Raw genomic sequence first — 57,671 nt, 5'->3', positions numbered from 1 at the left:
TTAATTCAATCCCTATATCAAAATGAAAATAAAAAACACCTGTGATATACACAAAGTGCTTTTCTCTTGCCAATTTATCTATTTTTTTTATAACCCAAACTCCTTCGAATCGTACTTTTCTAGAGTTTGCTGCAATTCATTTTTTTCATATGGAAAATGTTTATCTGTCTGTACATCTTCAACATTTTCTCCACCTGCTAATAATCTCCTATACTTAAAAGAGTGCCCTGTTAATAATGGTGTAATTATGTTGTATGGCCCTCCTTTTGTTTGATTACTTGTATCATAAAACAAGTATCTGAAGCTGATATGTGGTCTACTTTACGGATAAAAATAACAAATAAAAAAGGATACCTGCATGTTCGTTATAGTGATTTTCATGTTATATATACTCATATAAATTTATTAATATGCAATATTACATATTAGGTTCCTGTATCTTCATGATATAGATGTATTTATGGTACTTATATCTTCATATTTAGAAAGGAATACTATTGTACGTTGAAAAGGCGGAGTCTCTTTGAAGACTTCGCCTTTGTTTATATAGGGCATGAATGGTCTAGATACCTTTTATCGTACGTGAAGCATGACGAAGATTTTGAAATCCTGCAGATTTGGTAAAACGTCTCTTGACGTGCCTATGAACCTGGTCAATAAGATGGCTAAAATTTTTGATTCTACAATGGATTGTAGTTTGATAAACCGAGAGACCCTTTAGAATAGAAATCACTTTTGACACAAAACAATGATTTTATATGGTGTAGTTTGAGCTGGTATACTCATTGTTATAAAACTATAAATAGCTATTAAATTTCGATTTACAAGATTACCTGTAAAGAATTGACCATTTGTTAATAAAATTTGAGTAGAAGGAGAAATATTTAATTTTAATTTTCCATCACTACTCTCCAACTGTTCATTAAAATAGTCTACTTTTACATTTTGATGCGGTGTATATTTTGCCATAACAATTGCTTGAAATTGTGGTGGGAAAATAAGAGGAGCAGGAGCGTTGGCATCGTAAAACCCAGTTACTTTATCTCCTACTACTACCGTTGCATAGTCGATAAAATACGTATTTGGTTTCACTACAAAATTTATTAGATTCCCATAACCATTATCTACGGACATTAATTTATTACATCCTATATCTTCGTTTGACCCTGTTACAAAATCGTTAATCATAGTTATTGTACCATCAAATGATTGAAATTTTTTCATTCAAATACCTCTTTTGTTTATATAATTAAACCTCTATCGTTACTCTATAATTTTTAAAAACATGTAAATGAAATAATCCTTCTCGTATCAATTCCAAAAATAACCCAAAACCTACCGTTCCATCTAAAACCAGCAACAGACCTTGGTCCTACAAAAATTGGGAAATACCAAAATTGTTCACCATTACTAAGCCATATATAAGTATTTCGAAATAAACATAATGAAATTGCTCCTGGATCAACAGCAAATGGTGAAGCTGTTGATTGTTGAGGAATAAATGATGGGGGGGAGATGTTGGAGCTTGTGAGCTTTGCTGTCCTGGAAAACTTGGTACGCCCGGAAAACCTGGCATTCCAGGTATACCTGGAATCTGAGGACCAGAGAATTGACGATCGAAGCATTGATCATAATTTATATAAGGAAAATATATTGAATCATTATACATTTAAAAACCAACTCTTTCTTTTTAAAACCCTCTAAATTATTAATATGTAATGTTGTTCGTATAGGAAGCTTATTCGCATCCTATACGAACAATATTTTAAACAGGAAAGTATACCTATACCCTTTTTTTTCGGTATGGGGTAATGGGAATTCCAGTGTCATCTTTGCTACTACACCCTGTTACCAATAAAATAAAGTACTAAAAAAACTGTGCACAAAAACCTGTATGGTGACAAGTTTTTGGCACAGCTCTTCTATTTGATCCCTTTCATGAGTATCTGAATCTTTGGAGCCATAAAATATAAAATAACACTTAAAACAATTGATAAACCGCCAATTGCGCCAAAATAAATAATCTCTGTTTCAGGATTATATAATCGAACGAGCTGCGCATTGATAGCTTGTGCAGATGCACTCGTTAAGAACCATAGACTCATTGTTTGAGCAGAGAAAGCAGCTGGTGCTAGTTTTGTTGTAATGGATAAACCCACAGGTGATAAACACAGTTCTCCGATTACGACTAAAAGGAAGCTAATGACTAACCACATAGGGCTTACCAGGGATTCTGTACCATGGATATATGCAGGGATAATCATTACTAAAAATGATAAACCAGCAAATAATAAACCGATCGCAAATTTATTCGCTGTACTTGGTTGACGTGAATTAAGCTTTACCCATAGCCAAGCAAATACTGGTGCTAGCAATACGATATAAATAGGATTTAAGGATTGGAACCATGAAGATTGAAGCTCAAATCCTGCCAAATTTAACTGCGTACGTTGATCAGCATAAGTAGCTAAGATGATTGCTCCCTGCTCTTGAATCGCCCAAAACATCGTAGCAGCGATAAATAGTGGTATGTACGCAATTAAGCGAGACTTTTCAACATTTGTCGTTTTTGGACTACGGTACATAAAGATAAAGTAACCTGTTGGAATCAGGATACCTAAGATGCTTACAAGTAAAGTAAATCGATTAATCGTTAAAATACCTGTTGGGATTGTTAACACACAAACTAGTACAATCGCGATAATGCCAATACTAAACTGTGTAATGACTTTTTTTCTTTCCTTATCCGTTAAAGGATTCGGTACTTGCGTTCCTGCCAATCCTAGATTTTTCTTTTTCGTAAGAACATACATAATTAATCCAAATAACATACCAATTGCAGCCACACCAAATCCTAGGTGAAAGTTATACTTTTGACCAAGTGTTCCAATCACAAACGGAGATAATAGTGCTCCTAAATTAATACCCATATAGAAAATACTGAAACCTGAATCACGACGAGTATCTGATTCACTATATAAATCACCAACAATACTAGATACATTCGGTTTTAATAACCCTGTTCCAAGTACTAAAAATACCATTGAGATAAATAACGTACTAACCGTTCCTGGTAGAGCTAATATGAGATGACCAATCATAATTAAAACGCCACCCCAAAATATTGTTCTACTTGAACCTAATAGGCGATCTGCAATCCACCCACCAATAATTCCAGACATGTAAACTAACGAACCATAGATAGCCATAATGGATGCAGCTGTAGCATGATCCATCCCTAGACCACCTTTTGAAATGGAATAATACATATAGTAAAGTAATATTGCTCTCATTCCATAGTAAGAAAATCGCTCCCAAAATTCTGTAAAGAATAAAGTAAATAGTCCTTTGGGATGTCCAAAGAAACCATTTTGCGGAACGGTGCGAATGATATCGCTTTTGTTAAGCTTCTCCATACAAATACACTCCTAATATACAGATATAGTGATTCTGATTAAGTATATACCAAAAATTAGAAAATTTAAATAAATATTTATTTGTTTAATAATTAGATTCTTTAGAAAAAACAAAATCACGTATTGTTTTTAATGATAATTCCATGTAAATTATATAATATAGATATATTAATTAAAACGTTAATACTGCATAAATATAAATATAGGAGGATTTATATATTGTCAATGAAAGTCGCTGCGATAGAAGAAATTTATCAAGAAATATTGGATGGAAAAAGGAAACGATTCCCTCCGAATACTTGGAAAGAAGATATGGATAATAAACAGGCCCGCAGAGTAATCACATATTTATTACACAGTATTTTAAAATGGAATAAGGAAGACATCAAAAAAAAATGGAACACTCAATTGCTTGTAAAATATAAACTACGAGGATTACTCAAACATAGATACGAAAGTAGTCCTTTTAAAGCGATAAATGATTTATATCCAAGTGAGTTTAAAGAATGGGAGTTTGGTATGACTCCTTTAAATTTTTGGACGAAAGAAAAGGCATTAGCTATTTTGAAATGGCTGATTGAAGAAAAAGAAAAGTTATCAAAAGAAAAACTCTTACGGGTATACGGTAAAAGATGGTTAGAACGCAAGAAACTCGGTGCCCCTCTGGCGATGTATTGGAATAGCAGTCCTTTTGCAATGATTAACAATCTGTACCCAAGTCGTTTTAAAGAATGGGAATTTCTTATGACGCCCAATAACTTCTGGACAAAAGAAAAAGCATTAGAAGCATTGAAATGGACTATTGAAGAAAAAGAAAAATTAACTCCCGAACAATTACTGATTGTATACAATATAAAGTGGCTAAAAACTCACAGATTAGCGTCTGCATGTCAATTAATGTGGGGGAATAGTCCATTTAAAATGATTAACGACTTATATCAAGGACGCTTTAAAGAATGGGAATTTAAAGTTACGCCTGTTGGATTTTGGTCTAGAAGTAAAGCATTAGAAGCATTAAGGTGGACCATTGAAGAGAAAGAAAAACTAAACGAGAAACAGCTATTAAAAGTCTTTAATCAAAGATGGCTGATAAAACAAAAATTATGGACACCCTTAAAACGCTATTGGAAAGGAAGCCCTTACGAAATGCTTGTTGCTTTGTATCCAAATCGTTTCTCAAAAAGCATGTTAAAAGGGTATTTTAATAATTAAAGTGGAAATGTAAGTATGTAGGGACGCCCTTTGGTGTCTCTTTTTTTATAGCTCGCTGCTCTCCCATTTGTAGAAAAGTCAGGGGGTACTGGATTATTTTTGATACCGTATTTTGTTACAGCAAATTCAACGGTTAGGATATTTCATATTTTCAAATGCAAAATGTAACAAAACACAACAAAAACAATATTTTTTGTTACATTAGTTGCGTGTTATAATGAATTATCGTTAACTTTAAGAGAACCAAATTTACATATAGGAGGAGTTTAAGTGAACTTATCTCATGAAAAAAAACTAAAATTAATGATGCATACTATTACTTTATTATCTTTCATCATTCTCACTTTTTTTAGCATTACAATTTTTTATATACCCTTAATTTTTTATTTCATATTCAAATCAAAAGAACTTCGTATAATTGCAATTGAAACAGCTGTTTATCAGCTATTCACATGGATTATTGTAATGATTTGGAATACTTTTGTAATGAGAATTTTAATGTTTTCTATGTTCCATTCCGATATGAATGCAAGTAATATGTCAATGATATTATGGGCAGCCCCATTATATATAATCCTAATTATTTTATTAGTTTTCGGGCCTCTTAAGGGAATTTCATATGTATTACAAGGAAAAAATTTCCATTATCCTATTATCTCCAAATGGATTAGCAAGTAAAAATAAATAAAGAAGAATCCAGCGAATTATGGATTCTTCTTTATTTTGTATTTAGTATCTATTTATGAACTATAAACTCATATTTTGTGGTTAAATGCTAGTTGTTTTAATAATTAAGCTATTTTGATGGATTTGAAAGAATGACCTATGCGCTTTCAATATATATTAGATTGCTACAAATATTAATTTTATAAAATAGAAGAAATAAACACTCTTTGAAAAATTTTAATCAAAATGTGTGGGTTTTCATTTTAGAATCCGTAATTTTTTATAAAAAAGATTAATCATTTTATGTGATCTTTCCTCCATTACAGCGCCGTATCTTCATTTCTAGCAGACAGTTACTATTAAGGAGTTATCTATCACTCTTTATTATATATATACTTTTCTTTAACTTAGGCTTCTTATGTAATCTTACTTTGGTTCCATTAATATCAAAATCAATCTTTACTTCCTCCAAAGACTCTATTTTCTCCTTATGTTCTTTTTCTATTCTATCTCTTTCTTCTTTTCTCTTAGTCGCTTTGGGACCAATTACGAATAGAATTAAGAAAATACTTACCATTACAATAAACGTAGTCACTAGTACCCTCCCCCTTTGCCAAAACTTCGTACAACAAAATTCTTTTTAATGTATTAAACTTAACTCAGAAATCTAGAGGAGAACGAGCACTAGCATAATTACACAGAAGCATTATAGAAATTACCTGCACTATTCCTCCTTCTCCTTATATAAAACAAGATTATAAATGACGCAGTAAGGCCGGTACTATCAATGTCATTACAAATATAAAAATTGAACTATATCTCAAACTTGAACTCCATTTTCCATATTTGGGATGTTCAAATTTCTTATAAAGCATACCTAATGCTAGAGATATTAAAAACATTAATACAGCTGTTCCTAAAATTATGGAAGTAATTAAGCCCACCATATTACTCATAAAGGTTTGAAAATCAAAAGAACGTGTTGTTAACATTAACACTGGTAGAATCCTTATTAATAATATGAGGATAAATGAGCCTACTCCAAAATATATAGATCTTTTTTTCCACTTTATATGTTTAAACCATAAAGAAGCTCCAAAAACTAATAATGATATTAAAATTACTACAGAAAGAATAAGGAAAATAATATCAAAAAATGCAGGCACACTCGCATGGACTGCACCATCTATTTTATCTCCCCCATCTTTTATTACATCACTGCCTCCATTAAACAAAGAACCAAACCAGTCTACAATCCAATCGGTCATCCAGGAAATATCAAATGGTAAATCTTCATTTTTTGTTTGTGTAGGAGCAACTGAGTTGAAAATTTTCAAATTCTCCTCCCCCTTCATTAAAAATTCCCCCCTTTACTTTAAGTATATAAATTTCCTTAACCAAAACTAAGAAAGTATTAAATCATACTTGATTAAATAGAAGAACCACACTTATGAATAGAAATTTCATTTGTTACATTTGTACACTCGCGTTTTGATAACGATCCGTTGCATTTAGCTTTGTCCCTATTTTGGAATAAGTAAAAAAGTACCCATCCAATTGTGATACACATAATAATTGGATGGGTACTTCATTACACATTCTTTATTCTGTTTTTATTGACATAGACGAGGTTTATACATTTCATGGTGATACAAACTATAGTACCGAATTAAATAATTTTAAAATATTGCTACGCAATTCACTCGATTTAAGAAAATAAAATTTCACAAACCTTCGATGATAGCTTCTTGGTTTATCGGATAAAACATAAGTATGAAAAAACGCAGCATAATATCGGTTTTTCTAACCTTGTAAATGACTTAATATATATCTTTGCGTATTTATGTCTTGGCGTTTTAATGCCGTTACTAATTCTCGATTAACATCTGATACAGGTAATGGTTCTCCATATATATCAAATAATCTTATACCCAACTTACCTAAAATCCGTATATTATTAAGATTCCTACTCTCTTGTGTATAAATAATAATATTACGTAAATTAATCCCAAAACTTATCATAAACTAACGCTCCCTCTTCAATGTAAATAGATATGGATATACTTCTATTTATTTTCGAGGAATCCCTTGAAGCTTAATAAGCCCTATATATTTCTCAATACCATAACAGTATAAGCTCTCTCTTTTTCTACTATAGTGCTACGCCACCTCTTATAAGAAGTATTCAATAGAAAACGGTTAATAAATCAAAAAAAACATTAACGAAACTTGTACTGTCTTAACTATACTTTTCAAATTTTAAAAGCATGGACATTATTATAATTCAGAATATTCTGTATATTGGTGAAAAAAATCGTAGTTAAATTTAATTTATCTAATTCCTGTTATTATCAGAATAAGCCTTTACAGAGAAATGGGGGATATTATGACTGTTCAAGAAAAAAGTAATAAGCAATTGATGGAATTATTACATGAATGGTATGAAGAAATTCGTTTATATCATGTAAAAGAAGCAAAACAGACATATCTACAAGTAAAAGAACGTTTAAAGGAAATAGAAACAGACCAATATGTATCATTCTATTATTCCCTACTGAATTTTAGATATAAAGTCTTGGTAGATGGAATGAGTATTACAAAAGATTCTTTTAATCAAATAGAAAAACTCCCTAATATCAAAGAGGAATTTTCATTTTTAGCTTACTATTATTATTTCTTTAAGGCAATCCACTCTACAATTTTAGCAAATTATACTGAAGCAAAAACACACTATGAAAAGGCGGAAGGGCTTTTAATTGATATACCTGATGAAGTAGAAAAAGCCGAGTTTGAGTATAGATTTTCAACTTACTGTTATCAATCTTATCAACCATTTGAAGCGATTCAACATGGAGTAAAAGCCAAAGAAATATATCGGAATCATGTAGGCTATGAAATTAATATTGCTTTATGCGACAATGTATATGGACTGGCTTGTATAGATCTAAGAGAATTTGAAAGAGCGGAAGAATGTCTCAATACGGTTATTGATGTTTTTAAGAAGTATGATGAAGAACAATTATTATTGCGAGTACGATCCAATTTAGGCTGGTTATATAATATTCAAAATTTATATCCATTGGCGATTAGACAGAGTTCTGAGATTATAAATACCATACCGAACCATTTTAAAGCATTATTTGTCTTAGCAAGAGCATATTATAAATTAGAAGGCGTTGAAACAGCAAAAGCATATATCGAGCAAGGAATAAAGTATACAAATGAATCAGGAAATGAGGAATATAAGCATCGTTTCGCAGTTTTAAATGAACTTATCACAGAACTACCTAGCATTAAATTAGAAAAAGTAGTTACTGATGCAATTTCTTATTTTGAAAAAGAGGACATGTGGGATTGTATAAAAGAATATGCAGAGATTTTAGCACTCCAATTTTACGAGGCAAATAATCATGTTAAAGCGAGCAAATATTTCTATATTAGCAATAATGCTGATAAGAAACATTTGAGAAAAGGAGCGTTAAAGTAATGAAAAAAATAAAAAAAGTGTTATTAAGTATGGTAGTAGTAAGTGCATTAGCATGTAGCATGATCAGTTTAAATGTATCACAACATTCTTCGTTTAATGGTGGAGATACGCCAGCACCAACAAAACCGATTGTCTCTAGTGGCGTATCTATTGATTAACGTAATACATTTTTCTCACTTCAAAAATCAGAAAATTCAGCCTCTTAATCTTTAAAAAACGTTGAATAAAATGGATAAAATATTGAACCCCTAGTCCGAAACATATTTGTTTCGGACTATTCACGTTCTTCTTTCAATTTTTCTATATAATTGTGAGCAGAATGAAAAATATCAAAAAGTTGATTGAGAAAAAGCACTGCTAAAATCTTCAGCAATGCTTTTCTATTAAACGTACCATGATAATGAGCATCTACCTTCTTTTATTCATGAGTACTGTAGGTCCATATATTTACTTTAACTTCAAGATACGCTCTATTTCCTTCAGACTTAACTTACTTGCTTTTGCAATAGTTTCAAGCGGTACACCAATTTCATGCATCCCTCGAATCATTTGCATCTTACCTTGCTCAATTCCTTTTTCCATGCCCTCTTGTTCTGCATGTGCTAGCTTAGCTTGTTCATCTAGAAGCAATTTCTCCTCCTGGGCAACCATAATAACGAAGTACCATAGCTGCTGCCAGTAAACCTGTTCCGAGTAAGTTATGGCCTCAACTATGTCCATTTCCACCGGATTATATTCTGATACGCCACCTGAATTGTAACTAAAGTAAAATTTTAGAATGGATAATGGAGTATTGTAAAAAAAGATCAATTGAATCACCCATAAACAAATATTATGAGTGATTCAAAGATTAGGTTAATTCAGTGTAAAAGCGGCAGCGATCGCCCCGTACAATGGATATACAAAATTCAACAGGCACACCATTGGTATCGTAGGCAGTTCGTTCAAGCAGAAGTGCGGGTCGACCTTCCTCCGTTTGCAGATATTCACTTTCTTCGGAACGGATGAGAACGGGTTCAAATGCCTCGTTTGCTCTTGTTACTACGGTATTAAAATGTTGTGAAAATAGATCATATAAAGAAATTTCACCTACCCTTTTTAACTGCTCTATATCTGTAACAACACGTTTCGGAATAAAAGATGATTCCAAAATAAACGGTTCATCTTCAGCACAGCGAAGGCGTTTCATTTCAATGACATTCACATCATCACTCAGCTGTAGTGCTTCTTTGATTTTGGCATTTGGTTTGACTTCTTCTATTTTTAGAATGATATCCTTAGGATTCAAGCCTTTTTCTTTCAATACTTTACTAAAACTATAAAATCCCATCAATGACTGCTGCAATTTTGGTTTTGCTACGAAGGTACCTTTTCCTTGAATTCGGTATAGAATTCCTTCCTGTACAAGCTCCTCAATTGCTTTTTTTGCCGTGTTGCGACTCACACCAAATTGATCCATTAACTGATTTTCTGAAGGAATTTTATCACCAAGTGCCCAATGACCTTTTTCAATTGAATCCTTTAATCTTTCCATTAATTGATGATAAAGCGGGATTAAACTTTCATGTTGCAATGGTTTCATTTTACTAAACCTGCCTCCAAACTATACTATCGTTCTTTTAATAACCTAAATTATACCATCATCACTTATTGCGTCAAACTAACAACCAGGTTCTATAACGAAATAGCTTCTACCAAACTATAATACTGATAGCTTATCAAAATCGTTATTAATACCTTCTACGTTTGCAGAATATGGACACCCTTCTTAATCGGACCGTTTTCCGAGTTCCAATCAAAACGACTTTTAAAAATAAATCAAAAAATAAGGAAGCGCGAAAACCTTCCCCACACTTTCTTACCTCGCTTCCTTATCCTGATATTTTTACAAACCACGGGCATGCTGTCTCTTTCAAGACAATATTTAGTCTTTCGATATTTTTTTTGCCGTTTTCTTGTAACCAAGCACGTCCGGCTTGTTCACCATTTTCGGCAAATTGAGCGACACCATTTTTCCATGTTGCCCGGCCGCAGAGGACACCGTTGAAAGTTGAGCCGGATTTTTTCGCAAACGTCAAGGTTTCTTGAAACAATTCTGCACTTACGCCGGCGCTTAAGAAAATAAACGGCAGATCTGTTGCCTCACTTTGCTCTTTGAAATACGCAGCCGCTTTTTCCTTGCTATAGGCTGTCTCGCCTTCTGCGTAACCCTCTACAAACTTCATATCTACTGGAACTTCTACCTTTAAAACGTCCACCTTGTATTGCGGTTTAGAGAATTCCCTCATGGCCTCGATAACTTTATGAGGCTTCAATTTGGCATACTCCATGCTTTTCACATCATCATTTTTGGCATCATAAGTCACTATTTCAAGGAAGAACGGAATGTCCTCTACCGCACACTCAGATCCAACTCGTTCCATATAAACGTGCTTATAGTCATTAATTTTTTCATCTTCATCTACATCATAGTACAGTAAAAATTTAACTGCATCTGCTCCAGCTTCCTTCAGGCGTCTAACGGACCACTCTGGCAATAAATCAGGCAATCGGCCCTCAGTTGTTGCATCATAACCTGTTTTTTCATACGCCACCAATAACCCAGCGTCCGAATGACGGACCTCCGCAGCCGGCAAACCATATTCCGGATCCAATAGAATCGAAGTTGCATATGGTGTTAACTCTTCAGAAACCAATTCTTTGAAGCGAATGATGCCCTCATCCCCGACATTATTCTCACTTCCAGCTACAATCATTTTCTTTAATGAACCGCGTTGATCAATTGCCAAAGCCCCGATAATTCCATTTTCATCCGACAAACGCTTGAGAGCCGCTAATTTATTATTCGTTAATTTTAACATCAACAATCACCTCTATTAATCTATTTTAATAACCTCTACCATTTCAAAAAATTGACCGAACTTCTCCGGATCAATATAACCCGTTACCTCTTCCATCGTATTGAGCATGCCCGTCGTCATCGCAGTTTTCAGGATGTCCGAAACGGCTTGCTTTCGTTTTAGGGCAACCGCTAACCCTGCGACAGTCGCATCACCCGAGCCAACAGCGTTTATGACCTCTATAGCAGGAATAGTAACCCGGTAATAATCTCCACCATGCTTGAGAAAAGCACCTGCCGCTCCCATCGAAACGACAATCCATTCTATCCCATGAAATAACTTATTATTTAATAGTTGCTTCAAGCTGCTTGTGCTCTCCTCCACTTCCATGCCAAAAAGCTGGAACAGTTCTGAGATATTCGGTTTGATCGCAAAAGGTTTTACATTATGGTTCAAAACTTGTCGGAGCGGCTCCCCTGATGTATCTACAATCACTGGAATTCCCTTCTCCCGGCCAATTTCGACCATCTGACGGTAAAATTCAGACTCAAGCCCTTTTGGCAAACTACCTGAAATAGTAACAAGAGAAACTTCAGACAGCAGTTCTCGATATTTTTCTAAAAAGGCCGTTCCTTCTTCCGTGGATAAACTTGGCCCGGATTCGAGGATTTCTGTCTGCTTACTATCATGGAGGATCGCGATACAGTTTCTTGATTCTTGATTGATTTTATAAAAATGATTCCTGATATCACTTTTCGTCAATTCCTGAATAATGTAATCACCAATAGTCCCGCCAATTACACCTGTGGTCAAAACGTCTTCTCCCATCTGCTTGACAACTCGGGCTACATTTAAGCCCTTTCCGCCAGCAGTTTTACGAATATTTTCCACACGATTAACATCATCTAGCTTAAAATCTTGAATTGGATAGGAAATATCAACAGATGGATTCATAGTGACAGCTAAAATCATCGCACTCCCTCTTTCCCTATCAAGTTTTTAACTTGAAACCGGAAAACCCTATCAAGATACGTGGCAATTAAATCTAGATCCGGTATTAAGGCGATAAAATCGGCATCATAACCGTTCGCAATCATATCGCATCCCCCATCGATGCCAATACTTTTCACGGACGCTGTACTTGTCATATGGAGGGACTCCTTAGGGATCGCAATACTCCAATCAATGGTATTTTTGACAGCCTCTTTGAATTTCAAAATACTGACCACCCCAATCTTTTTCCCACCAATATCAATACCTATTGCCATTTTCATGTTCCTGCACCTCTATTTATTCTATTGTACCTGCTCATCGATTTTAAAAAATTGATATAATCAGGAAGACGGGTGTTTCTTCAAAAACGATTATAACATTGGGTTGTTGGTACAAGTTAAATTGAAAGAAAAACTCATATAAACTAGATTATGAGACTAATTGTTAGATTGTTTTAAGTAATTCTATTATGTCACCATAACTTGTAGGATTAACCCATTAGCAGTAAAACATTTAATGTAGCCAAATCCATCCACATTAAATGTTTTAATTTTCAGACAAAAAATCCAACAACCTATCCATCCTTACAATATTTAGTTGTAGTTCCGTTCTATCATATTCCTTATCAGGGCCTGGGAGTCACAATTATTAGACTTATAGATTTCTCTATCCTTTATCGCTTTCATTACATGCTAGACTCTTTGAATCTTGGACGCTCCGATTTTTGAAAACCCTTAATCGCTTCTTTACCAGTATTGATCGCTAAATCTCTTAATCCATCGATTTGAAGTCCATCCTTTATTAAAACAGTTTCGAGGACCATCGCAAGATTTGTTCCGCCAACCACAGCAAAACCTTCCTTCCCATTCGTAAGCGAAACGGCCGTTTTAAACGGCGAACCGCCAACTAAATCACATAAGACTAAGATAGATTTACATTCTTGTAATCTTGAAAAAGCCTCAAGCAGCTTTTTTTCAAGATCGCATGTTGAATCGCATTCAAGAAAATCCACGTATTCCACATTGGGTTGATCTCCAGCGATTAGTTTTACCGAAGATTGAAGACCCGTTGCAAACGATCCATGACCGCTAATAATCAAACCATTCATATTAAAATCCTCCTAACATGCTATATATTATAAAATGGTTCCAAAAGGAAATGGAATTTTACCAATAATACCGATGATCACGGTAATGATAATTAGCTTAACTGGAGAAAATCCCTTTTTTAATAGATAGTACATTAATAAAGTGTATGCTAAAGGCAATAGGTTTGGTATGAGTTTATCGAGTAAATCCTTTTGCAGGGCGATTTTTGCCTTACCAGCATGGATCACTAAACTTGATTCTAACTTTACGAATGAGGCAATCAATGCGCCAACAACTGTTACCCCGACAATAGATGCTGCATGTGCTACTTTTTTAGTATTTTCCTTTAAAGAACTGATAGCATTTGTTCCAGCACTATAACCGTAATGCATTAATCCAAATCTAAGAGCAAAATGAACTGCGTTAAAGATTAATAGGAAGATCACTGCCCCCATAGGGTTTCCATCTTGCCCAAGTGAAGCACCTATACCAACACAAATGGGAAGCAAAGTCAGCCAGAAAAGAGCATCACCAATTCCCCCAAGCGGTCCCATCATGGCTACCCGAATGGCTCTAATCGTGTTTCGATTTTGTTTCTTTTCCTCCATAGCAAGGACAATCCCCATAATAATGTTTACAAGGAATGGATGCGTGTTAAAGAATTCCATATGACTTTTCATCGATTCACTTAAATCGTGCTTATTATTGTGAATCTTTTTCAAACCTGGCAAAATCGAATATAACCATCCTGCGGCCTGCATTCTTTCATAGTTAAATGACGCTTGAAGTAACAGAGATCGCCATACCATCTTGTTTAAATCTTTTTTAGTTAAGACCTGTTCTGTGGCACCGTCTTGATAATATTCCGGACTGCTCGTATGGTTCATTAACGTTTCTACTTTTTTAGATTCCACGTTTTGCACCTCCCCTTACTGATCCATCACCAGAATTTGTTTTGAAGTAATCGTATAACGCGATGGCAATCCCAATTAGAGCAACAGCAATGACTGGCATCTTCATATATGTGACTAAAATAAATCCGACGATTAAAAATGCAACGTATTGTTTTTTTAACATAATTTTCAATAGCATTGCAAAACCAATTGCGGCCATCATTCCCCCGGCAACACCAAGGCCACTAATAAGCCATTTTGGTAATACCTCTACGACCCCTTTAGCAGCTTCTGCGCCAAAATAAATTGGTAAAAAAGCAATAACAAAATAGAATATAAATAATGTAAGAATCCCGAAATAATTAATCCGTTCAATTCCCTTTGTATTAGCCTCTTGTGCATATTGGTCAGCTTTATGCATAACCGGAGAAAAAGCAGTAAACATGAGAGTGATACATGCCTGAACCGCAACCGCAAACGGAACAGCAATACCGATTGCCACTGTTGGCTCTTGTCCTGTCAGAATCGCAAACGACGTTCCAATTATTCCCCCAATAACAACGTTTGGCGGCTGTGCCCCAGCAAGCGGAACCATCCCAGCCCACACTAATTCCATGGCAGCACCTGTCATAACCCCTGTTGTTACATCCCCAAAAATCAAGCCAATAATGACACCGGTTACGATTGGCCGGTGAATGTGGAACAACCCGTTAAAAAGGTCAATCCCTGCAATTCCAGCCCATATGGCAACTAATAAGGCTTGAAGCAACATGTGATTATCCATTCATTCTCACTTCTTTCTATAAATGTTTATAAATATCATCTGGTCTTTCATCCGGAACACGACGTACCTCAAGTTTCGCTCCCAAGTCACGCAGCTTCCTAAAGGCTGCTTTATCATCTTCATCCACGGAAATGGTGGAGAATACTTGTGTTTTCCCTTGAGAAAAATGCATATTTCCAATATTTATTTTTTCAATTGGTACGCCGCCCTCTACAAGTCGCAACACATCTTGTGGTGTTTTTACAACTAAAAAGATATATTGTTCATCTGCTGCATTGTGAATCACATCAATGGTCGTCTGGATTGAGAAAAAGCGAATTCCAATTGACTCCGGAACAACCATTTCCATTAAATCCTGTTGTACCTCATCTTCAGACACCTCATCATTTGCGACGACAATTAAATTAGCTCCTAAATGATTAACCCATGTTACTCCTACTTGACCATGAACCAATCGATTGTCAATTCTTGTTAGCAAAATATTCGGCATGATATTACCCCCTATAAATATGATAAATATATTTAAACTCCTTTAACAACCCGGTTTACCATACCAGATGGTGATGGGTTATCTAGAGCTATTCCCAAATAAATCGAATAGAATAATGCAAAAAGCAGACCATAAAGCAAATAATTTAAGGAAAGGTAGACACGTCATTACTAGTTAAAGCGTACCTGGAGATGGATTCATCGTGTCAGTTAAAATCTGCGCACTCCCTCTTTCTGTAAATGGTAGCGACAAGCACCATCAAGGTACGTCGCCATTAATTCCAGTTCAGGGTTCAACACAATAAAGTCAGCGGCGTAACCCTTAGCAATTTTCCCACATTCCTCATCCATCCCAATACTTTTAGCAGGTGCGGTACTAGCCATATAGATTGCTTCCTCTGGGGTGGCAATCCCCCAATCAACGACATTTTTGACTGCATCTTTCAGCTGTAAAACACTGCCTGCTAAACTGCCGTCCTCAAGACGGACCGCACCGGCTTTCACCTCTACAGCAAATTCGCCGAGCTGATAGGGTCCTTCTGCCATTCCCCCAGCCATCATACAATCGGTGACCAAAACGGTTTGATTTCTGCCGCGTGCATTCATTAAAATATTGGCGGCAGCAGGGTGAACATGGTGTCCATCACAAATGATTTCCGCAAAAACATCTTTTAGATTCATTGCAGCTCCGGCCATCCCTGGCTCACGATGGTGGAGCGGGCTCATTCCATTGAACGTATGAACAAAAATCGAAGCCCCTCTCTCAACCGCTTGTTTTGCTTCTTCATAAGTTGCATCACTATGAGCTAACGCTACAGCTATCTCTTCACCGACAGCATATTCAATAAATTCCGCTGCACCCTTTCTTTCAGGTGCAATCGCAATTTTTTTAATAAAATCATTGGATAACCTTTGCCAAACTTTCAACTTTTCAACGGATGGGTCACAAAAATATTTCGTATTTTGTGCCCCTTTATGCTTTTCGGTAAAAAACGGCCCTTCTAAGAAGATTCCTTTAATTTTTGCTCCCCTGACTTTCGTATAATTGGCACCGATCATTTCAGTGACGTGATTCAACACTTCTGTTGAAGAGGTTAATGTTGTCGGCAAAAACGAGGTAACGCCGCAGGAAAGAAGCCCTTCTGAAATCTCATTCAATCCTTGAAAATCATTGTCCATAATGTCGTGATTTCCAAACCCATGAATATGTGTATCTACTAAACCAGGAGCAATCCAATCCCCCGCGTAATCAATGATTTCTGCTGATTCATCAGGCCGATTTTCGGAAAAAACACCGAATTTCCCATCTTTAATTTCCAAAAAACCAGGCCCTACGACCTCTCCCTCAAGAAAAAACTGATCGGCAAAGATAAACATCGACTTGCTGCTCTCCCTACCCAAATTACTAGTATTCATAGATGGTTACACCTTTAACGACACGGTTCACTGTTCCTGTAGGCGACGGGGTATCTGGTGTATTGCCAACCTTTATCGAAGCCAGCAATGAAACCGTCTGTCCAACCATGACAAAAGGCAAGGCCAGATAAGCATCTGGTATAGATTGAGCCTCTCTGCCAAAACTAAATATGTTCCCATCATAATTGCTTTCTCCATCAACCTCGATGGCACATATATAGCTGGAAATATTGTCCTGTTGCATTTCTTTTAACATATCTAAATCGTATTGGCGTGTATAAGGATGGTTGGAAACAAACACAAAAACCACGGACTTTTCATTCACAAATGATTTAGGACCATGCCGGAAGCCTAACGTTGAATCAAAGGTAGTGACTATTTTTCCAGCTGTCAGTTCTAATAATTTTAATTGTGCTTCTCTCGTTAAACCTTCTAAACTACCAGAGCCTAAGTAAATGATGCGGTCAAAATCACGATCGATAATTGCTTGAATGACGTCTTCTCTTTGAATGACACTTTCACCCATTTGCCGAATCATTTTTAAAATGGCCTTTTTTTCTTCCAGGGGCTTAGGATCAAAAATGAATAAAGTCGATAGTGCCATACAAGTATAACTTCCCGTCATCGCAAATCCTTGGTCATTCGATCTTTCAGGCATTAAAAGCAATAAATTATTTTCATCCCCTGCTGCTCGCTTAGCCAATTGGCCATCCTTATTACAGGTAATTGTTAGATGATACAAATCGGTCACAATTTGCTCTGTTAATTGGACGGCAGCAACACTTTCCGGACTGTTGCCGCTTCTTGCAAATGAAACGAGTAAGGTCGGAAAGTCCGCTTTTAGGAATTGATATGGATTGGATACCAAGGTGGTTGTCGGAATACTCAGCAATTCCCACTGTTTTTCATCCACTTTTTCTTTTAGGTATGGAGTGACAAGATCGCCGATATAGGCCGATGTTCCGGCACCAGTAAAAATAACCCGAACTCGGTCGTGTTTCATTGATAATTTTAGTAAAAACTTTTCAATCTCACTGCTTCTATCCGTATACAATGCAAAGGTTTCAGCCCATAGATCAGGCTGCTGTTTTATTTCTGCCGTTGTGATTTGTGCACCTAATGGTACTAATTTTTCTTGACTGAACGTAAACATATCCGAACACTCCTCTTTAAATTCTTTTGAATACTCACAATCCCGCACCAACAACACCATTATTCTGCGCCAGTACATGGAAAGACGAGTTTTCTTTAAAAAATCCATTTCATCCCCTTTTTAACATCGGGTTGATGGTATAAGTTAAATGTACGAGAAACTTATAGAAATTAGACCGTCTGAATAATTAGATTATTTCAATTATTTATATTGTACCACATCAACTTGTAGGGTCAACCCAACAAGTTAAAATATATTAAATTTTCAGATAAAAATTTCGACAACCTATACCCCTTATTTAAAGGTTCTACAAACTTGTTATTTATTAATGCTCCTGATTGCTCTATAAGGTCCGGTGCATCCCAAATTAACGCTGCAATTCTAACCTTCGACATGAATTCACTGATCATCCATTGAATATCCACTTTGACATTTGGATTTGCAGCCTCAAATTCATCGATAATTTTTTCGGATGTCAATCTGTTGCGGTTCCCTTTTGTTCCACTCATAACAGAAATTATGTGTCAGGGTTAACGGATCAACCCTAACACAACTAAGGTAATAAGATATATTTATGTTTATTTCTCTACTTAAGCAGGATTCTTGGCAAAAACTTCTACCTCTGCAACAGATAACATAAGAGGACCACTGTGCGATTCCTGAAAGTTAATCGATAACTTTGTAAATTTAGTTCCAATCGGTATAGCAGCCTCCGCTAAATCGAAAGTTATTGATTTATCGTCAACTTGAACACTTTTTGTACCTAAATCATACTCTTTTCCAGATTCAGTATATACTTTGACACTTAGTGTTTTAATTTTACCGTTTGTGTATTGCGGGCGATTATAAACGATAAATTTGTCCAATTCTTGTGGTTTAGTAAAGTTAAAGTCAAAAGGTAACGGTAAAGAAATTCCGTCTTTTTCAGTGAGATTCCATTTCAATTCCGTCAATCAGCTTGGCAAAAGCTGCTGCACCACCCTGCATCTTTTCCCCTTCACCAGTAACTAACATATCTTTATCCGATTATTGTAATTCCTTTGGCTTTTGTGGCTGTTCCACCTCTCCAGGTTCTTGGCCAGGATTTAAAACCTCTCCTATTTTATCAATAGTGTCAAAGGCTGTATTAATCAGTAAGGACCTGGTTATCGGCATATCAAATTGAAGATCTTTCTTAGCCTTTAACTTAATCGTGGCCAATGTCTTCGTACCTTCTAATGTATTTTGCGTTCCCTTATTGGAAAATGCAGCCATAATTCGTTGTTCAGGCTTTCCAATCCCCGCAAGTAAGGAATAATTCAACATATTAGCAGTTTCATTGGAAGCTGAAACAATATTTTTACCGCAAGTCCCGTCAGGCTTACAATCTTTTACTAATTCATATTTGTTAGGGTCTAGCTTTAGTTCTAAGTTGAATGCATTAATATCCTTTAATCCTGCCCCGATTATTTCTACGAAAAATTCCTCTCCTGCTTTTAACTCCTGCTTACTAGGTCTAATATCCAATAATCCGGCAACCGGTTTACCTGTTGCTTGAAGTGGTTTTTGTCCCAATTGTGATGCTACATACATTAAATCGTATGCGTCTATTACACCATTGAAATTAATATCCACCTTTGAAACCTGCTCCCAAGCTTCCGTTTTATCAACACCCATATAGCTGGCAAAGAAAAGCAGATCAGCTTCATCAATTACGCCATTTGGTATATTTTCACCAACTACCATTCCTTCAGTTTTATCCTTTTTGTATGGTCTGAATTCCATTGCACTTCCAAAGCCACCTACAGAGTTTGTAATGGTCAACTTAATATACCTTGCAGTAATATTCCCCTGAAAATCAATAATTTTCGTTTTATCATTTTTCTCAAATGTTCCATCAGTGATGACGTTTTTATAAGTTTTTCCATCTAAACTTATGTCTAAATTATATTTTAATATCGTACCATTTCCTGCATTTGGTCTTGGAATATACTCAAGCTTATCTAATTCATAAGCTAACTTCATATCAATCTCAAAAGTATGTGGCAGTTTATTACCCGTATCTCCCCATGCAGTATGCCACATTGTTTCATCTTTTCCATCGACAGCTAGAGATGCTTCTTCCCCTGGCTGTTCACTATCAGCTTTTGCCGTCATATCCTTAGGGACATTTCTGTATCGATCAAGCTTCGTTCTTATTTTGATCTCGTCACTCCAGCCTGATGATCCTTTTGTATTCGTTGCTCTTACTCGATAAGAATGTTCTGTATCAGATGTTAAACCTGTATGAAGATAGGATGGTGCTTGCCCACTATCACTTGACTTAAACACATTTGTATGAACAATACCATCAATCATTAAATCATATGTTGTATTCGAGCCATCAACCTTGTTCCAATTTAATTTAATGTCTCGATCAGTAGTGTTAGCCTCATCAGCTTTTATCCCTGATGGAATCGTTGGTACTTCTTTATCTACTACATCTTTCTTTTCGGTATTATCGAAGCCATCAACTGTAAATGTTATTTTATTTTTCGTAATATCTGTTTTTCCAACCTTAATATATAATTTTGGTGATGTAACAATGTCAGTCTGTTCAAATGGTGAGCCTTTTGTAGAATATTTGTTCAGGTTGGGCTTTTCATTATAGAAGTACACGTTCTCTGAATTGTTATATTCCTCTTCATTCGTAACTTTCCTTAATGCAACATCTTTGTTTCCAACTTTAACCTTTATATCCTTTGGACTTACACGTGTATTAACAATCGCTTCTGTGCCCCTATTTTTAACCATCCCTTTATAGCCTTTTCCTTTTGCGATATCAACGGTTATAACAGCTTTTTCCTTGATTACCTTTGAAGTGACCTTCGTTGTTGTATTTTTCTTTTCCTTATACTCAACAGTTTTACCATCATCTTCATATAGAGTAAACTCTGATTCTCCCGATGGATAAACATCAAATATTCTATTTTCCGAACCATTTAATTCATTAATAGAATTATTTTCTGGTGCCATTGGAATAATTGCACCAGCCTTAACAAATACAGGGGTCTTCCACACTGGGGCATTAAAATTATGAAGGACCGAACCTCCCTGATATTGCTTACCTGTAAAATAATCGATCCAAACTTGATCTTTATCTGGAAGATAAATATCGTTCCTTACTTCAGCATCATTAGAGTTTCCATCATATATTGGCGCTACTAATAGATTTGGCCCCCACATATATTGATACTGTGTTTGTGTCCCGTACGTATATGGATCCTTCGGATACTCTAACATCATCCCTCGAACCATCGGCATGGATTTTGATGTAGATTCCTCAGCAATCGTGTAGATATAAGGCATCATTTGTGACTTTAATTTTAAATACATCCTATTAATCGATGTATATGGTTCACCATAATTCCATGGATTTTTAGATTTACTGTAATCATTGCCTCCTGATGCCCAGCCATCCATATCAATTTGGATTGGCGTGAATGCCTTCCATTGGAAATCACGTGTCTGCACTTTTGGATCTCCGCCAAATATACCATCCATATCTGATCCAACGTTTGGATTTCCTGATAATCCTGCACCAATGTAAGTAGGGATATGCATTCTGATGTACTCCCAATTACCGCCATATTGATCACCTGACCATAATGTAGCATAACGCTGCGTACCAGCCCACCCATCTAGCGAAATAACAAATGGACGTGCACCACCTGAATTAGCATCTTTTTGAATTCCTTCTGCTGCTTGGCGTGTGGCATTTAAAGCCATGGAATATCCTTGCCAAACCCATGCAACATCCGTTTTTATTGCTCGAATACCAGCTTTAACTTCCCCGTCAAGGTCTCTGCGTAAAGGGCTATCTCCAGGTAAATTAGGGTCTGGATAGAGATTACTTTGTGTCCATAAGCCTACCTCTACTTTTTGGTCATTTGCTTTATCAACAAATTGCTCCAAATTACCCAATCCGCCATACCCACATCCATACCCGTCATTTGGTAAAATCCATCCTAAAGGCATATCGTTATCTACATATTGATTTAATGTATTTAACCCATTAGTTAGGAGTGTTCGTTGGTCCTTATGACCATTATGAGTTCCATTAAAACAATCAGCATGCCCTAAATAAAAACCAGTTTTTGGCATAAGGGCCGGTTTCCCGGTTAATTCTGTATATTCGCCAATGATGTTTGGAAGGGAATCATCTACAAAATAATAAGCATCAAATCTGTCTTCATCGTGAGTAAAGGTAGACGTTTTGGTAAAATCATAAACACCCGGCTTAAAAGTATTTCGCATGACTCCATAGCCCTCAGTGCTTAAATAGAATGGGACTGGACTTGATGCAGCTCCTGCATCCCAACCTCCCCCGACTGCAATATTTATGGAATTATTCTTATGGGCATAAAACCCATTCTGTTGACCTCCACCATAAAAATATTCACTTTCTTTTGTGCCGAGGGTTTGAACAGTACTTCCGCCCGAATGTTTTAGCGGTTCACTTTCACTCCAAAGAATCTTTGCTCTTTTTTTATCGTACAAGCTCATCTTTGAAGTAGCTTTATCTACCCTTAACTCTAAAGCATTAGTAGATATTTTATAGGCATTCTTATCTCTTTCATCGACCTTAATGTTAATTTCTCCATATTCCTTTTTGTAATCGCCAACATTTTTGTCGATAATTTTCGTCTCATGCTCAGGTTGATTTGGAGTTGGATATTCTTCAAAAACACCCTTTGGGTCCAAATGCAATCGAAAAACATTATTTTTTAGAAAGTTAATTTTTATTTTTTCTCCTGTTTCTAAGTCAAAGAATACGTTATTTCCTTCTTTCGTAACCTTAGTAATTTTACCTATAGCCTTATAGGTTTGATTGTCAGATACATTATTAATGGAGTACTCCTTTTTAATTGCAGTTGCAGATGCTGTTGGAAGCATAGTAAGCAACATACCCACTGATAAGGATAAGGTTACCAGTTTTTTAAACTTAGCTCGACGTCTTAGCATATTCTACCTCCGAATGTAATAATGGTTTACCGAAAATGAATACTAATAGTCTTTAACTCTTCGTATGGATAATTGGCGTACCAATTCCTAGTGGATCCAATCGCAAGAGAAGAAAGACAGTCCCCTTAAAAACTTAAAAGCTTGCAATTTATCCTGTTTATGAATAACGATCTTTTTTTGACTTGCAAAAAATCATTTATAACACCATCCCTTATATATTTTTATATTTTCTTATCCGAACATATAGTAATTTTGAGTAAAACCTTTATAAAGTCTTAGTTTGAGATTATATGGTGAAAGATAAAATTTGGTATACTGGAAGATTACGTAAAATTTATATTGATAGGGAATTTGTGATTGAGAAAGATTGTCGATGTATACTAGAGGAATGTGCTGTTATTATCAATTCAGCCCTTCGTTTCTTTTCTATTTGTAATGTCCTTTCTGCTTATTGGGATGCATTTTCTGTTTTATTTCTAATATAACATTTATCATCTCCTCTGTTCTAATTATAATTGAGCGAATTTTCTAACATTTATAATATATAATAAATCGGGTTGATGGGTCAACCCTTTAATGCAAACATTCTGATAGGGGGAGTGTCACATCGCTATCAAGCTAAAAAAATAAAGAGTGAGAGGAATTCATCAAACCTGAAAATTACCTATTGCTATCTAGTAGGTAGGAGATGAAATTCCCTTTCTGCGCATAAATAGGAAAACGAGCACCCTATCGCTATGATTAGGAGTGCTCGTTTTTATTTTTATGGATAATTATCGAATCAATATAGTCTCTCCTAGTAAGTAAAAATTAAATCTACTTCTTAGAAATTTCGTAACTTTATCCTAAAAGATTCAGTTCCTACTTTTTTATACTTTTTTGCACCAGATCCTTTATTTTCGTCTATTCCTTTTCTGGCCAAATTTTCGCGTTTGGTTCTAATAACCACTTGTGGTCTTCCTCCATGATACGATCATTCCATGGATTATTCTCAAGATGTCGAATCATCCAACAAAAATACATTGCATATCCAGGCGCAGTTGCTTGCGGGTGGTCTAGCTCACCTGGAATCGTAATAAAGCTATTATGTACGACGCGATAAGCATCCTCACCAACCATTGCACATCCAAATCCCTGCGGCTTGTTAAAGCGATAATAATATACCTCTGGCTGATCATGATGATGCGGTGGATAACTAGACCATCGACCTGGATAAGAAATTACTTCTCCTACTACCATGTTAGAATATGCTGCATTGTTATAGTCAAAAATTGTCCGAATAACACGCTGCGCTGTTCCCTCCCATACTCCTTCTCCAGCTACAACACTTTGACACTCATTTGGAGTATACAACTTAGACGCAAATTCTTGATCATTATCTGTTTTTTGAACAAGCACTTCACTATCTGAAAGAGCAGTAATTGTAACCTTCACATTTTTAGCTATATGCAAACACCAAGGATTCTCTTCAAAAACAGACTGCCTTTGAATAATTTGTTCCATTCCTTCCCACTCTAGACGTATTGTCCCTTCTAGTAAAAGTACTGCCGTTTCATTTTTATTATCAAATAGCAACTCTTCTTTTCCATTAGACATCTTATATATGCCTATATCCATTAACATATCACTGCATTGACCGTTCATTTCTGTTAATACATTATACCCTTCATTTAATTCACCTAATTTTCCTAACACGGCTTTCTCCCCCTTTTAATTAATGGCTACTCTATAATTCTCTATCTTTGTCAGCTAACTAAATTTCGAGTTTCTTCTGATATTAATGAAGAAAACCTTTCTGGTTATGCTTTGTTTTCACTTCCGAATATGAGCATATGATTTTTAACGTTTTCGTATGCGGCCTCAATTACATCTTGATGATACGTAAAGTAATCTGAATAAGGAGTATTTAGGGCAGCAGTGTTAACCGCAGCAATTACATTCTGAAACGTCGCTGTTGCTACATTAATTTTTCGCACACCATGGTGAATACATTGCTTGAAATCCTCTGGGCTAATGCCAGAACCACCATGTAATACGAGTGGAATACGAACTACCTCATTAATTTCTTGTAGGCGGTCTAATCGTAAATCAAGATCTCCATTGTACATACCATGCGCATTTCCAATCGCAACAGCTAACGCATCTACTTCTGTTTCTTCTGCAAATCTTTTTGCTTCTTTAGTGCTTGTCAGCAACATCTCAATATCTTCTGAGCCGTCCTCACTACCACCTACTCTGCCAATCTCAGCTTCTACCGTCGCTCCGTACTGTTTCGCAAGCGCTACAATTTCTATTGTCTTTTGGATATTCTCCTCTAACGGATAGTGAGAGCCATCAAACATAACCGAACTAAAACCAATTTCTAATGTCTCTTTAATCTTTTCAAACGTCATACCATGATCAAAGTGAACTGCTACTGGGATAGTCGCTTTTTTCGCCGCAGCAACCATCAAAGGGCCAATCAGATGAATCGGCGAATGATTCAAACGAACTTCCGCAATTTGTAGAATAAGTGGCGAACGCAACTCTTCTGCTGCTTTGATAGCTCCCATTACCATTTCCATATTAGCGACACTGAAAGCTCCGACCCCGTAATTCTCTTGATTTGCCTTAATTAAAATACACTTCATTTGCACTAATGGCATTACACATTCACCTTTTTCAATATTATTTATTACAGATTTTCCGAACGGGAAAGCCCACTACGGTGCGATAGCACCCACTTTAGGGGTGGGATGAGAGTGAGGTCAAATGCGATGTACAAATAAAACACCGAAAGTACGTTCTGTACATCAAGAATTTGAAATGGTATAATTTTCATAATAGACAAGTAAAAGTCTCTAAAACAATCTTGTTCTCTGAAAACAGAATACATATGAGGTTGGAGTAACAAATTCTTCTACTCCGTAAAATGTATTGAGTCGTCAAGCACAAGACGCTAAAACACATTTGAGAACTCACAATCTGACTCGTTTGGTAATAGAATGAGTGCCGTATCTGCTATATGCACTGGATACGGAGTGGTGATGGCACACCACAATCTTGCACGTCAGCGATACTAGAAATAGACTTCGCCTTTGGTAGCAAGAATCCCACTGACGTTAGTCAGCTTGTGGCTTTATCCGTGGGAGTGTCAATCCTTATGTAATCTCACCATGCGGAAATTACAGACCTGCTTTTTCTTTTATAAATTTTCGAGCTTTTAATGCGTATTCAAAAGGATTCGCTAAAGCTGGATCTTGCTCTGCTTCTACTACAAACCAACCCTTATAATCAGAGTTTGCAAGGATAGTAAACACTTCATCAAATACAATTACGCCATCTCCGGGAACTGTAAATGCACCATTCTTCACTGCCTGTAAGAAGCTTAATTTGTTTTCCTTTACAGCATCTACTACTTCTTGGCGAATATCTTTTAAATGTACATGTTTAATACGAGGTAAATATTTTTTCAAAATATAAAGTGGCTCTTCTCCTGAAAAAACAAGATGACCTGTATCAAAAAGCAGGGATACAAGATCTGGATCCGTCATATCCATTAACTTTTCAATTTCTGCCGTTGTTTGAACACCCGTACCCATATGATGATGGTATACAATATGTAGCCCCTTTTCCTGAGCTAATTTACCGAGGTGATGTAACCCATCCGCAAGCTTATCCCACTCTTCTTCTGTAAAAACGGGCTTGTTTTGAAATAGCGGTACATCCATTAAACCTTGAATACTATGTCCTTGCTCTGAAACAACGATGACTTTTGCACCCATATCATGCAAGAAATCTCTATGTTTAATAAATGCTTGTGCTGTCTCTTCAAGCGGCCTCGTTGTCAAGAACGCACTAAACCATGCGCTAGCAATCTCTAGATTTCGTAATTCCAAAGATTTTTTCAATACAACTGTATTTCTTGGATATTTATTCCCTACTTCACTTCCATTAAATCCAGCTAGTGCCATCTCACTAATACATTGTTCAAACGTATTTTCTGCTCCTAGCTCCGGCATATCATCATTTGTCCAAGCAATTGGTGCAATCCCAAGCTTAATCGTGTTTTCTTTGAACATCCCTTGTCTCTCCTCTTTGTAAAATGTTATAGAATATCGCCAACTTCTCTTATCTGATCGTTAAAAAGAAAGCTTTCTAAAAAATATGCATGTAGATAAAAAGCCCTCTTTGTGTCCTAATCTAATACGATCTTGCCTTTTGCAAGTTACTTACTTTACTCTCATACGAAGCTTGTACACTTGGACTATTAGATACTTCTGCAACACCTACATGCCACCATGAATCGTATCCATTTGTCATTGTTTTTGGTAATACTTTAATATCAATCAATGTAGAAACTGTTTGTTTTTTCGCATCTATAAGCGCTTCCTGTAATTGTTCTATCGATGTAACACGATACGTTTTTACGCCATATCCAGCCGCGCTAGCTGCAAAATCTATTTTCATAATAGCTCCGTTTAATTTACGAGTTTCTTGGTTTTTGTAGCGAAACTCTGTTCCAAAGCTTCCCATTCCATTACCCATTTGTAAGTTATTAATGCAGCCGAATCCGGAGTTATCAAACAATAAAACGTTAATTTTTTTGTTTTCTTGAAGACTTGTTACGAGCTCAGAATGAAGCATCTGGTAACTACCATCCCCTACCATTGCATATACTTCCTTCGATGGTTCAGCTAGCTTTGCACCAAGTGCACCTGCAACTTCATAGCCCATGCAAGAGTATCCATACTCCATGTGATATGTATTAGGTTTTCTTGCTGCCCACATTCTTTGTAAATCACCTGGAAGACTTCCTGCCGCACCAACAATAATTGCATCTTCATCAAGTAATGTATTGATTTGCCCAATGACTGCAGTCTGTGTTAATTGTGTACCGAGTGCGTCCACATACTCATTTAAATTTTCATCAAAATGACCTTCGACTTCTGGTATGAAACCTTGACTTGTAAAGCGAATATTATGTAGACGTGCTAATTCTGTTTCCCAAGCCTCTTTTGCATCAGCGATTTCTACTGTGTAACTAGATCTATAGTCAATTTCTTGTAGTTCATCTATTAGAGCAAGAAGTGCTTCTTTCGCATCAGCTATAACCTTCAATGCATCGAGCTTGTTCGCATGAAATTCTGATATGTTGATGTTTAAAAACTCAACCTCTTCATTCTGGAACAATTGCTTAGATGCCGTTGTAAAATCAGTAAATCTCGTCCCGATTCCAATAACAAGATCCGCTTCCTTTGCAATTGTATTGGCTGCTAAATTTCCAGTTACTCCGATGCCACCAAGATTATATGGATGGCTGCTTTCAATCGCACTTTTCCCAGCTTGCGTTTCTCCAAATGGAATGCGGAATGCTTCAGCTAACTGTTTCAGTTCCTCTGCTGCCTCTGCGTACCTTACACCACCACCACAAATCATAATTGGCTTTTTCTTTTTCTTAATCATTTCCACCGCATCCGCTAAACTGGCTTTTGTAGGGAGACGACGTTCAATACGGTGAACACGCTTTTGGAAGAAGTAACTTGGAAAGTCCCACGCTTCGCCTTGGACATCTTGTGGTAAACAAATTGTTACAGCTCCTGTATCTGCCGGATTCGTTAAAACGCGCATGGCTTGAATCATAGCTGTCATCAATTGTTCAGGACGGTTCACCCGGTCCCAGTACTTACTTACTGCACGAAAAGCATCATTCGTAGAAATAGATAAGTCATGTGTTTGTTCAATTTGTTGAAGAACAGGATCAGGTTGCCTCGTTGCAAATACATCACCTGGAAGTAGTAAAACGGGAATATTATTTGCAGAAGCAGTTGCAGCAGAGGTAATCATATTTGCTGATCCAGGACCAACAGAAGAAGTACATGCCATAATTTGTTTTCTGTGTTTTTGTTTTGCAAAGGCCATCGCAGCATTTGCCATCCCTTGTTCATTTCTTCCTTGATATACTTCTAATTCCCCTGCGTCTTCTTCTAAAGCTTGACCTAGACCTACTACATTTCCATGACCAAAAATCGTAAAGATTCCCTTAATAAATTTTTGTTGTTCTCCATCAAACTCTACGTATTGCTGATTCAAAAATTTCACCAAAGCTTGTGCCGTCGTCATTCTAACAGTTTGCATATTGTTTGCTCCTTTCTATCTCTATCATTCATCCTGCATATGAAAAAGGAGTATTAGGAATTTGATAGACTCCTAATACTTCCTTCTTATGTTTAACTACTTTCGTTACTATTGCTTACGAACAACTAGAGAGATTCTACTTCTCTCTTAATGATTACTTTTCCCAGCGAGATGTAAGCATTTTCTTTCTAGTATAAAACTCAACGCCGTCCGTACCATTCGCATGAAGATCACCATAGAAAGAGTCTTTCCAGCCAGAGAACGGGAAGAATGCCATTGGTGCTGGTACCCCAACATTCACACCTAACATACCTGATTCAATTGTTTCACGGAATTGACGTACACTTGCTCCGCTATCTGTATAAATACAAGCTCCATTTGCAAAACGAGACTCATTCGCAATTTCAATCGCTTCATCCAATGATTTCACACGAACAATGGATAAAACAGGAGCAAAAATCTCATCTTGCCAGATTTTCATTTCTTTTGTAACATGGTCAAAAATTGTTGGGCCAACGAAGTAACCAGCTCCTTTTACAGCTGTATCTTCGCGTCCATCACGAACTAATGTAGCGCCCTGTTCTACACCTGAATCGATGTAACCAATTGTGCGCTCTTTATGGTTATCACGAATAACTGGTCCTAAAAATACATCTTCATCAAGACCATTGCCGATTACGATTTTATTTGCTTCTTCTACTAGTCTTTCAACTAATTGATCTGCAATTTCTGCTTCTACTGTAACAACAGAAGCGGCCATACAACGCTCACCAGCTGAACCAAATGCAGCACTAATAATTTGCTTTGTAGCTAGTTCAAGATTCGCATCATTTAATACAATGGAATGGTTTTTCGCACCCGCTAATGCTTGAACACGTTTTAAGTTTTCTGTTCCTTTTTTGTAAACGTATTCCGCAACTGGCTGGGAACCTACAAATGAAATTGCCTTCACTAATTTATGTTCAAGAAGACCGTTTACTACATCGTGAGCGCCATTTACGATATTTAATACACCTTTTGGTAAGCCTGCTTCTTCAGCTAATTCTGCTAATCTTGCTGCTAGAAGAGGTGTACGCTCTGAAGGTTTTAACACAAATGTATTACCGCAAGCAATCGCAAGTGGGAACATCCAGCATGGAACCATCATTGGGAAATTAAAAGGTGTAATCCCGCCTATAACACCAATTGGGTAACGATACATACCAGACTCAATACCCGTCGCAATATCAGGAAGCTGTTTTCCCATCATTAATGTAGGTGCACCCGCTGCAAATTCCACGCACTCAATACCACGAAGAACTTCACCGTAAGCTTCGTTATAGCTTTTTCCGTTTTCAATCGTAATAAGTTTCGCTAACTCTTCCCAGTTATCTACTAATAATTGTTGATATTTAAATAGAATACGAGCACGTTTTGGCACAGCTGTTTTGGACCAAGATTTGAATGCTTCATTTGCTGCTAATACAGCTTGTTCAACATCTTCTTTTGTTGAAAGTGGTACCCGGGCGATTACTTCTCCTGTTGCAGGATTATATACAGCTTCCAACTTCGTTGAAGAAGATTCTACCCATTCGCCGCCAATGTAGTTTTTTACAATTTGTGCTGTTTGTACTGTCATATTCATTCTCTCCCTTTTATGTAATGTAGAAGCGTCCATAGGATACGCCCTTACTTGATTACTCATTTATGATGTTTCTATACAATTTCCTCAGCCGTTTCCATGAATGCAGAAATCTCTGTCCTTGTTGGCATTGCATCCGAACAGCTATGTTTTGAAATAACAATAGAAGCAGAAGCGCCACCTAATCGCATCGCTTGAGGAATCTCAAGACCTTGCATTAAGCCGTAAATAAATGCAGAAGCATACGAATCACCAGCACCAAACGTCTTTAATACCTTTGTTTTAAAGATACCGCCTCGGTGAGATTGACCGTCTCTCGTATAAGCGATTGAACCATCCCCGCCGTGCTTAATAACGACGATCTTCGCATGATGAGAAAACCACCTTTCAGCCGTAACCTGATCATTAGATTGTTCGTAGTTTAATAGTTTTTCCATCATATCGAATTCTTCACGCGTTCCAATAATGACATCAGACTTTTCAGCCGCTAAATTGTAATACACAGCCGTTTCAGCTTCTGACTGCCATGTATACGGGCGGTAATCAACATCAAAAAATACGACTACATCATGCTTACGCGCATATTCTAGCGCTAAAAATACCGCCTCGCGAGAAGGACTTTTCGCTAAAGCTGTTCCTGAAATTAAGAGAGCTTTTGATTGTTTAATATAGTCCTCAGAAACTTCTGTTGGATCAAGATTTAAATCTGCGACATTGTCGCGGTACATTAAAATACTGCAATCTTCAGGGCTTTTAATTTCTGTAAAAGCTAGACCTGTCACTGCACCAGTGCGATCAATACATATCTGATCCGTATTAATATTGCTGTCCTTTAAGTACCCTGTAATAAAGCGGCCCATTTGATCATCAGATACTTTACCGATAAATCCTGTTTGTAAGCCAAGACGTGCAGCACCAATTGCAATATTTGCAGGAGAACCTCCTACATATTTAGTAAACGTTCTTGTTTCTTCCATAGGACGTTGTGTTTCATTAGCATTTAAATCAACGCATAAACGTCCAACCGCAATAAGGTCTAATGGACAATCTTCTTTAAAAATAAGTGGATTCATCGTTACTACCTCCCATGCTTTATCGTTTTCCGACAAAAGACTCCTTCCTCAAAAATGTGAAGGTGTAAAACACCAATTTTAGGTGGGAGATGAATGTCGGTTGGCATAAGCCAACATGTTTGCTACCATATACTTGTACAGATTGCTCTTTGAAAACTGAAGATATGAGGTTGGTTGCAGAAAAACGTTGCAACCGTAAAATCTTCAACGTTCTTTCGCCCCACGTTTGCTGAAGTTGCGAAAACCAAGCTAAAGTAAGAAGCGTGGTGAGTCAACGTACAAGATGCTTATGTTTTCACCGTAGGGACTACGGGCGGCGCCTGCTAAGATAACTGTTGGATACATCGGTGTTCGCAGGAATCTCCCACTTCAAACAGTCCGTAAGGACGTTAAGTGGTGAGTAGTTCAAGAAAGAATGAATGATATGGTTCATATTTTTATAAACCTACTATTCATTACTCTTTATCTATCTAGAAGTAAGCGCTCTCTTTATTGATTTAATACAGGCTGTTTATGTTCAATTTGTACAGGTTTTCCTGTTAGTAAGGATTCCTTCGCAGCCTTCGCAATTCGCTCTGCTTGTAATCCATCATTACCACTGCAAATAACAGCTTGTCCTTCTATAATTGACTTTGTAAATTGTGTTACTTCCTCAATGTAAGCTTGCGTGTAGCGCTCTAAGAAGAAATAAAGCGGCTTATCTTTTACAATACCTTCTGTTTTTGACACTTGAACTGTTGTCGGGCAGCAATTATCCGCAGCAACCGCGCCTTTTTCACCAAACACTTCAACACGCTGGTCATATCCATAAACAGCTTGGCGGCTATTATCAATTACTCCTAAAGCTCCATTTGCAAATTTTAATGTGACAATTGCTGTATCAACATCATTTACTTCCTGAATGGATGGATCGATTAATGTTGTTCCATATGCAAATACTTCAACGACTTCGCTATTCATTACATAACGAGCCATATCAAAATCATGAATCATCATATCCATAAACAATCCGCCAGAAGAGCGAACATATTCTATACTTGGCGGTTGTGGATCCCGAGACGTAATTTTTAAAATATGCGGCTGCCCCACTTCGCCTTGTTGAATCAGATTATAAACTTTCCTGAAGTTAGGATCAAAACGACGATTAAAACCTACTTGAAGAGATACTCCCTGTTCTTTTACCACTTCTAATGCTTCTAAAGTTTCTTCTACTGAGAAACTAACAGGCTTTTCACAGAAGATATGTTTTTTGGCAAGAGCCGCTTCTTTAATAATTTGCGCATGTGTATTTGTTGGTGAACAAATAAAGACAGCATCAATTTCTGGATCTGCTAATAAATCCTGATAGTTTTTAGTTAGAGTGGTAATCCCTTTATCTTGAGCCCACTTTTCTAGATGACTAATTACTACATCTGAAACCGCTTTAATTTTTACTTGTGGCATAAGCTGCAAATTATCAACATGTAATTTCCCAATTCTTCCAGCACCAATAATCCCAATCTTTAAAACGTTCATATGATTTCTCCCTCTATATTAAAATTTAAGAAACGAAATGAAAGTCTATAGGGTTTAGCGCATCAAGTTAGTTAAGCGCTTTCCCTATTTTTCTTCATTATACACACTTGATTCTAAATTGAAAACATTTTTATTTTTTGGAATACTCCCCTTTTCATCTGAATTTTAAGTTCCCTCAATAAACGTATTACATAAAAATAAAAAATAATAATTAGAAATAAATAATCTAAAAAGCTATAAATATATTCTTTTAAAATACTGATATAACAAAGAAAACCGAGCCTTTTAAATAGTAAACTCCCATCTATAAGGTATTCCCTTCTTTTCATACTCACAATTATTTTAGTGTCCGATAAGTAAATAGATTGCACCCTATGAAAGAAAGTTGTAAATTGTCAAAAAATTTAATTGACGACCTCATAATGTAAGCGTATACTTTTTTTATCAAAAAGAATTAAGCGCTTAACCAAAAAAATATCGGTGGTGGGAGAATGAACGCAATTGGTTCAAACAAAACATTTATGGACAAGATTGGTATCCCTTCTAATTTAACTTGGGGATACATAGGGATTATTGTATTTATGATTGGGGATGGTTTAGAACAAGGATGGTTATCCCCTTATCTCGTTGAGAATGGCTTAACGCTAGAACACGCTGCTTTTCTGTTTACTATTTACGGAATTACTGTATCCGCTTCTTCCTGGTTTTCGGGGGTATTTGTACAAATGTGGGGACCAAGAAAAGTCATGACGTTTGGTTTAATATCATTCATTTTAGGTTCCATTGGATTCATAGGTATAGGCATTCAACATATGAATTATCCCGTTATATTACTTTGCTATGCCCTACGAGGTTTCGGTTATCCTTTATTTGCTTATTCTTTTCTAGTTTGGGTATCTTACAGTACTCCACAGCAAATGCTTTCAAGAGCAGTTGGCTGGTTCTGGTTCGTATTCCAGCTTGGGCTTAGTGTTATAGGAGCCTTTTATTCTAGCTATATGGTTCCTAAGATTGGGGAAATCGCTACTTTATGGAGCGCCTTAATTTTTGTTGTCGTTGGGGGATTATTCTCAATTGTTGTAAATAAGGACAGATTTAAGGCACAAACCGTAAGCGCTAACAAATCTAGTGAATTACTAAAAGGCATTACCATCGCATTTGAAAACCCTAAAGTTGGTATAGGCGGTATTGTAAAAATAATAAACTCGGCCGCTCAGTTTGGATTTGTTGTTTTCCTGCCTACTTATATGATGAAATATAATTTTACAATGACGGAATGGCTTCAAATTTGGGGCACTCTATTCTTTGTAAATATGGTGTTTAATATTATTTTTGGTATTGTTGGAGACAAGTTGGGCTGGGTAAATACGATTAAATGGTTCGGGGGAGTCGGTTGCGGAATTGTAACTCTTGCACTCTATTATGTACCACAAATGGTAGGACATAATTTTTGGGCTATATTATTTGTTGCCTGTTGCTACGGAGCAACACTTGCCGGTTATGTACCTCTTACAGCTTTAGTACCATCTTTAGCTCCTGAAAATAAAGGAGCCGCCATGTCTGTATTAAATTTAGGTTCAGGATTATCAGCTTTTGTTGGTCCATTAGTAGTAACTGCCTTCATCGGTCCATTAGGTGTAGGCGGCGTGATGTGGATCTTTGCTGGTTTGTACTTCTTTGGTGCATTTCTAACTCATTTCCTTACTATTCCAAAGGAGAATGAGATGAAGCAGGATTTAAATACGAAAAACGGCGAGCAATTCTCAGTATAAACTCTAAATAAAAAGAAGGTCATCATAACTGTACATGGTTACGATGACCTTCTTTTCGTTACATTCAAGTAGGCTATTAAAAAAGTTTTCATGTAATATCCTTTACTGAGGATCGCTCTACTAACTGAGGAATAATTGTAATCTTTTGCTTAGCATGCGCCTTCATTTCCATCGTTTTTAAGAGTTGTTCAAATGTACAGGCTGCCATTTGTGTGATTGGCTGTTCAATCGTCGTTAACCCTGGATCAGCAATCTCAGCATAGATTGTATTATCAAATCCGATAATTGATAAATCTTCCGGAATCGAAAGTCCATGTTTTCTTGCTTCATTCATAAGGCATATAGCAATTAAATCTGTACAAGCAAAAACCGCTGTAGGCCTGCTAGGAAAACTAAGTAATTCTTTACTTGCACGTTTGCTATCTTCTACTGTCGAATAGCAGCTAATAATAGCATCATCATCTAACGAAATCCCTGAATCCGTAAGAGCCTGCTTGAAACCATTCAGTCTCCCTATGCTACTTTTTCTATCCTTCTCCATCATAATCGTTAAAGACTTATGGCCTTTCTGCGTTAAATACTGTCCAGCTAGATAGCCTCCCCTCATATCATCAGTTGTCACAACATGAGTTGTGATGGAAGGATGATCTACGGTAAATAATACAAGTGGCAAATCTCGGTTCACGATTTTTTTAACTAGTTTATAATCATTTAGCTCCGTCGCAATAATAATGCCATCTACTTGCTTTTTAAATAATAAATCAATATATTCGTGCTCACGTTTTGTTTGATGATCTGTACTACATAAAATGAGTGTATATCCTGATTCTCGTGCACTATTTTCAAAAGCTCTTGCTACTTCTGCAAAAAATGGGTTTGAAATGTCTGGGACAAGTACCCCAATCGTATATGTTTTTTTACCTGTTAACGCTGCTGCTACACTACTTGGCTGGTAATCCAATTCATCCATTACTTTATTTACTTTGTTTATTGTTTTTTCACTAATACGCCCCGTTTGATTAATTACTTTGGATACAGTCGCTATTGATACACCTGCTTTTTCAGCAACATCATAAATTGTTGGTTTCACTTTAATTGTCCCTTCTTAATCATCTTTTTCTATATTTTATCATAAAAATATTTTGCTTCTTGGTAGACAAAAGGAATTCTCTTAAAATTTGTAAGTATTTCTATCTTTTATCGTTGTGCTTCATATTTATGAACTAATCAACCTTAATGAAACACCAGTAGAAAAAAATTTGACCAATATACTTATTAGACATTTAATCTCCACATGCAAGGCTCATTACAACCAGAGAATGCAGGAACTCACGTTCTTTCTCTCCTTTACACCACCTCACGGTAATTTCTAATTATCTTTAATGCTATGAACAGGAATAATGAAAAAGGTAATAATAATTTACCGCTTATTCCTGCTGAAGAAGTTGGAGAAATTGGAGAGTCCCATGTTACTGATGGAGGAACACTATTTAAAGGATAAAATGTACTAATACAATATTAATAATTATCTATCTATATCTACTTTCGAATAATACACCGAAAATTTGCTAATAATATAAAATACCAAGTCTCCAATTCCCCTGGAGCTGAGCAGTTAGTTCATTCTAACTGCTCTTTTTATGTTTTATCGTCACCCTTCCATAGTACCTCCATATGTTGTATAGAGATATCTCCTTCTAAATTGTCATTGATGCCTCTTTCAATTCCTAATACACACCTTAAAAAGAGCACTTTTAAAAAGTGCTCTTTTTACTTTGCATGTCACTCATCCTACGATGAATTGAGATTTTAACTTACGAATAATTTATGTAATTATTTCCAATACTAATAATAGATTGGTAACAGCCAATCTGTATCCATAATGAATCTCTAATTTTCTTGAATTCTCCCTGAAGCAAGGCGGCTATTTATTCTAGCCACCTTGCTTGTATGGATTATAAATATTTACACATACTATTAACGGAATGCTTGAATCATTGTCATTGAAAATGTTCAGCACTTCCGCTCCTTAAGAGAACAGTCTACGCAACTGTTCTCTTTCCTATTTCCTTTTTTCACACATATAATATGACAAGCATTATTAACTCAGCTACAATCAATAGCATTGCAACATCCTCAATGTTTCCTCAACAATTTCTCAATATTTTTCATGGACAACAGCACACTTTCTCAGCAGTTTTAATATCTTAATATTAGATACTGAAAGGAGGTGTTGAAAAATGACTTGGTTCATTATTTTAGGATTTATGCTTATTTTAATAATAAGCGGTTTTCATGCACATAGTATTCATATTATTTTCAAAATAGGTACAGATACAAAAGCTGTGCCAAGTTGGTCTTTCGTTAATAAAATAAACTTCCAAACATTAAAAGAATTAATAATAGGACTAAATAAGGATAAACTTAAAATCCTTACAATAGGAGAACTTGTTATTCCTTTAAGTTTCTTTAATAGATTATTTAGCAAAACATTAATTTTTCTATTCCTATTCTTTTACTCTCAATACTTAAACTAACGTTATATGAGATGAGTTAAAGAATAACACTCACTGAGCGTAGCAAGCCAACAATTGATTGCCTATAATCAACTGAACCTGAAGAATTAAACAAAAAATTAAGCGGCTGTTTGAATGTGAGTCCAGTATTATACTGGACTCATTCCTTTTAAGTATACTTTGATTATTTTGCGATTGTAATGACCTCTATAATTATCTAGTACTATCTTAATATGTTATATATTTTCGAACTTTGTAAGATAAATTACTCTTGCTTTGTCTTGGTCTGTAATTCCATCTCTTTTTGAAGGAAGGCCTTTAACTTTTTTAAGTAATCGATTTCCATACATAAACATTCATTTTCATCTTTTAATGCCTCTATGGCCTCTTCAATAGCTGCATTATCTAACTTTGATCTTGTATTTGTAATTCCCATAGCTGGATCCCCTTTCTTCTTTTATATAGGAAATCCCTGTCTTATAAATCATATATTTCCTTTCGTCTACTAACTATTTCAATGAATTCCTTAAGAAAAACGATTCATTTATTTCCTTTGTTTTTAATCTATTTCTAAATATTTCAGATCTACCCATTGAAAAAAACTATATTCATTCCATATTTCTCTCTCCTAAATGAATCGTAGTACATACTATCCCCAACAGACCTATAGGTTTTTATATTTTTTAACAAAATCTTCTTACATTTAAATAGACATACTATTTTATTCTGTCAACTCCATCTATATTGATAAATATGAAAAATCAAATTCATTTGACATTTCAATGACTTATAACAGGAAAATATATACATTAAATGAAACCTGATATATCTTTAATTTGTAAGTTGTAGTTAGTTGGCCAACTTTCCATACAATTTAATAATTTAAAATATGGGGGATCTAACATGAGTCAAGTATTAAGGGAAAGTAAGAAAAAAATGATGTATCTAGTTGGTTCACTTCTAATTTCTCTATTAATGTTTTCAACTACTAGCTTTGCAGCTACAGAAGGTGCTGTAAAAAGTGTTACAAATAGTAACTATACCGGGATTGCAGCTGATATAAATCTACCAAAATCAGTTGTTGTTAAGGATGGATATGTGAATTGGTATTTAGGTATTGGAGCATCTAAAGTTGAGGGTGGTATTTCAAAAACATCAAGTGGATATAAAGTATTTCTTAATTCAGGATATAATGAATCAGGTCAAAACAGTAAGTATTGGAACACACAGTATGATACATCAATTAAAGATGGTGATCGAGTAAACCTTAAACTAGTTAATAACGGAAACGGTACGGTTACTATGTATGTAAATGGAAGTCCTAAATATGTAAATCAACCTGTATATGGTACGTTTTCTCAATATGAACCAGTAAAAATGGTTCAGGGCGTTGAAGATACTGGAAGTAATTCTTTTAGCCAAGCTAGCTTTTCAAACGTACTTCTAAGAGCAGATACATCTGGATCTACCTACAAAAGTTGGAACAGCTCAATTTCTTCCTCATTTTCTCAACACGGTACTTATGGTAGTAATTTCAAAGTTTATTCTCAAGTACCATTAAGCGCAAGTTTACGTTAAGGTTTTTATTTGCATAATAATGTTTGTATGAAAAAAAGTAGCTGTGCTTTTGTGCAGCTACTTTTTTTAAATAGAGTAAATTAGTAATAGATATTCGAGTGACCATAAGTGACATCTATCATACTTTAGCTTCTTCAAATTCAATAATATTTGATCCGCATGTCTTATTAATTGGCTTAACGTATCGAGACCCATGTTGTAGTAACTACAACATGTTTTAATATTATTAATGCTACTCTCCCCATTTTAACTTTAATTCCATCTCATTGATTTTTTATTATATAAAGTAGAAAACATAAATATACAACTTAGTAATGATAATAGATATACAATGAGAATAATATATAATTGTTTTGTTCCAATGCTATCAAAATAAAGACTCATAATTGGATATGACCAAGGGAATAGTATCCAATAGTTTGTATGAGAGATAAAAAAGCTACCAAGTCCACCTATAACCCCTACTAATAATGAAAGTAACGGGATTTTATAAAATATTATATTTATTAAAAAATGTAGATTCACAATAATTAAAGAGCTAATTACCAGAAAAAGTATAGAAAAACTTAAACTTTGATAAACAGTCCCTAGATTATCAACCGTTAATACTATAGGTATACTAGTTATGATTAAAGCACATATTAAATAACAAAAAGTAATTATTAAGCAAAAGAAAAACTTATTACTTAATATGGTTTTTAAAGTGATCCCATGATAAATAGCAGACATATATCCTTTTCTTCTGAATTCATTTACAAAAGAAAATGACACTAATAGACCTATCGCAATAGGTAAAAATAACCTACAAAAAAGGCTCAGAATCGCTATATGCATGGCAACGCCATCTTTTAATTGAGCCGATACAGTTAGAAAAACTTGAAAACTAATTGGTATCAACAGAAATACTAGTAACAGGATATACAATCCATTATGAAGACTTTTTTTATATTCACCTAAAATACCCACTTGTTTCACCCTTTATTATTCATATGTATAATATTTAAAACTCACAGTCAATAACATAATTCCTAAAATATATATTGAAGAACTTGCAAGATATAATAAAATAGTTGTTTCTTTAATCATTACGTCACTTACTATATTCAATGCATAAAATATTGGAAATGTCTTTGTGAATATTGCAGGGAATAATCCATATGTTACGCTAAAAAAAATCCAAATAACTGACAAGGACGCCGCAAGAATTCCCTTTTTTATAATTAAATGAAAAAGCAATTGAGAATATGGTATTGCTAAAGATAGAATGGTACAAAGTATAAACATTTTTAAAAAATAAAGTATGGATATTTCATATCCATTTATAAAAATATAGATACCCATAACCGAAAAATTTAAAATATTAAAAATCAAATAGAACAGTATAAACAATAAATTTTTAGATAACAATAATTTTAATTTTGAAATTGGCTTTGTATAAATAATGGCCCAAGTGCCATATTTATTTTCAGAAGAAATGATAAGATACCACATACAAGCAGAAAAAATGCTTAACGTTAGTGTATTAAAGTTTACTGTAATTGCTATAAGATTTGTAGATTGAAACATGTCAGGATTATTCTTGTTAAAAATAAAATAACTTATACACAAAAAGCTTGATAATAATGAAAAAAACAAAGAATATAATAATAATTTTCTCCCACCAATTTTCCTCATCTCACTATTCACACTTTTAAAGATAAATTGCATTATTAGAGTAACTCCTTTTGTTTAGTTAAAGTTAAAAATACTTCCTCTAATGTTAGCTTTTTAGGGCTAACTTCAAAAATATCTATATCATTTTTAATTAATATTCTGGTTAAATTAGGAACACTATCTTGATCTATTATTAGTTTGAATACCCCTTCTTTTTCTATGCTATAAGGTATACCCTCTGTATTTAAAATCCTTTCTGTGGCAGTAGTGTCATTAACATGAACAATATATTCTCTAGAAGTAATAATACTGTTTAAATTCCCTTCATAGAGTATGGTACCCTTATGTAGTAATGCTATGTGATCTGCTATCATTTCAATTTCAGCTAAATTATGACTAGAAATAAATATAGTCTTCCCCTCATTTTTTACCAAATGAAGTAATAAACGCCTTATCTCGTGTACTCCCTCTGGATCTAATCCATTTGTTGGCTCGTCAAGAATTAGTATTTTAGGGTTATTAAGAATAGCAAAGGAAATACCTAACCTTTGTTTCATTCCTAAAGAAAAATCTTTAACTTTTTTATCTTTTGCTTTATATATTCCTGTAGTTTTTAATACTCTATCTATTTCATCTAAAGGTTTATTAATCATTTTTTGTACATAGGCTAAATTTTCATATGCTGTTAAATTAGGATAATAGGTAGGCGAATCAATAAAACAACCCACATTTTCAAATAATTCTTCTTTCCATTCTTTTATATCTTTATTATTAAATAATATCGTTCCTCTATCTAATGGAATTAATCCTAATAACATTCGCATAGTTGTTGTTTTTCCTGCACCATTTGGTCCAATAAAAGCATATAAACTTCCTTCAGGAACAGATAAGTTTATATCCCTTACAATGGATTGATCTGCAAAAGACTTTGTTAAATTTTTAGTTTGAATTGCTAATTTCATTTTGTCCCTCTCTCTCATCCCCGCATAAAATTAAGTATCGTTTTTCGTATAATCAGATTTATAGAAGATATCATTTAAATTAATTTTACCATAAAAAGGGATTAATTAACTCGATTTCTTTTGTTTTCTAAGGCTTCACCAAAAAAGTTTAATACAAAATTATTTTGATATATTTAATTACTATTGCAACCATTGGAGCCTCTGCTGCTGTTGGAAGTTCTGGGATGACTGCCGTGGCTTCTGCCGCAATGATTGCTTCTTCTCCAGAATTAGGTCGCATGGCATGTAGAAGAATTTATCCTGAGCATTAATATCAATCTACGTAAAAATGGCCACCATTTCTGGTAGCCATTTTCGTCTTCCTTCGCTACATTATTATACGATTAATACTTCTCCCGTAAAGCTTCAAGTTCCTTACGTTTCTCCTCGACATCCTCTCATAAAAATAAGATAACCTCTTTGATTTTCTTCATTTTCAAAACAATAAGCGGAAGTAAACGAACATTCAAAACTTCATATTTATAGATCAATCTGTTCAAAATCGATAGTATATTCTATAACAATATTGGTTCTTTAATGGTTGGTAAAAACTCGATACTCATAGCATAATTTAATAACAAATTGATATACTCTTGATTTGGTTCTAAACAATGTACATTCTTCAAATATCCTTGCGTATACGAACAAGATGGTATAGCTACTGATAGCTCTTCTACAGATTCTAATAAAGGCATTATGAGCTCTAAAGCTTTCTGTTCATCAATAGTTAGATTAGTATTAAAAAACTTCTCTATATACTTTTCTTGCTTCATTAACATTAAATCGTATCCAAAATCTTGTAAACTATTAATAAATTGGTCCCATTTAAGCTGAATTGGATTACAAATATGCATGGTTTTATTTACTGTGTTAGCCTTATAAGATAATTCAGTAATGGCTAAGCTTCCATAGTCCACAGGCGTTAAATCTACATACGTACTGATTTCAGGTGCTATGTTAGATAGGCATATACCTTTCAATAATCTATAAAAAGCGTTCTCATTAATATTGAATTGAAATTTACCCGTTTTAGAGTTACCCACTAAATTTCCCACACGGTATATCGTAGCACGAACTCCTTTTTCCATTGCCTCTCTGACCATTTTCTCGCCTTGAAACTTACTTTCTAAGTACACATTATCTAAATTTTGCCCTCTATCAAAATTAGACTCAAAGAATTTAAATTCTTTTGGATCGCTTACAGCCTGCCCTACTACACTTAAAGTCGATATATAATGGAAGCGTGCATTTGTACTCTTAGCTAATTCCAATAAACATTTTGTAGACTGAACATTTACCTTTTGAAAATGCTCACGTTCTCCATAGTGTCTAACTTCTCCACCACAATGTATTATTGACTCTACGTTACTCTTTAAATGATTCACTTTCTTTGAATCAAGACCTAGATTTATCAAAGATAAATCTCCTTCAATTAATTCTACTCTCTCCTCCAACTTTTTAAGAATTTCTTTACCGAAATAAAACCTCATTCTTTCTTTTAACTTTGCACCAATTACTTGATTCTTATTTTTTCTTACTAGACAGTAAATAGTCGTAGATGGCAACTGCAATAACTGTTCTAAAATATGCGCTCCTAAATATCCTGTTGCTCCTGTAAGGAAAACTGCTTTTGGATAATTCACCATATCTGTCTCACATTCTTCTATACTATTTCTTTTATAATCAGGAGTCGTTTTCGTTTCATTTTCAATACACGCTACATTAATATTTTTCTCTTTTTTTAACGACATATTTTCCATCTCTTCAATATGAGAGGCTAAATTTTCTATTGTTCTATACTTAAAGAAATCTTGAATTTTCAAGTTAGGATATAACGGTTTTAATTTAACTAATGCTGGCATAACTTTTAAAGAATGCCCACCCAAATTAAAGAAATCATCTTTTAAACCAATAGATTTTATGTTTAAAACTTCAGACCATACTTTTGCAATGTTTTTTTGCACTTTAGTTTGCGGCTTAAGTATACAACCATCTTTTTGCTCATTATCAAACTCTATTTCTGACAGTTTTCCGAAATCAATTTTCCCATTAGCCGTTATTGGTATTTTTAACACATGAGAGTAATATTTAGGGATCATATATTCTGGCAATACATTTGATAAATGTAAAGCTAACTTATTTTTCTCTATTTCTATACCGTCCACTGTTTTATAATAAGCTTGCAATAGCATTCCATCTTTTGTTTGTGTTACAACAGCCTGACTTATCCCCTCAAATTGGAATATTGCATCTTCTATTTCTCCTAATTCAATTCTATGCCCTCTAATTTTAACCTGCTTATCTTTTCTCCCCATAAATTCTATAGTTCCATTTGGTAACCACTTTGCTAAATCACCTGTTCGATATAACCTTTTACTATTATCTTCTGAAAATGGATTTGAAATAAATGCCTGTTTTGTTTTCTCTTCCTGCTTCCAATACCCTTGGGCCAATCCTAAACTCTCAATATATAATTCACCCATGCCCCCTACCGGACAATGTTGCATATATGAGTTCAATATATGAACCTTTGTATTAGAAATTGGAATACCAATCGGTATACTACCTAAAATGTTATTTTCGCATTCTAAGTCTGGTATGAAATAATACATTGCTGAAACAGTTGCTTCAGTAGGTCCATACTCATTTACCAGTTGTATTTGATTTTCAAAAGTATTTTGCCAACTTCTAATAGCATTTGTTGATGCAGCTTCCCCTCCCATTATCATAAATCTTAAAGAACGTATCTTATCACTATCCAATTTAGTTAATGAAGTCGATAATTCATTAAAAAATACTGTTGGCACGTCAGAAATAGTTGCTTGTATTTCTTGGATAGCTTGAGCATATGCTACAGTTGAATAGCGCTGTTCATCACTTAATAAATATAGTTCCGCCCCATTTAACAAGGTAGAAAAAATTTCCGATACAGAAGAATCAAAACTATGGGAATAAAACTGTGTTACTTTATCATTTTTGGAAATATGAAATACTTCATTTCTCCATTCAGCTAAATTCAATACTCCTCTATGAGTTAATAATGTACCTTTTGGTTTTCCTGTTGATCCTGAAGTGTAAACCACATATGCCAAGTCATCTGGTTTATTTAAAATTTTAACATCATCATTTATTGTCGTACGATATATATCCTCTATTATTGAAACGTTATAATTACTTGAATTCAAATGATTTTTGTATTTGTAATTCGTTATAATTCTACATGCCTCGCTGTCACTTACTATATAATTAATTCTATCCTCGGGGTATTTTACATCGATTGGTATATAGGCAGCGCCAGCTTTTAATATTCCAATCATAGAGACAATACTATTGATACTTCTATCTAAAAATATGGCTACTTTGTCACCTGTTTTTATACCTTTTTCGAGTAAATGTTGAGCTACTTGATTAGAATTCATATTTAATTGTCTATATGTTAAAGACTCTGTTTCTGTAGCTATAGCAATCCTATTTGATTGTCTTTCTACTTGCTTATAGAATTGCTCCTGTATATTTTGAAAATAAGGATACGGTCTTTCTGTATGATTTACCTTTCTATATAGAGATTCCTCTTCCAGTGATAGGAATGAAAGATTCTCATATGCCACTGTTCTTTGATGAATAAATGCGTCCAGTATATTAAGTAAATTTTGAGTAAACCTATTAATTGACTCTTCCTTGAAAAGACTAATATTATACTCAAATGAAATCTCTACATAATCCGATCCTTCTTCAACAGCTAAAGAAATGTCAAACTTACTAACATCTTGTTTATTAGGTAACAATTGAAGCTTGTACGCATCATGCTGTTGCAAAATATCTTTCTGATAACTAAACATTGTAGAAAAGATAGGGTTATTTCCAAAACTTCTATCAGGATTTATTTGCTCAATTACTTTATCAAATGGGTACGATTGGTTTTGGAAAGAATTCAAACATTTTTCCTTAACGACTTGTACTAGTTGTTTTAAATTTTTCACATCATTTAATTGTGTTCTAATAGCTAAAGTATTTACAAAAAACCCTTGTATTTGTTCAAATTCCTGATAATTCCTTCCAGCAACCGGTGTACCTACAATAATATCTTTTTGATCCGTTAGATAGTGTAACAATTGTATATATGCTGCCAAAAATAGCATATACATAGACACATTCTCTTGTTCACATACTTGTTTCAAAGACTCTTTCATTTTATTATCTAACTTCATTTCAAAGACTTTACCTTTATTTGTACTTTGACGATCCCTACTAAAATCTAACGGAAGATTTAGTAGGGGAAGAGGCGCCGCAAGCTCGGTCATCCAATAAGATTTTTCTGTATCCCACCGGCCTAATTTTAGCTGCTTCTGTTCCCACTCAACATAATCCACATATCGATTAGGAATAGTTGGTAACTCGGGATTTCTTCGATTAGCAAAGGCATTATATACCTTCATTAATTCATCTAATAAATTCCTTACACTCCACTCATCGGTAATAATATGGTGTAAATTGATATATAAATAGGATCTTTTCTTATCAAGATTAAAAATTCTAATCCGGAAAAGTGGTCCATTTTCCAAATCAAATGGTGTATGATCCGTTTGATTTATTGTTCTACGTATATATTCTTGTTGTTCCTTTTTAGTTATGTGTTCAATATCATCGTGAATAAGGTCAATAGATATTGATTTTAATATGACCTGTCTAGGCTCCCCGTTTTTTTCAATAAACACTGTTCGTAGCATCTCGTGTCGTTCAACTAAAAATCTTATGGCGTCTTGTAAAATATTCTTTTTTAAACTTGGCTCAATATTTATGTGTAGTTGTGTATCATATACTCTATTAATAGCGTTATACTTATTTAAAAACCAGATTCTTTTTTGAGCACTGGATAACTTATAGCATTCCTTATCTGCAACCTTTAATACTTGCATATCATGTTCTTCTCTATCCGTATTTACTTCCATTAATTTATCAATGTAAGCAGATAGACTAGCAATTGTTGTATGCTCAAAAATATCTCTAATTTCTATTTTCAAATGAAACTCTTTTTGAATTTGATTTAACACTTGCACAGCAATTAATGAATGTCCCCCAAGTTTAAAAAAGTCATCATCTCTGCTGATTCTATATTTCCCTAAATTTAAAATCTCTGACCATGTTTTTACCAACCTTTTTTCTGTTTCACTTATTGGTGGTACATATTGATTCTTCATATTTTCAAGTAAAGATGGGATTTGTAATTCTAATTTTTTTCTATCAATCTTACCACTTGGTGATAATGGAAATGTTTTAAGGTGAAATACATAATTTGGAGTCATAAAATCTGGTAAACTTTCACTTAAGAATGTTTTTAAGTCCTCTTGTTTTATCTCTGTATTGTCTTTTGATAAATAAAAGCTAGCGATTTTGTCATTTTGATAAGTTACTACTACTGCATCTTTTACCTCTGGGTGTTTAAATAATGCTCTTTCAATTTCATCAAGCTCAATTCGATACCCACGTAGTTTTACTTGATTATCTTTCCTTCCGATAAATTCTAAGTTCCCACTTGGTAAAAGACGTACTAAATCCCCAGTACGATACATTTTTTTATCGCGATTATAGGATTCTCCGAAAGAAATAAATGCCTCTTCTGTTTTTTCCTTTTGATTTATATATCCTTTGGCAACCCCATCACCACCAATGAATAGCTCACCTACTACTCCTGACGGACATAACGTGTTGAACGGACTGACCACGAAAACTTTACTATTAGCAATTGGTTTACCTATTGGGATACTAGAACTTTCTTCTTTTATCTCATGATTTACTTCATAAATGGTTGTACATACAGTAGCTTCAGTAGGACCATATGCGTTAAGAACTGGAATCTTTAACCCCAATTTACTTTGCCATTTACGAACTGATTCAGCAGGTAGGGTTTCCCCTCCCACAAATACACATTTTAAAGAATTTAATGTAAGTAACATTTCTTTTGGCATATCAGCTATTAATTTAAAAAATGCAGTTGGTAAAAGAACATATGTAATACCATTCTTGTTAATTACATTTATAAATTCTTCTGCAGAACGTTTTTCCATTTCAGAAATTAAATGCATTCTCCCTCCGCATAACAAAACCGGAAACATTTCCATAATGGAGGCATCAAAAATCATCGTTGCAAATTGTAAAAATACATCATTTTTGTCTAAATTAAATTGATTCATTAATGAATATGATAAATTAATTACTCCTTTATGTGGTACACCTACTCCTTTTGGTAAACCTGTCGAACCTGACGTGTAGATAATATACGCTGTATCTTCTATGGTATGTGTAGGTACAATATTTTCTATAGAATTAGCGTAATGAAAATCCTCTAGATAAATTGTATGAATCGCAAAACTTTCAATTAATCCCCTGAATTCTTTTTTTGTAATAATCATTTGACTTTCACTATCTTTTAATATATATTCTATTCTTTTTTCAGGAAACTTTGGATCGATTGGTACATAAACTCCACCTGATTTTAGTATGCCTAGAATCCACACAATTGTATCGATCTCTCTCACCATAGTAATACTTACACGCTGTCCCTTTTTTATATCATTTTCACGTAAATAATTCGCGATTTGATTTGACCTTTGCTGCAAGTCATAATAGGTAATCGATTTATCCCCCATTGAAATCGCTATTTGATTTGGCGATTTTAATGCTTGTAGATCGATTAATTGATCTAGTGTTTTTGAATTAGGATATGCAAGAGTATTTGAGTTTATATCTTTGTATAAAAAATGATCCTTTTTTAAAAGTAACTCCAATGAATGGATAGGCTCATTTACATTCTTCATTAGTTTTTGTAACAAATATATATATCTTTCAACTAAATCACTAATACTCTCTGCTTTATATAACGCTGAATTATAGTCAACCTCAATTTTATTCTCTGTTTCCCCTTCATATCTCATTATTCTCCAGGTCATGTTAAAAGGATTTACTCTTTTACAATCTGTTAAAACTGTGGACTCAATATCTGGAATTTTTAATTGAGGTATCCTTACCGTATTAAATGCTGTTGAATATATCATATTATGATGTGTATTATTATTTAGATTTAAATCTTTTACTATATGTGAATATGGATTATGTTTATACTTAATAGCCAAATGAACAGATTTGTTCACCTTGTTAAATATCCCCTTAAATGTATCCCCCTTTTCTATTGTTATACGTATAGGTAATGTATTAACAAAATAACCAAAAGCATTCCCTTCTTCCGTGTGTGGTCTAGTATTAATTGGAATACCTACAATAATTTCTTCAGCGTTTGTCATTTGATGAAGTAAGGCACAATAAGTACTTAACATAACCCGATAGACACTTATGTTATTACTTTTAGCAAAACATTGTATTTGATAAAATAGATCGGCATCAATATTCTTACTTATATTTTCATTCGTATATATCGGTTCATTCATTTTTTTAATAGTAGCAGGAAACTCTGTAGGAGGTAATTCACCTTGTAAATAATCTTTCCAATAGGATGATCCTTCTCTATATATTGCACAGTCAATAAAACCTTCCTCAAATTCTACAAGGCTCTTATAAGGAGATTCTAATACTAAACCCGTATTTTCTTGAAGTAATTCACAATACGTATGAGACAATTGTTGGATAAAAATTCCTAAACTACATCCATCATAAATAATGTGATGAAAAATCATATGTAAAATAAATTCATCTTCACACAATTTAATGATGTGGAATTTAAACAAAGGCCCTTCTTCTAAATTAAATTTCTCATTCACTATAGAGTCTAAGAATTTTTTAAAAATAAATTTTTGTTCTGTGTTTTTAAAAGCAGTTAAATCCTTAATTGGTATATCAAAATCTATACTCTTTTGAATGAATTGTTTAATTTTTTCGTCCCTTTTAATAAATAGTGTACGTAGCGCTGGATGAGATTGCACTATTAAAGTAAGCGCTTTCTTTATAGTCTCTATTTGAAGATTTCCTTTTAGCTTTATTAGGGCAGCTTCATTGTTCATTCCTTTTTCTAATTCCATTTGATGAGCTATCCATAATGCTTCTTGCCCTACTGTTGCATCCAATTCTTCTACAATTTCACATTGCTTTTGTATTTCTTTCATTTGAATTTCTCCTTTTATAAACATTTCAAAACGGATAATATTTACAGTTACAACTATATGTACATATTCTACGATTTGTAAATGTATTTTTTCCGACTAAATTCAACATTTATTTCACTTATTGCATAGTTATTAAAATGATGAATAAAATTCATATTTATACCGTGAAAGTTCATACTTTTATTCAATTTAAGCATAAAAAATCATTTTACTAATAATTCCAATTACTTTTTATAAAGTAATCTCATATATATTTATTAAAATATATACTCTGATTTATACCCCGAAAATAAATTCAAGGATATTCCAACAGGTCACTATATATATTTCTAATAACTTGAACTACCCCCACTTTCACTTCGTTTAGAAGTGAGGGATTCCTAAGTAAAGAATTCTATCGAACTCTAATTGATTAGGCTATCTCCGCAGTCCTTGCGGTTAGAAGCCTTATCGCTTCATTCTTTAGATTGATACATACTTGCGTTAATATCCCTATCATGATGTGTACGACAAGAAGGGCAGTCCCATTTACGTAGGTTTAGATTTTTAACGTCTTTGTTTTGATATCCACAACAAGAACATAATTGGCTTGAAGCAAATGTTTTCGATACGACAATGACTTGTTTGCCGTACCATTTTGCTTTATATTCCAACATGGTTCGAAACTGTGACCATGATACCTCACTAATTGCTTTTGCTAACTTATGATTTTTTAACATATTCGATACTTGCAAATCTTCTATACCGATAACATCGTGGTTTTTGATGATTTCAGTTGAGATTTTGTCCAAGTAATCTTTTCTAGAATTCATTATATATTCATGAATTCTAGCTACCTTAATTCTTTGTTTATTCCAGCGAGAAGATCCTTTCATTCTTCTAGAAAGAACACGCTGTACTTTTGCCAACTTCTCTTCTAACGATCGAAAAAACTTCGGGTTTTTATAGGTTGTTCCATCTGACAAAATCGCGAAGTCTTTTAGCCCTACATCCATTCCAATGTAAGAAAGTGTTTTCGGGAGTTCTTGCACTTCTGTTTCCACTAACAATGACACAAAGTATCTACCAGAAGGGTTCCTTCTAACCGTAGCATTTAAAATACGTCCCTTTACTTCACGACTTTTGGCAAATCGAACAAGACCTAGTTTTGGCAGTTTAATTTTGGTTCCTACAACGGCAATATTTTCATTTGTTTGTTTTGTGGTGTAAGATTGTACGTTGTTCTTCTTAGATTTGAAACGTGGGGAACTGTTTTGTTTTTTGAAAAAACGTGTATAAGCATCCGCAAGGTTGCGAACAGACGACTGAATAGCAATACTATCCACTTCTTTTAGCCAAACAAACTCTTTCTTCATGGCAGGAAGTTTGGCAGAGCATGTACCATATGTCAAACCTTTTCCTGTTTCTTTGTATGCATTATCCCATAGAGATAGGAAATGATTGAATACAAAATGAGAACAACCAATCGTTTTATTGATTAGAGTCGTTTGTGCTTTATTTGGATAGATACGAAATTTAAATGCTTTATTGATAATCATAAGTTTCACCTCCATTTCGATATATATCTATTATATACCGAACGTATATTCGGCATATAGTAAAATGATCATGACAATTTGTCAAGTAACACTTTACTACCTGTCGAACAATTCATCTCCCAACTACTCACTGGGCTGTGGCTCTTCACGTTCCTTGAGGAAGGAGTCTTCTTGGCTAAAATGATAAACGGTACATAAACCCTGCATTACTTCGCTCTATATAATCACTCTTAGCCTCTGAATCTAAAGGTAATTCTTTTGCGAAAACAGGCAGTTTAATTCCAAATTCCATATATAAATCGTCTTTTAGACATTCAAAAATTTCTTCCTTAATAATTATCTAATTTGGGAAGGATGTCTATCGCAGCTAATCCTAAAGCTTCCTTTTTAGAAACCCATTTCACTAATCTTTCGAAAGTCTGTGACGAATAAATTGAGTTGTAAATCCTCTGTAGATCTCTTTCTATATCTTGATAGAAGTGCTGCCATTTATTTAAAACTCTTTCACTTCCCTCAACTCCAGTAAATAGAGGGTACGCTATATATAAAGTGTTTTGAAATAGTACTTTTAACTTTTCCACTAATAATCCTCCTAATTGCTTCTAATACAATTATATCAATTGCTGCTAATCATTTATACCTTTCTAAATAGAGTTTCAAAAGTATGTAAAAATCACTAGTTATTCAACTGTTTTTTTCTGAATTGTGCATCTTATCGCAAAACACGTAACACATTTGCATTATGGTGTACCTTTCGGGATAGATAGCATGGATGGTTTAGGAATTTTTAGTGTATTATTGTTAAAATGAAAAATAGAACAGCATTGCGTTGTGCTGTTCTATTTTTATTAAGATACTAATTGTGGCTCTATTGTAAATTATTATAAGCCAACATCAATGATTGGGAGAGACAAATTGAAGAGTATACCAATCAACAAGAGTACTAGTATACTAATTAACACGAGTATCAAAGTACTGAATTTCAAATATTTAAAAAATAATGCATACTTTGGTGTTAAATACCTTTGTATCAAATATCTTAGACAATCAAAGAAAATACCATATATGAGAGCTGTCAATATACGAAATGCGTATATATGATGGTTAAACACCATATCTCTAAAAGGTTCAGCATATATTAAATTATTTAATATATGCTCCAATCCGAAAACGAAAAAAAAGAGTCCTTGAGGATCTAGTCCACTAATGCGAAAATAACAAAGTAATAAACCGATTGCTAAAGATAAAAATGTATAACTTTTTAACATCTGTTTTATTAGGTTCATTATAAATAGATTCCTTTACTTATTAATAATATAGTTTTATAGACTGAAAAACACTGATTGAGTTTTCGCAACCAAAATAACTATTAGATATAAAATGAATCTTGTACAGACATTAAATAATAGAAAAAAGCCCCTAATATTCCAGTAGTAAAAATAATAAATCCCATATTGCGTATGCTTTTAATTTTTGCTTGTAGACCATTGAATGCTGCTAACAACCCAGTTAAAGAGAATAGAGTCCAGTATAGCAGGGGTGGAATAGGAGGAATTATATCTCCACCAATCCCCAGACCCCAATCAACATAAGGTAGAACGATAAAGGAAAGGCTAAGTAATCCCATTACACTCGCGAGTAATTTACGATATTTAACCCCTGTAATTATTAAAAAAATCCCACCAAAAAAACCGCATGAACAAAGAATAGGCGTAAATAAAATATAAAGTAAGCTCAAGATGTACATATATAATCTCCTTCAAGTTGATAAGTTTTATTTTAACTCTATTTATATATAGAGAGAGGAACTGAGGAATCAAGTTCAACAAAATCACAACTACCAATAGTTAAGAAGCTGAAAAAGGCTTAAGCCGCCATCCCGTCGATATAGTATTGGGGATAAAATAAGCACATCCTAATAATAAGGTCAGGGTCAACAACATTAGTAAAATATTTTTCATTTATGTATTACACCTCTTTTTAGCCCCAAGAAATTATTTATTTTTCGGAATTTATTGTTAATTTAAATAGTTGATCTAGCGCTTCTTCTCTATCAAACGAACTAAACCAACGGTAATCATGTTCGTCTAAAATACGATAATGCTGACTAATCAGATTTTGCTGTAAGCGAAAGTCCCCTTTTTCTTGAATTTTTTTCCACCATAATTTTCCTCCCAATGTTTTTTCTTTGGAGTTGTTAATACTTTTGTGGGCCATTGTTTCGATTACTACTAATGGATCATCTCCCAAAGCGGACTGTAAAACCTCACTCCCCCTAAATAATGCACAAATAGCCACGGTATTGGTCCAGCCTGCATTAGATCTCCCCTTTTCGATTTGAACGAGTGTTTTCTTTGAAATGCCGAGAACTTCAGCCATTTTATCTTGCGTATACCCCTTTTCAGTACGAATTAACTTTATTTTTGTTGAAATGAGTTCGATTATAAGCTCCTTATTCATCTTTTCCCCTCCCCAAAAGTAACTTATGTATTATTTAGTGTAATTTTACACTTTTGTTAATCCTTTTTCAACTTGATTTTTCCCTAGGCCTCGGACGAAATTCGGCGATTGATTATGAAAGGTATAATTCCCTTATAGGAGGTGTCATGGTGCTATGTCAGATACGGAGATTGTATATACCGCTAATGAAGTGTATAAGCGTTTAGGAGTGAGTGGAAGTACGCAGATGTTTGTGTTGTAACACCTTTCTCATATTGCGTACCCTTCCTGTAAAATATGCAACATCTTGCGTACTCTTCCTGTTAACATGCAACATCTTTCCCACGTTGCGTACTCTTAGTACAAAACAAGCAACACCTAATATTTAATTTTTTTAACACAACTCCCTCTTGATTTTCATTCCTTTTTGTTTTGCATTCCAACAAAAAAAGATCAGCTACCATTTAAAGTAGTTGATCTGCATGTGCAATTTCTATAAAAAATACATATTATATTTATTTGCTATTTTAAAAGATTTTCAACTAACACTCTTTAACATACTTCCTGTTATTCTTTCCTATAATCTGAACTTATACCTTAAATCCTCCAATTAAATCTTGAAGTTCTTCGGCCATTTGTGCTAATTGAATTGCTGAAGAATTTATCTCTTCCATGGAAGCATGTTGTTCTTCGGATGAACCAGCTATAGTTTGCATACTTGTGGTGTTCTCTTTTACAGCTACTGCTATTTGATTAATAGATGTATCGACTTGCATTGCATCAGATGTCATCTTATTTGATAGGTCCACCATTCCATGTACTTTGGAAACAATATTATTCGCTGAATTTGAAATCTCATAAAAACTTTGTTTTGTATCATTCGCTACCTTAATTCCCGACTGTACTTCTATTCCTACTTCATTCATAGCTTTTACAGTCTCATGTACATCTAATTGTATTTCTTTAATTATTTTTCCAATTTCCATTGAAGATTGTCCTGATTGTTCCGCTAATTTCCCAACTTCATCCGCAACAATTGCAAATCCACGTCCCTGTTCTCCTGCCCTAGCCGCCTCAATCGCCGCATTTAGTGCTAGTAGATTTGTTTGTTCAGCAATATTTTGAATCGCTTCTAATATAGTGCCTATTTGTTGCGATTTCTTATCTAATAATTTAATTACATTATCGGATTGGGAAACAGAATTATGTATAGACTGCATTTGTGTTACAGTTTGTTCTACTAATTGTTCCCCCTCATTTGCTTTTTGTTTTGTGTATAAAGATGAGGTCGATACTTCAGAAGCATTATCAGCTACACATTGAATATTTCGTGTTACCTCACCTATTAATTTAGCTCCAGACTCAACTTCATTATTTTGAACCTCTGCACTATGTGAGATTTCTTCCATTTCTTTTGTAATTTGTTCTGTTGCAACACTTGCTTGCTCTACACTAGCAGTTAGTTCCTCAGAAGAAGCTGCTACATGTCCTGCAGATGTGTTAATTTGTGAAATAATATTGCGTAAAGACTCTGCCATTGCATTGAAACTATCACCCAATTGACCAAGTTCATCCTTTGAACGAATATCAATTTTCTCCGTTAAATCTCCTCGACTAATTCTTTGAGCTGAAATAACTAATTGTCTTAGTGGATTAATAATAGATCTAAGAATGAAGAAAATTATAATTCCACCTAATAATAAAGAAGCTCCTAAGTTTTAAATATTAAAATCAAAAAATATATAAATTTTTCATTATACGTATCTTCATATATTACAAATTATTTAGTATGAATTTTAATTTGCTACCGTCTATACAGAAAATGCACTAGCACTAGCACTAGCATTAGAGTATCTAACTACAGGAACCAATATATATTTTGGAGAATAAGGCAATATATCACGTCTAAAAACTAATTTCGTCTTATCGCGGATTCTTACCGCCCACGCCCGTTCTTCCGGTTACGTTTTGATAGAGGGGCAATGTTCATTGATCAATAGTTTGTTATGACGTTTAGGTATTTATTTACATTAGGCGGATAGAACTAATATGTTTAAAAAATTATCAGTATTTCTTATTGGCACTCTACTATTATTCAGTTGAACAGCTTGTGATAGCATTAAATCAATGGCAAGTAATGTTACAGTTAGTAAAAATTTAAAGGTGCAGGATTAGAAGCAGAAGAGCCTACTGATCTACCACAAAAAGAGTTTGGTAATACTAGAAAAGATCCGAAACGTATTCTGGTACCTGCTTTAGGAGAAGATAGCGGCGGTAGATTATTCGAATTTAAAAACAAAGAAGATCTTGAACAGGCTAAAAAGTACTATGACGATTTAGGAAATGGAAATCAAATGCTCTTCTCTCATACCTACTCACTGGACTGTGGCACTTCATGTTCCTTGAGGAAGGAGTCTTCTTGGCTAAAATGATAAAAAACATCTAATTCTATTTGAATTAGATGCTTACATTTAGTCCTTAATCCTAACATTTTAAACTATTTATGCGCCTGTAAATCTTTTTTTATTACATCCCAAAGTGAATTATCTTGACGTATCGGTTTACCCTCTTCGTCCCATTTTATTTTTCCTGTTCCTAATTCATAATTCATTCCCGTCCATGTGTCTTCACGGAATGCATAGAATGATTTATGCCAACCTTTTTGGTTGAAGATAGAAATAAGATCTTGCATGTATTGGGTTGCACCTGGGACAGTACGGTTAATTCCAAATTCCTCTGCAATAATTCGATTAGATGGTACATGATTTTTCTTAGACCATTGTTGAATTGGCTTTAAAAATTTCTCTAATCCCTGCTTATTCCACATTACAGGTTTCTCTAAATCTCCTACTTTTACAAATCCCGGATATTGAAGTTCCTTGTTTTGTTTTTCACCTTGGCTCGTTAATTCATACGGCTCATACATATGAAATGCATAAAGTGTTTTTTTATCCTTTACTGGTTTTAAATATTTAAAGGCCCATGGAGTAGCATATAAACCTGCATCTAAAATAATCGGTGTTTCTTGGTCCACTTCACGAATGGAATTAATGACCTTTTGATTAAATCTATTTAAATCCGCTGTCGTTCCTTTCACTTTTTCATACCATTTCTCGTAATCTTCCGTCCAAAAATCATTATATCTATTATTTTTAGCTGTTTCTGGATGCGGTTCATTTATAATATTGTAACCAACCACTGCAGGGTGATCTTTTAGTTCAAGAGCAAGGTCCTTCCAAAACTCACTTGCTTGTTCTTGATACTTCTCTTCTTCCCATATTCTGTCGTCATTCTTGTTATTATTAAATTGACGC

General features: G+C 34.5%; 43 protein-coding genes and 7 pseudogenes (1 of these 50 only partly in view). 8 read left to right on the top strand and 42 right to left on the bottom strand.

Going from position 1 to position 57,671, the window contains the following annotated elements; genetic code table 11:
• Positions 1-87: 87 nt before the first annotated feature.
• The 5 genes and pseudogenes from ABH960_RS16220 to ABH960_RS16200 all read right to left on the bottom strand — a co-directional run bounded on the left by ABH960_RS16220 (position 88) and on the right by ABH960_RS16200 (position 3,416).
• Positions 88-294 carry a histidine kinase gene (locus ABH960_RS16220; RefSeq protein WP_377867654.1) on the bottom strand — a complete coding sequence of 69 codons (207 nt, stop codon included), beginning with the start codon at positions 292-294 and terminating at the stop codon, positions 88-90.
• A gap of 187 nt (positions 295-481) precedes the next feature.
• Positions 482-706: pseudogene (locus ABH960_RS16215) on the bottom strand (IS6 family transposase); the annotation flags it as partial.
• Between the two features lie 23 nt (positions 707-729).
• The gene (locus ABH960_RS16210; protein WP_404446632.1) at positions 730-1,224 is read right to left on the bottom strand and encodes a hypothetical protein; all 495 of its coding nucleotides are present in this window, start codon (positions 1,222-1,224) and stop codon (positions 730-732) included.
• A gap of 53 nt (positions 1,225-1,277) precedes the next feature.
• A pseudogene (locus tag ABH960_RS16205) lies at positions 1,278-1,669 on the bottom strand (collagen-like protein).
• Between the two features lie 253 nt (positions 1,670-1,922).
• Complete coding sequence (locus ABH960_RS16200; protein ID WP_377867575.1) at positions 1,923-3,416, bottom strand: peptide MFS transporter; 1,494 nt, start codon at positions 3,414-3,416, stop codon at positions 1,923-1,925.
• A 225-nt stretch (positions 3,417-3,641) separates the two neighbouring features.
• On the opposite strand from ABH960_RS16200, the gene ABH960_RS16195 reads away from it, so the two are divergent.
• Positions 3,642-4,628 (top strand): DUF4046 domain-containing protein, encoded by a 987-nt coding sequence (locus ABH960_RS16195; RefSeq protein ID WP_404446768.1) that lies wholly within the window; start codon positions 3,642-3,644, stop codon positions 4,626-4,628.
• A 270-nt stretch (positions 4,629-4,898) separates the two neighbouring features.
• Complete coding sequence (locus ABH960_RS16190) at positions 4,899-5,306, top strand: hypothetical protein (RefSeq protein WP_404446629.1); 408 nt, start codon at positions 4,899-4,901, stop codon at positions 5,304-5,306.
• Positions 5,307-5,661: 355 nt separating this feature from the next.
• Here ABH960_RS16190 and ABH960_RS16185 read toward each other — a convergent pair whose 3' ends face one another.
• The 3 genes from ABH960_RS16185 to ABH960_RS16175 form a co-directional block, all read right to left on the bottom strand.
• A complete protein-coding gene (locus ABH960_RS16185) occupies positions 5,662-5,889 on the bottom strand; it encodes a hypothetical protein (RefSeq protein ID WP_404446626.1) in 228 nt (75 codons plus the stop codon).
• Positions 5,890-6,049: 160 nt separating this feature from the next.
• Positions 6,050-6,649 (bottom strand): hypothetical protein, encoded by a 600-nt coding sequence (locus tag ABH960_RS16180; RefSeq protein WP_404446623.1) that lies wholly within the window; start codon positions 6,647-6,649, stop codon positions 6,050-6,052.
• A gap of 448 nt (positions 6,650-7,097) precedes the next feature.
• The gene (locus ABH960_RS16175) at positions 7,098-7,316 is read right to left on the bottom strand and encodes a hypothetical protein (protein ID WP_404446620.1); all 219 of its coding nucleotides are present in this window, start codon (positions 7,314-7,316) and stop codon (positions 7,098-7,100) included.
• Positions 7,317-7,680: 364 nt separating this feature from the next.
• On the opposite strand from ABH960_RS16175, the gene ABH960_RS16170 reads away from it, so the two are divergent.
• Together ABH960_RS16170 and ABH960_RS16165 are read left to right on the top strand one after the other, a co-directional pair.
• A complete protein-coding gene (locus tag ABH960_RS16170) occupies positions 7,681-8,781 on the top strand; it encodes a response regulator aspartate phosphatase (protein WP_404446617.1) in 1,101 nt (366 codons plus the stop codon).
• Complete coding sequence (locus tag ABH960_RS16165; RefSeq protein ID WP_000721406.1) at positions 8,781-8,939, top strand: Phr family secreted Rap phosphatase inhibitor; 159 nt, start codon at positions 8,781-8,783, stop codon at positions 8,937-8,939. The genes ABH960_RS16170 and ABH960_RS16165 overlap by 1 nt, the downstream gene beginning before the upstream one ends.
• Before the next feature lie 289 nt (positions 8,940-9,228).
• Here the strand turns inward: ABH960_RS16165 and ABH960_RS16160 are convergent.
• The 21 genes and pseudogenes from ABH960_RS16160 to iolG form a co-directional block, all read right to left on the bottom strand.
• Positions 9,229-9,417: pseudogene (locus ABH960_RS16160) on the bottom strand (Rpn family recombination-promoting nuclease/putative transposase); the annotation flags it as partial.
• A 214-nt stretch (positions 9,418-9,631) separates the two neighbouring features.
• The gene (locus ABH960_RS16155; RefSeq protein WP_404446614.1) at positions 9,632-10,363 is read right to left on the bottom strand and encodes a GntR family transcriptional regulator; all 732 of its coding nucleotides are present in this window, start codon (positions 10,361-10,363) and stop codon (positions 9,632-9,634) included.
• A gap of 289 nt (positions 10,364-10,652) precedes the next feature.
• The gene (lacD, locus tag ABH960_RS16150; RefSeq protein ID WP_404446611.1) at positions 10,653-11,642 is read right to left on the bottom strand and encodes a tagatose-bisphosphate aldolase; all 990 of its coding nucleotides are present in this window, start codon (positions 11,640-11,642) and stop codon (positions 10,653-10,655) included.
• Between the two features lie 15 nt (positions 11,643-11,657).
• A complete protein-coding gene (lacC, locus tag ABH960_RS16145; RefSeq protein ID WP_404446608.1) occupies positions 11,658-12,593 on the bottom strand; it encodes a tagatose-6-phosphate kinase in 936 nt (311 codons plus the stop codon).
• Complete coding sequence (locus ABH960_RS16140) at positions 12,590-12,895, bottom strand: hypothetical protein (protein WP_404446605.1); 306 nt, start codon at positions 12,893-12,895, stop codon at positions 12,590-12,592. Before ABH960_RS16140 ends, lacC begins: the two co-directional genes overlap by 4 nt.
• Before the next feature lie 404 nt (positions 12,896-13,299).
• Entirely contained in the window at positions 13,300-13,722 is a 423-nt protein-coding gene (gene agaF / locus ABH960_RS16135) for a PTS galactosamine/N-acetylgalactosamine transporter subunit IIA (protein WP_404446602.1), read from the bottom strand.
• Positions 13,723-13,749: 27 nt separating this feature from the next.
• Complete coding sequence (locus tag ABH960_RS16130) at positions 13,750-14,616, bottom strand: PTS system mannose/fructose/sorbose family transporter subunit IID (RefSeq protein WP_404446599.1); 867 nt, start codon at positions 14,614-14,616, stop codon at positions 13,750-13,752.
• Positions 14,606-15,379 carry a PTS N-acetylgalactosamine transporter subunit IIC gene (gene agaW, locus ABH960_RS16125; protein WP_404446597.1) on the bottom strand — a complete coding sequence of 258 codons (774 nt, stop codon included), beginning with the start codon at positions 15,377-15,379 and terminating at the stop codon, positions 14,606-14,608. The genes ABH960_RS16130 and agaW overlap by 11 nt, the downstream gene beginning before the upstream one ends.
• A gap of 16 nt (positions 15,380-15,395) precedes the next feature.
• On the bottom strand, positions 15,396-15,869 hold the full coding sequence (agaV, locus tag ABH960_RS16120) for a PTS N-acetylgalactosamine transporter subunit IIB (protein WP_404446594.1): 474 nt from the start codon (positions 15,867-15,869) through the stop codon (positions 15,396-15,398).
• A 209-nt stretch (positions 15,870-16,078) separates the two neighbouring features.
• Complete coding sequence (gene nagA / locus ABH960_RS16115) at positions 16,079-17,284, bottom strand: N-acetylglucosamine-6-phosphate deacetylase (RefSeq protein WP_404446591.1); 1,206 nt, start codon at positions 17,282-17,284, stop codon at positions 16,079-16,081.
• Entirely contained in the window at positions 17,274-18,437 is a 1,164-nt protein-coding gene (locus ABH960_RS16110) for an SIS domain-containing protein (protein ID WP_404446766.1), read from the bottom strand. The genes nagA and ABH960_RS16110 overlap by 11 nt, the downstream gene beginning before the upstream one ends.
• Before the next feature lie 233 nt (positions 18,438-18,670).
• Complete coding sequence (locus tag ABH960_RS16105; protein ID WP_404446588.1) at positions 18,671-18,946, bottom strand: hypothetical protein; 276 nt, start codon at positions 18,944-18,946, stop codon at positions 18,671-18,673.
• An 81-nt stretch (positions 18,947-19,027) separates the two neighbouring features.
• Positions 19,028-19,390, bottom strand: coding sequence for a hypothetical protein (locus ABH960_RS16100; RefSeq protein WP_404446585.1), 363 nt, complete (start codon positions 19,388-19,390; stop codon positions 19,028-19,030).
• Positions 19,391-19,463: 73 nt separating this feature from the next.
• Positions 19,464-23,420 (bottom strand): TIM-barrel domain-containing protein, encoded by a 3,957-nt coding sequence (locus ABH960_RS16095; RefSeq protein WP_404446582.1) that lies wholly within the window; start codon positions 23,418-23,420, stop codon positions 19,464-19,466.
• Positions 23,421-24,323: 903 nt separating this feature from the next.
• Complete coding sequence (locus ABH960_RS16090; RefSeq protein WP_404446579.1) at positions 24,324-25,115, bottom strand: 5-deoxy-glucuronate isomerase; 792 nt, start codon at positions 25,113-25,115, stop codon at positions 24,324-24,326.
• Positions 25,116-25,219: 104 nt separating this feature from the next.
• The gene (locus ABH960_RS16085) at positions 25,220-26,065 is read right to left on the bottom strand and encodes a class II fructose-bisphosphate aldolase (protein WP_404446576.1); all 846 of its coding nucleotides are present in this window, start codon (positions 26,063-26,065) and stop codon (positions 25,220-25,222) included.
• A 519-nt stretch (positions 26,066-26,584) separates the two neighbouring features.
• The gene (gene iolE / locus ABH960_RS16080; protein ID WP_404446573.1) at positions 26,585-27,481 is read right to left on the bottom strand and encodes a myo-inosose-2 dehydratase; all 897 of its coding nucleotides are present in this window, start codon (positions 27,479-27,481) and stop codon (positions 26,585-26,587) included.
• Between the two features lie 121 nt (positions 27,482-27,602).
• Entirely contained in the window at positions 27,603-29,537 is a 1,935-nt protein-coding gene (gene iolD / locus ABH960_RS16075; RefSeq protein ID WP_404446571.1) for a 3D-(3,5/4)-trihydroxycyclohexane-1,2-dione acylhydrolase (decyclizing), read from the bottom strand.
• A gap of 154 nt (positions 29,538-29,691) precedes the next feature.
• Positions 29,692-31,155 carry a CoA-acylating methylmalonate-semialdehyde dehydrogenase gene (locus tag ABH960_RS16070; protein WP_404446568.1) on the bottom strand — a complete coding sequence of 488 codons (1,464 nt, stop codon included), beginning with the start codon at positions 31,153-31,155 and terminating at the stop codon, positions 29,692-29,694.
• 77 nt (positions 31,156-31,232) lie between these two features.
• The gene (gene iolC, locus ABH960_RS16065) at positions 31,233-32,231 is read right to left on the bottom strand and encodes a 5-dehydro-2-deoxygluconokinase (RefSeq protein WP_404446565.1); all 999 of its coding nucleotides are present in this window, start codon (positions 32,229-32,231) and stop codon (positions 31,233-31,235) included.
• 489 nt (positions 32,232-32,720) lie between these two features.
• Complete coding sequence (iolG, locus tag ABH960_RS16060; protein ID WP_002016661.1) at positions 32,721-33,746, bottom strand: inositol 2-dehydrogenase; 1,026 nt, start codon at positions 33,744-33,746, stop codon at positions 32,721-32,723.
• A gap of 491 nt (positions 33,747-34,237) precedes the next feature.
• Between iolG and ABH960_RS16055 the strand changes: the two genes are divergently transcribed.
• Positions 34,238-35,518 (top strand): MFS transporter, encoded by a 1,281-nt coding sequence (locus ABH960_RS16055; RefSeq protein ID WP_404446562.1) that lies wholly within the window; start codon positions 34,238-34,240, stop codon positions 35,516-35,518.
• 88 nt (positions 35,519-35,606) lie between these two features.
• Here ABH960_RS16055 and ABH960_RS16050 read toward each other — a convergent pair whose 3' ends face one another.
• A complete protein-coding gene (locus ABH960_RS16050) occupies positions 35,607-36,608 on the bottom strand; it encodes a LacI family DNA-binding transcriptional regulator (RefSeq protein WP_404446559.1) in 1,002 nt (333 codons plus the stop codon).
• A 1,150-nt stretch (positions 36,609-37,758) separates the two neighbouring features.
• Between ABH960_RS16050 and ABH960_RS16045 the strand changes: the two genes are divergently transcribed.
• The gene (locus tag ABH960_RS16045) at positions 37,759-38,055 is read left to right on the top strand and encodes a hypothetical protein (protein WP_002016668.1); all 297 of its coding nucleotides are present in this window, start codon (positions 37,759-37,761) and stop codon (positions 38,053-38,055) included.
• Between the two features lie 244 nt (positions 38,056-38,299).
• Here the strand turns inward: ABH960_RS16045 and ABH960_RS16040 are convergent, their stop codons facing one another.
• A complete protein-coding gene (locus ABH960_RS16040; RefSeq protein ID WP_002016670.1) occupies positions 38,300-38,470 on the bottom strand; it encodes a hypothetical protein in 171 nt (56 codons plus the stop codon).
• 467 nt (positions 38,471-38,937) lie between these two features.
• On the opposite strand from ABH960_RS16040, the gene ABH960_RS16035 reads away from it, so the two are divergent.
• Positions 38,938-39,612, top strand: a complete 675-nt coding sequence (locus ABH960_RS16035; protein ID WP_404446555.1) for a hypothetical protein — start codon at positions 38,938-38,940, stop codon at positions 39,610-39,612.
• Positions 39,613-39,864: 252 nt separating this feature from the next.
• Here the strand turns inward: ABH960_RS16035 and ABH960_RS16030 are convergent, their stop codons facing one another.
• The 10 genes and pseudogenes from ABH960_RS16030 to ABH960_RS15985 all read right to left on the bottom strand — a co-directional run.
• A complete protein-coding gene (locus tag ABH960_RS16030; RefSeq protein WP_033729679.1) occupies positions 39,865-40,578 on the bottom strand; it encodes an ABC-2 family transporter permease in 714 nt (237 codons plus the stop codon).
• Positions 40,579-40,593: 15 nt separating this feature from the next.
• Positions 40,594-41,319: an ABC transporter permease gene (locus ABH960_RS16025; RefSeq protein ID WP_404446551.1), complete on the bottom strand. Its 726-nt coding sequence runs from the start codon at positions 41,317-41,319 to the stop codon at positions 40,594-40,596.
• A gap of 2 nt (positions 41,320-41,321) precedes the next feature.
• Positions 41,322-42,227 (bottom strand): ABC transporter ATP-binding protein, encoded by a 906-nt coding sequence (locus ABH960_RS16020; protein ID WP_404446548.1) that lies wholly within the window; start codon positions 42,225-42,227, stop codon positions 41,322-41,324.
• A gap of 148 nt (positions 42,228-42,375) precedes the next feature.
• A complete protein-coding gene (locus ABH960_RS16015) occupies positions 42,376-42,507 on the bottom strand; it encodes a hypothetical protein (protein ID WP_274606579.1) in 132 nt (43 codons plus the stop codon).
• A gap of 274 nt (positions 42,508-42,781) precedes the next feature.
• The gene (locus tag ABH960_RS16010) at positions 42,782-50,380 is read right to left on the bottom strand and encodes a non-ribosomal peptide synthetase (RefSeq protein WP_404446545.1); all 7,599 of its coding nucleotides are present in this window, start codon (positions 50,378-50,380) and stop codon (positions 42,782-42,784) included.
• 412 nt (positions 50,381-50,792) lie between these two features.
• Positions 50,793-51,918 (bottom strand): annotated as a pseudogene (tnpB, locus tag ABH960_RS16005) (IS200/IS605 family element RNA-guided endonuclease TnpB).
• Positions 51,919-52,099: 181 nt separating this feature from the next.
• A pseudogene (locus ABH960_RS16000) lies at positions 52,100-52,499 on the bottom strand (hypothetical protein); the annotation flags it as partial.
• Positions 52,500-53,287: 788 nt separating this feature from the next.
• On the bottom strand, positions 53,288-53,665 hold the full coding sequence (locus tag ABH960_RS15995) for an ammonia permease (protein WP_201055160.1): 378 nt from the start codon (positions 53,663-53,665) through the stop codon (positions 53,288-53,290).
• 251 nt (positions 53,666-53,916) lie between these two features.
• Positions 53,917-54,378, bottom strand: a complete 462-nt coding sequence (locus tag ABH960_RS15990) for a helix-turn-helix transcriptional regulator (protein WP_002016811.1) — start codon at positions 54,376-54,378, stop codon at positions 53,917-53,919.
• A gap of 569 nt (positions 54,379-54,947) precedes the next feature.
• Positions 54,948-56,072: pseudogene (locus ABH960_RS15985) on the bottom strand (methyl-accepting chemotaxis protein); the annotation flags it as partial.
• 334 nt (positions 56,073-56,406) lie between these two features.
• Between ABH960_RS15985 and ABH960_RS15980 the strand changes: the two are divergent.
• Positions 56,407-56,735: pseudogene (locus ABH960_RS15980) on the top strand (stress protein); the annotation flags it as partial.
• A 119-nt stretch (positions 56,736-56,854) separates the two neighbouring features.
• Here ABH960_RS15980 and ABH960_RS15975 read toward each other — a convergent pair.
• Positions 56,855-57,671 carry the 3' portion of a glycoside hydrolase family 5 protein gene (locus ABH960_RS15975; RefSeq protein ID WP_404446540.1) on the bottom strand. It continues 416 nt past the right edge of the window, so only the last 817 of its 1,233 coding nucleotides appear in the window; its start codon lies beyond the right edge, outside the window — the gene reads right to left on this strand; its stop codon occupies positions 56,855-56,857.

It is taken from the genome of Bacillus sp. RC252, assembly GCF_044909215.1.
Lineage (GTDB): Bacteria > Bacillota > Bacilli > Bacillales > Bacillaceae_G > Bacillus_A > Bacillus_A mycoides.
The sequence above is the reverse complement of the archived record's forward strand: the minus strand, read 5'-3'. Positions and strand labels throughout refer to the sequence as shown.

What these genes read in the sequence shown, in the direction of transcription:
- ABH960_RS16210 (WP_404446632.1), bottom strand. Translation starts at nt 1,224, where the DNA reads ATGAAAAAATTTCAATCATTTGATGGTACAATAACTATGATTAACGAT.
- ABH960_RS16200 (WP_377867575.1), bottom strand. Translation starts at nt 3,416, where the DNA reads ATGGAGAAGCTTAACAAAAGCGATATCATTCGCACCGTTCCGCAAAAT.
- ABH960_RS16195 (WP_404446768.1), top strand. Translation starts at nt 3,642, where the DNA reads ATGAAAGTCGCTGCGATAGAAGAAATTTATCAAGAAATATTGGATGGA.
- ABH960_RS16180 (WP_404446623.1), bottom strand. Translation starts at nt 6,649, where the DNA reads ATGAAGGGGGAGGAGAATTTGAAAATTTTCAACTCAGTTGCTCCTACA.
- ABH960_RS16175 (WP_404446620.1), bottom strand. Translation starts at nt 7,316, where the DNA reads ATGATAAGTTTTGGGATTAATTTACGTAATATTATTATTTATACACAA.
- ABH960_RS16170 (WP_404446617.1), top strand. Translation starts at nt 7,681, where the DNA reads ATGACTGTTCAAGAAAAAAGTAATAAGCAATTGATGGAATTATTACAT.
- ABH960_RS16165 (WP_000721406.1), top strand. Translation starts at nt 8,781, where the DNA reads ATGAAAAAAATAAAAAAAGTGTTATTAAGTATGGTAGTAGTAAGTGCA.
- ABH960_RS16155 (WP_404446614.1), bottom strand. Translation starts at nt 10,363, where the DNA reads ATGAAACCATTGCAACATGAAAGTTTAATCCCGCTTTATCATCAATTA.
- lacD (WP_404446611.1), bottom strand. Translation starts at nt 11,642, where the DNA reads ATGTTAAAATTAACGAATAATAAATTAGCGGCTCTCAAGCGTTTGTCG.
- lacC (WP_404446608.1), bottom strand. Translation starts at nt 12,593, where the DNA reads ATGATTTTAGCTGTCACTATGAATCCATCTGTTGATATTTCCTATCCA.
- ABH960_RS16140 (WP_404446605.1), bottom strand. Translation starts at nt 12,895, where the DNA reads ATGAAAATGGCAATAGGTATTGATATTGGTGGGAAAAAGATTGGGGTG.
- agaF (WP_404446602.1), bottom strand. Translation starts at nt 13,722, where the DNA reads ATGAATGGTTTGATTATTAGCGGTCATGGATCGTTTGCAACGGGTCTT.
- agaW (WP_404446597.1), bottom strand. Translation starts at nt 15,379, where the DNA reads ATGGATAATCACATGTTGCTTCAAGCCTTATTAGTTGCCATATGGGCT.
- agaV (WP_404446594.1), bottom strand. Translation starts at nt 15,869, where the DNA reads ATGCCGAATATTTTGCTAACAAGAATTGACAATCGATTGGTTCATGGT.
- nagA (WP_404446591.1), bottom strand. Translation starts at nt 17,284, where the DNA reads ATGAATACTAGTAATTTGGGTAGGGAGAGCAGCAAGTCGATGTTTATC.
- ABH960_RS16110 (WP_404446766.1), bottom strand. Translation starts at nt 18,437, where the DNA reads ATGTTTACGTTCAGTCAAGAAAAATTAGTACCATTAGGTGCACAAATC.
- ABH960_RS16105 (WP_404446588.1), bottom strand. Translation starts at nt 18,946, where the DNA reads ATGAGTGGAACAAAAGGGAACCGCAACAGATTGACATCCGAAAAAATT.
- ABH960_RS16095 (WP_404446582.1), bottom strand. Translation starts at nt 23,420, where the DNA reads ATGCTAAGACGTCGAGCTAAGTTTAAAAAACTGGTAACCTTATCCTTA.
- ABH960_RS16085 (WP_404446576.1), bottom strand. Translation starts at nt 26,065, where the DNA reads ATGCCATTAGTGCAAATGAAGTGTATTTTAATTAAGGCAAATCAAGAG.
- iolE (WP_404446573.1), bottom strand. Translation starts at nt 27,481, where the DNA reads ATGTTCAAAGAAAACACGATTAAGCTTGGGATTGCACCAATTGCTTGG.
- iolD (WP_404446571.1), bottom strand. Translation starts at nt 29,537, where the DNA reads ATGCAAACTGTTAGAATGACGACGGCACAAGCTTTGGTGAAATTTTTG.
- ABH960_RS16070 (WP_404446568.1), bottom strand. Translation starts at nt 31,155, where the DNA reads ATGACAGTACAAACAGCACAAATTGTAAAAAACTACATTGGCGGCGAA.
- iolC (WP_404446565.1), bottom strand. Translation starts at nt 32,231, where the DNA reads ATGAATCCACTTATTTTTAAAGAAGATTGTCCATTAGACCTTATTGCG.
- iolG (WP_002016661.1), bottom strand. Translation starts at nt 33,746, where the DNA reads ATGAACGTTTTAAAGATTGGGATTATTGGTGCTGGAAGAATTGGGAAA.
- ABH960_RS16055 (WP_404446562.1), top strand. Translation starts at nt 34,238, where the DNA reads ATGAACGCAATTGGTTCAAACAAAACATTTATGGACAAGATTGGTATC.
- ABH960_RS16045 (WP_002016668.1), top strand. Translation starts at nt 37,759, where the DNA reads ATGACTTGGTTCATTATTTTAGGATTTATGCTTATTTTAATAATAAGC.
- ABH960_RS16040 (WP_002016670.1), bottom strand. Translation starts at nt 38,470, where the DNA reads ATGGGAATTACAAATACAAGATCAAAGTTAGATAATGCAGCTATTGAA.
- ABH960_RS16035 (WP_404446555.1), top strand. Translation starts at nt 38,938, where the DNA reads ATGAGTCAAGTATTAAGGGAAAGTAAGAAAAAAATGATGTATCTAGTT.
- ABH960_RS16025 (WP_404446551.1), bottom strand. Translation starts at nt 41,319, where the DNA reads ATGCAATTTATCTTTAAAAGTGTGAATAGTGAGATGAGGAAAATTGGT.
- ABH960_RS16020 (WP_404446548.1), bottom strand. Translation starts at nt 42,227, where the DNA reads ATGAAATTAGCAATTCAAACTAAAAATTTAACAAAGTCTTTTGCAGAT.
- ABH960_RS16015 (WP_274606579.1), bottom strand. Translation starts at nt 42,507, where the DNA reads ATGCGACCTAATTCTGGAGAAGAAGCAATCATTGCGGCAGAAGCCACG.
- ABH960_RS16010 (WP_404446545.1), bottom strand. Translation starts at nt 50,380, where the DNA reads ATGAAAGAAATACAAAAGCAATGTGAAATTGTAGAAGAATTGGATGCA.
- ABH960_RS15995 (WP_201055160.1), bottom strand. Translation starts at nt 53,665, where the DNA reads ATGTACATCTTGAGCTTACTTTATATTTTATTTACGCCTATTCTTTGT.
- ABH960_RS15990 (WP_002016811.1), bottom strand. Translation starts at nt 54,378, where the DNA reads ATGAATAAGGAGCTTATAATCGAACTCATTTCAACAAAAATAAAGTTA.